At 39.0% G+C, this 57,671-nt stretch carries 55 protein-coding genes, 1 tRNA gene and 2 pseudogenes (2 of these 58 cut by a window edge); 37 read left to right on the top strand and 21 right to left on the bottom strand.

Annotated features, from left to right (window positions below; translation table 11 throughout):
- The 13 genes and pseudogenes from hcaD to AC1M87_RS08650 all read left to right on the top strand — a co-directional run.
- Positions 1-322, top strand: the 3' end of a protein-coding gene (gene hcaD, locus AC1M87_RS08710; protein WP_092767094.1) for a 3-phenylpropionate/cinnamic acid dioxygenase ferredoxin--NAD(+) reductase subunit. It extends 908 nt beyond the left edge of the window; 322 of the gene's 1,230 nt are visible here — the last part of the coding sequence; its start codon lies beyond the left edge, outside the window; it ends in the stop codon at positions 320-322.
- Positions 323-410: 88 nt separating this feature from the next.
- Positions 411-1,317: pseudogene (locus AC1M87_RS08705) on the top strand (DMT family transporter).
- A 433-nt stretch (positions 1,318-1,750) separates the two neighbouring features.
- Positions 1,751-3,124: a diaminobutyrate--2-oxoglutarate transaminase gene (locus AC1M87_RS08700; RefSeq protein ID WP_035267118.1), complete on the top strand. Its 1,374-nt coding sequence runs from the start codon at positions 1,751-1,753 to the stop codon at positions 3,122-3,124.
- A 3-nt stretch (positions 3,125-3,127) separates the two neighbouring features.
- On the top strand, positions 3,128-4,660 hold the full coding sequence (locus AC1M87_RS08695) for a pyridoxal phosphate-dependent decarboxylase family protein (protein ID WP_092767092.1): 1,533 nt from the start codon (positions 3,128-3,130) through the stop codon (positions 4,658-4,660).
- 353 nt (positions 4,661-5,013) lie between these two features.
- Positions 5,014-6,039, top strand: coding sequence for a substrate-binding domain-containing protein (locus AC1M87_RS08690; RefSeq protein WP_179997953.1), 1,026 nt, complete (start codon positions 5,014-5,016; stop codon positions 6,037-6,039).
- A 99-nt stretch (positions 6,040-6,138) separates the two neighbouring features.
- Positions 6,139-7,518, top strand: coding sequence for a phosphate ABC transporter permease subunit PstC (gene pstC, locus AC1M87_RS08685; RefSeq protein ID WP_481590288.1), 1,380 nt, complete (start codon positions 6,139-6,141; stop codon positions 7,516-7,518).
- On the top strand, positions 7,518-8,906 hold the full coding sequence (gene pstA, locus AC1M87_RS08680; protein WP_092767090.1) for a phosphate ABC transporter permease PstA: 1,389 nt from the start codon (positions 7,518-7,520) through the stop codon (positions 8,904-8,906). Before pstC ends, pstA begins: the two co-directional genes overlap by 1 nt.
- 12 nt (positions 8,907-8,918) lie before the next feature.
- The gene (gene pstB / locus AC1M87_RS08675) at positions 8,919-9,842 is read left to right on the top strand and encodes a phosphate ABC transporter ATP-binding protein PstB (protein ID WP_035267112.1); all 924 of its coding nucleotides are present in this window, start codon (positions 8,919-8,921) and stop codon (positions 9,840-9,842) included.
- Between the two features lie 116 nt (positions 9,843-9,958).
- Complete coding sequence (locus AC1M87_RS08670; protein WP_481593468.1) at positions 9,959-11,005, top strand: M20/M25/M40 family metallo-hydrolase; 1,047 nt, start codon at positions 9,959-9,961, stop codon at positions 11,003-11,005.
- A 230-nt stretch (positions 11,006-11,235) separates the two neighbouring features.
- Complete coding sequence (purL, locus tag AC1M87_RS08665) at positions 11,236-15,069, top strand: phosphoribosylformylglycinamidine synthase (RefSeq protein ID WP_481593467.1); 3,834 nt, start codon at positions 11,236-11,238, stop codon at positions 15,067-15,069.
- A gap of 104 nt (positions 15,070-15,173) precedes the next feature.
- On the top strand, positions 15,174-15,347 hold the full coding sequence (locus AC1M87_RS08660) for a hypothetical protein (RefSeq protein ID WP_481593466.1): 174 nt from the start codon (positions 15,174-15,176) through the stop codon (positions 15,345-15,347).
- 41 nt (positions 15,348-15,388) lie between these two features.
- Positions 15,389-15,913, top strand: a complete 525-nt coding sequence (locus AC1M87_RS08655) for an abortive infection family protein (protein WP_481589012.1) — start codon at positions 15,389-15,391, stop codon at positions 15,911-15,913.
- Between the two features lie 276 nt (positions 15,914-16,189).
- A complete protein-coding gene (locus tag AC1M87_RS08650; RefSeq protein WP_481593465.1) occupies positions 16,190-16,312 on the top strand; it encodes a KGW motif small protein in 123 nt (40 codons plus the stop codon).
- Between the two features lie 30 nt (positions 16,313-16,342).
- Here AC1M87_RS08650 and AC1M87_RS08645 read toward each other — a convergent pair whose 3' ends face one another.
- Positions 16,343-18,085, bottom strand: a complete 1,743-nt coding sequence (locus AC1M87_RS08645; RefSeq protein ID WP_481593464.1) for an FAD-dependent oxidoreductase — start codon at positions 18,083-18,085, stop codon at positions 16,343-16,345.
- A 159-nt stretch (positions 18,086-18,244) separates the two neighbouring features.
- Here AC1M87_RS08645 and AC1M87_RS08640 point away from each other — a divergent pair, with 159 nt between their 5' ends.
- Positions 18,245-19,153: a LysR family transcriptional regulator gene (locus AC1M87_RS08640; protein ID WP_481593463.1), complete on the top strand. Its 909-nt coding sequence runs from the start codon at positions 18,245-18,247 to the stop codon at positions 19,151-19,153.
- Complete coding sequence (locus AC1M87_RS08635; RefSeq protein ID WP_092767083.1) at positions 19,146-19,463, top strand: YqfO family protein; 318 nt, start codon at positions 19,146-19,148, stop codon at positions 19,461-19,463. The genes AC1M87_RS08640 and AC1M87_RS08635 overlap by 8 nt, the downstream gene beginning before the upstream one ends.
- Here the strand turns inward: AC1M87_RS08635 and AC1M87_RS08630 are convergent.
- The 4 genes and pseudogenes from AC1M87_RS08630 to AC1M87_RS08615 all read right to left on the bottom strand — a co-directional run bounded on the left by AC1M87_RS08630 (position 19,412) and on the right by AC1M87_RS08615 (position 23,445).
- Entirely contained in the window at positions 19,412-20,482 is a 1,071-nt protein-coding gene (locus AC1M87_RS08630) for a helix-turn-helix domain-containing protein (protein WP_481593462.1), read from the bottom strand. The genes AC1M87_RS08635 and AC1M87_RS08630 overlap by 52 nt on opposite strands.
- 180 nt (positions 20,483-20,662) lie before the next feature.
- A pseudogene (locus AC1M87_RS08625) lies at positions 20,663-21,508 on the bottom strand (DUF6670 family protein).
- 330 nt (positions 21,509-21,838) lie between these two features.
- Complete coding sequence (locus tag AC1M87_RS08620) at positions 21,839-22,588, bottom strand: nitroreductase family protein (RefSeq protein WP_092767080.1); 750 nt, start codon at positions 22,586-22,588, stop codon at positions 21,839-21,841.
- Between the two features lie 56 nt (positions 22,589-22,644).
- The gene (locus AC1M87_RS08615) at positions 22,645-23,445 is read right to left on the bottom strand and encodes an enoyl-CoA hydratase-related protein (RefSeq protein WP_481593461.1); all 801 of its coding nucleotides are present in this window, start codon (positions 23,443-23,445) and stop codon (positions 22,645-22,647) included.
- Positions 23,446-23,548: 103 nt separating this feature from the next.
- On the opposite strand from AC1M87_RS08615, the gene AC1M87_RS08610 reads away from it, so the two are divergent.
- Positions 23,549-24,130 (top strand): nicotinate-nicotinamide nucleotide adenylyltransferase, encoded by a 582-nt coding sequence (locus AC1M87_RS08610; protein WP_481593460.1) that lies wholly within the window; start codon positions 23,549-23,551, stop codon positions 24,128-24,130.
- A gap of 32 nt (positions 24,131-24,162) precedes the next feature.
- Positions 24,163-24,720, top strand: coding sequence for a YceI family protein (locus AC1M87_RS08605; protein ID WP_228143107.1), 558 nt, complete (start codon positions 24,163-24,165; stop codon positions 24,718-24,720).
- A gap of 27 nt (positions 24,721-24,747) precedes the next feature.
- On the opposite strand, the gene AC1M87_RS08600 is transcribed toward AC1M87_RS08605, so the two are convergent.
- Positions 24,748-25,629: a LysR family transcriptional regulator ArgP gene (locus tag AC1M87_RS08600; protein ID WP_481593497.1), complete on the bottom strand. Its 882-nt coding sequence runs from the start codon at positions 25,627-25,629 to the stop codon at positions 24,748-24,750.
- 101 nt (positions 25,630-25,730) lie between these two features.
- Between AC1M87_RS08600 and AC1M87_RS08595 the strand changes: the two genes are divergently transcribed.
- Positions 25,731-26,333, top strand: coding sequence for a LysE/ArgO family amino acid transporter (locus AC1M87_RS08595; RefSeq protein WP_481593459.1), 603 nt, complete (start codon positions 25,731-25,733; stop codon positions 26,331-26,333).
- Positions 26,334-26,725: 392 nt separating this feature from the next.
- Positions 26,726-28,846 carry a TonB-dependent receptor gene (locus AC1M87_RS08590; protein WP_481593458.1) on the top strand — a complete coding sequence of 707 codons (2,121 nt, stop codon included), beginning with the start codon at positions 26,726-26,728 and terminating at the stop codon, positions 28,844-28,846.
- 58 nt (positions 28,847-28,904) lie between these two features.
- Here AC1M87_RS08590 and AC1M87_RS08585 read toward each other — a convergent pair whose 3' ends face one another.
- The 3 genes from AC1M87_RS08585 to queC form a co-directional block, all read right to left on the bottom strand.
- Complete coding sequence (locus AC1M87_RS08585) at positions 28,905-29,366, bottom strand: peroxiredoxin (protein ID WP_481593457.1); 462 nt, start codon at positions 29,364-29,366, stop codon at positions 28,905-28,907.
- Between the two features lie 93 nt (positions 29,367-29,459).
- Positions 29,460-29,873, bottom strand: coding sequence for a hypothetical protein (locus AC1M87_RS08580; RefSeq protein WP_481593456.1), 414 nt, complete (start codon positions 29,871-29,873; stop codon positions 29,460-29,462).
- A 16-nt stretch (positions 29,874-29,889) separates the two neighbouring features.
- The gene (queC, locus tag AC1M87_RS08575) at positions 29,890-30,558 is read right to left on the bottom strand and encodes a 7-cyano-7-deazaguanine synthase QueC (RefSeq protein WP_180028449.1); all 669 of its coding nucleotides are present in this window, start codon (positions 30,556-30,558) and stop codon (positions 29,890-29,892) included.
- A gap of 279 nt (positions 30,559-30,837) precedes the next feature.
- Between queC and filA the strand changes: the two genes are divergently transcribed.
- Complete coding sequence (gene filA, locus AC1M87_RS08570) at positions 30,838-31,713, top strand: putative pilus system protein FilA (protein WP_481593455.1); 876 nt, start codon at positions 30,838-30,840, stop codon at positions 31,711-31,713.
- 72 nt (positions 31,714-31,785) lie between these two features.
- On the opposite strand, the gene queE is transcribed toward filA, so the two are convergent.
- Both queE and dapD read right to left on the bottom strand, forming a co-directional pair.
- On the bottom strand, positions 31,786-32,496 hold the full coding sequence (gene queE / locus AC1M87_RS08565) for a 7-carboxy-7-deazaguanine synthase QueE (RefSeq protein ID WP_481593454.1): 711 nt from the start codon (positions 32,494-32,496) through the stop codon (positions 31,786-31,788).
- Between the two features lie 111 nt (positions 32,497-32,607).
- On the bottom strand, positions 32,608-33,429 hold the full coding sequence (dapD, locus tag AC1M87_RS08560; RefSeq protein ID WP_092767072.1) for a 2,3,4,5-tetrahydropyridine-2,6-dicarboxylate N-succinyltransferase: 822 nt from the start codon (positions 33,427-33,429) through the stop codon (positions 32,608-32,610).
- A 297-nt stretch (positions 33,430-33,726) separates the two neighbouring features.
- Between dapD and carO the strand changes: the two genes are divergently transcribed.
- On the top strand, positions 33,727-34,473 hold the full coding sequence (gene carO / locus AC1M87_RS08555; protein WP_035267210.1) for an ornithine uptake porin CarO: 747 nt from the start codon (positions 33,727-33,729) through the stop codon (positions 34,471-34,473).
- A gap of 94 nt (positions 34,474-34,567) precedes the next feature.
- Here carO and AC1M87_RS08550 read toward each other — a convergent pair whose 3' ends face one another.
- The 7 genes from AC1M87_RS08550 to AC1M87_RS08520 all read right to left on the bottom strand — a co-directional run bounded on the left by AC1M87_RS08550 (position 34,568) and on the right by AC1M87_RS08520 (position 41,252).
- Positions 34,568-35,497: a CysB family HTH-type transcriptional regulator gene (locus tag AC1M87_RS08550; protein WP_092767071.1), complete on the bottom strand. Its 930-nt coding sequence runs from the start codon at positions 35,495-35,497 to the stop codon at positions 34,568-34,570.
- Positions 35,498-35,552: 55 nt separating this feature from the next.
- Positions 35,553-36,614, bottom strand: coding sequence for a sulfate/molybdate ABC transporter ATP-binding protein (locus AC1M87_RS08545; RefSeq protein WP_092767070.1), 1,062 nt, complete (start codon positions 36,612-36,614; stop codon positions 35,553-35,555).
- A gap of 12 nt (positions 36,615-36,626) precedes the next feature.
- A complete protein-coding gene (gene cysW, locus AC1M87_RS08540) occupies positions 36,627-37,517 on the bottom strand; it encodes a sulfate ABC transporter permease subunit CysW (RefSeq protein ID WP_481593453.1) in 891 nt (296 codons plus the stop codon).
- The gene (cysT, locus tag AC1M87_RS08535) at positions 37,514-38,347 is read right to left on the bottom strand and encodes a sulfate ABC transporter permease subunit CysT (RefSeq protein ID WP_035267202.1); all 834 of its coding nucleotides are present in this window, start codon (positions 38,345-38,347) and stop codon (positions 37,514-37,516) included. Before cysT ends, cysW begins: the two co-directional genes overlap by 4 nt.
- Positions 38,348-38,431: 84 nt before the next feature.
- A complete protein-coding gene (locus AC1M87_RS08530) occupies positions 38,432-39,037 on the bottom strand; it encodes an alpha/beta hydrolase (protein WP_481593452.1) in 606 nt (201 codons plus the stop codon).
- Between the two features lie 15 nt (positions 39,038-39,052).
- On the bottom strand, positions 39,053-40,069 hold the full coding sequence (locus AC1M87_RS08525; protein ID WP_481593451.1) for a sulfate ABC transporter substrate-binding protein: 1,017 nt from the start codon (positions 40,067-40,069) through the stop codon (positions 39,053-39,055).
- Positions 40,070-40,244: 175 nt separating this feature from the next.
- On the bottom strand, positions 40,245-41,252 hold the full coding sequence (locus tag AC1M87_RS08520; RefSeq protein WP_481593450.1) for a sulfate ABC transporter substrate-binding protein: 1,008 nt from the start codon (positions 41,250-41,252) through the stop codon (positions 40,245-40,247).
- A gap of 153 nt (positions 41,253-41,405) precedes the next feature.
- Between AC1M87_RS08520 and pabC the strand changes: the two genes are divergently transcribed.
- The 4 genes from pabC to AC1M87_RS08500 all read left to right on the top strand — a co-directional run bounded on the left by pabC (position 41,406) and on the right by AC1M87_RS08500 (position 44,389).
- Entirely contained in the window at positions 41,406-42,215 is an 810-nt protein-coding gene (gene pabC, locus AC1M87_RS08515) for an aminodeoxychorismate lyase (RefSeq protein ID WP_481593496.1), read from the top strand.
- A 5-nt stretch (positions 42,216-42,220) separates the two neighbouring features.
- Entirely contained in the window at positions 42,221-43,270 is a 1,050-nt protein-coding gene (gene mltG, locus AC1M87_RS08510) for an endolytic transglycosylase MltG (RefSeq protein ID WP_481593449.1), read from the top strand.
- 14 nt (positions 43,271-43,284) lie between these two features.
- A complete protein-coding gene (gene tmk, locus AC1M87_RS08505; RefSeq protein WP_035267194.1) occupies positions 43,285-43,908 on the top strand; it encodes a dTMP kinase in 624 nt (207 codons plus the stop codon).
- A 61-nt stretch (positions 43,909-43,969) separates the two neighbouring features.
- Complete coding sequence (locus AC1M87_RS08500) at positions 43,970-44,389, top strand: PaaI family thioesterase (RefSeq protein WP_481593448.1); 420 nt, start codon at positions 43,970-43,972, stop codon at positions 44,387-44,389.
- Positions 44,390-44,424: 35 nt separating this feature from the next.
- Here the strand turns inward: AC1M87_RS08500 and nadB are convergent, their stop codons facing one another.
- Entirely contained in the window at positions 44,425-46,056 is a 1,632-nt protein-coding gene (gene nadB / locus AC1M87_RS08495; RefSeq protein WP_416224321.1) for an L-aspartate oxidase, read from the bottom strand.
- A 233-nt stretch (positions 46,057-46,289) separates the two neighbouring features.
- Here nadB and AC1M87_RS08490 point away from each other — a divergent pair, with 233 nt between their 5' ends.
- The 11 genes from AC1M87_RS08490 to AC1M87_RS08440 all read left to right on the top strand — a co-directional run bounded on the left by AC1M87_RS08490 (position 46,290) and on the right by AC1M87_RS08440 (position 55,546).
- Entirely contained in the window at positions 46,290-47,675 is a 1,386-nt protein-coding gene (locus AC1M87_RS08490) for a Do family serine endopeptidase (protein ID WP_092767061.1), read from the top strand.
- Positions 47,676-47,787: 112 nt separating this feature from the next.
- Positions 47,788-48,249 carry an acyl-CoA thioesterase gene (locus tag AC1M87_RS08485; RefSeq protein ID WP_481593447.1) on the top strand — a complete coding sequence of 154 codons (462 nt, stop codon included), beginning with the start codon at positions 47,788-47,790 and terminating at the stop codon, positions 48,247-48,249.
- A gap of 163 nt (positions 48,250-48,412) precedes the next feature.
- Positions 48,413-50,230 (top strand): translation elongation factor 4, encoded by a 1,818-nt coding sequence (lepA, locus tag AC1M87_RS08480; protein WP_481593446.1) that lies wholly within the window; start codon positions 48,413-48,415, stop codon positions 50,228-50,230.
- A gap of 16 nt (positions 50,231-50,246) precedes the next feature.
- Positions 50,247-51,101: a signal peptidase I gene (lepB, locus tag AC1M87_RS08475; RefSeq protein ID WP_481593445.1), complete on the top strand. Its 855-nt coding sequence runs from the start codon at positions 50,247-50,249 to the stop codon at positions 51,099-51,101.
- 25 nt (positions 51,102-51,126) lie between these two features.
- On the top strand, positions 51,127-51,501 hold the full coding sequence (locus tag AC1M87_RS08470; RefSeq protein WP_035267180.1) for a DUF4845 domain-containing protein: 375 nt from the start codon (positions 51,127-51,129) through the stop codon (positions 51,499-51,501).
- Positions 51,473-52,174, top strand: coding sequence for a ribonuclease III (gene rnc, locus AC1M87_RS08465; RefSeq protein WP_035267179.1), 702 nt, complete (start codon positions 51,473-51,475; stop codon positions 52,172-52,174). Before AC1M87_RS08470 ends, rnc begins: the two co-directional genes overlap by 29 nt.
- Positions 52,171-53,199, top strand: coding sequence for a GTPase Era (era, locus tag AC1M87_RS08460; protein WP_035267178.1), 1,029 nt, complete (start codon positions 52,171-52,173; stop codon positions 53,197-53,199). The genes rnc and era overlap by 4 nt, the downstream gene beginning before the upstream one ends.
- Positions 53,200-53,225: 26 nt before the next feature.
- Complete coding sequence (locus AC1M87_RS08455) at positions 53,226-53,417, top strand: NF038104 family lipoprotein (protein ID WP_180028433.1); 192 nt, start codon at positions 53,226-53,228, stop codon at positions 53,415-53,417.
- A gap of 12 nt (positions 53,418-53,429) precedes the next feature.
- Entirely contained in the window at positions 53,430-54,143 is a 714-nt protein-coding gene (recO, locus tag AC1M87_RS08450) for a DNA repair protein RecO (RefSeq protein WP_092767057.1), read from the top strand.
- A gap of 9 nt (positions 54,144-54,152) precedes the next feature.
- Positions 54,153-54,878, top strand: coding sequence for a pyridoxine 5'-phosphate synthase (pdxJ, locus tag AC1M87_RS08445; RefSeq protein ID WP_035267175.1), 726 nt, complete (start codon positions 54,153-54,155; stop codon positions 54,876-54,878).
- A 14-nt stretch (positions 54,879-54,892) separates the two neighbouring features.
- Positions 54,893-55,546, top strand: a complete 654-nt coding sequence (locus AC1M87_RS08440; RefSeq protein WP_481593444.1) for a MiaE family protein — start codon at positions 54,893-54,895, stop codon at positions 55,544-55,546.
- 84 nt (positions 55,547-55,630) lie between these two features.
- On the opposite strand, the gene AC1M87_RS08435 is transcribed toward AC1M87_RS08440, so the two are convergent.
- A tRNA-Asn gene (locus AC1M87_RS08435) sits at positions 55,631-55,706 on the bottom strand.
- Positions 55,707-55,944: 238 nt separating this feature from the next.
- Between AC1M87_RS08435 and AC1M87_RS08430 the strand changes: the two genes are divergently transcribed.
- On the top strand, positions 55,945-56,388 hold the full coding sequence (locus AC1M87_RS08430) for a hypothetical protein (RefSeq protein ID WP_481593443.1): 444 nt from the start codon (positions 55,945-55,947) through the stop codon (positions 56,386-56,388).
- Positions 56,389-56,892: 504 nt separating this feature from the next.
- Here the strand turns inward: AC1M87_RS08430 and AC1M87_RS08425 are convergent.
- Positions 56,893-57,671, bottom strand: partial view of a pyridoxal phosphate-dependent aminotransferase gene (locus AC1M87_RS08425; protein WP_035265512.1) — the 3' portion only. 448 nt of this gene lie beyond the right edge of the window; 779 of the gene's 1,227 nt are visible here — the last part of the coding sequence; the start codon falls outside the window, past its right edge; the stop codon is at positions 56,893-56,895.

The raw sequence follows: 57,671 nt of genomic DNA, 5'->3' as shown, positions 1-57,671 counted from the left end.
CTTTGCACGCCATGTGATGGGGGTAGAACATCCTACTCCTAATCCAGCATGGTTCTGGACAGATCAGTTGGACATTAACTACCAATTCGTAGGTGATATGGCAGCGGCTGAATGGCTCGTTCGTGGTGAAATCAATCCTGAGCTACGTGCAGAATCTTCATTTGTATTGTTCGGTGTGACTGACGGTATTATTGTTGGTGGTATTACGGTGAATGCGGCTAAAGAAATGCGTCATCTTAAAAAATTGATTAGCAAACAAGCTGCATTTGAAGCAGATAAATATTTAGATCTTAGCCAAGACCTTCGTAAACTTGTGAAGTAAAATTGGTAAGATTGTGCAACAGACCTAGGGTAACTTAGGTCTTTTTTTTATGTGCCTAAGAAAATATTGATTTAATTTTGAGCAAATTATGAATTCTAGTTCCTCGAATATAATGGTTGTTGCGAGTATATATGCCTTATTGGTATTGATATGGGCTGCAACACCACTTGCCATTGTATGGAGTGTTGCAGAAATTCATCCAATGTGGGTGCTCATCATTCGATACTTTGGTGCATCTATAATTGCTTTGGCGTTGCTCAAAATGATGCGTGATCCACTCCCGTTTGATCATGTATCGCTGAAAAGTTATGTGGCTGGTAGCCTAAATTTAATTGGTGCGCAGTTATTTATCTACTTAGCAGCAAATTATTTAACGTCAGGCTTAATGGCACTGATCTTCGGATTTTCGCCATTAATTGCAGGTCTCATTGGACATCTCATCCTAAAAACACATAAGTTGTCTATTTTTCAATGGAGTGGAATGGTCATTGCCGTATTAGGTCTCATATTTGTTTTTGCAGAATTTGCAGATGAGCGAGTCAATCCTTGGGGTGTGGTTCTGATGCTGATCAGTATGGTGTCGTATATCAGTTCGATTTTTTGGGTCAAACAAATTAATGCACCTTTAAGCCCCATGAGTCAGGCGACAGGTTCATTAATCTTTTCAGCTTTAGGATCACTCTTAATCATTCCATTCATTTGGCAACAAATCCCAACCGTGCTACCAAGTACGCAAGCGATGGTGGGTTTTTTGTTCACAATGATCATGTCATCAATTGTTGCGATGCTGTGCTATTTTTGGTTAATCCGCCGCTTAGCAGCGTCGACAGTGTCTTTGAGTAATGTCATGACGCCAGTCATCGCCCTAGTTTTGGGGGCATCCTTAAATAATGAAATTATTCATAATGAAGCCTTGTGGGGGGATTGTCGTTGTGATGATGGGGTTGCTGATGTATTTTAATCGAGAACTCTTGAAACTATTCTTAAAAAAATGAGTGAAAAAAAGTGGTTTTAATCACACACGTACAACTACATGAATATATAAGATTCATAATGTTACAAAACTATGCTTTAGCCCAAGCTCGAATTTAGGAATACTGAAAAAGTCAGTTCAAATCAGCAAAAAAAATTGAACATTTTTTGCATAATTTGGACTGTTTTACTTTAGCTCAAGTTCAAACTTATCTAAAATAGAAGTGGTACAGTTTGAAATCTATACAAGTTATCAATTTGTCACATTAATATTTTAGAATCTGCTGGTGAAAACGATAGAAATCTATTTATTTTATTTCAAAATTCGTTATCATCGCGCCCTCTAGTTATAACTCTACACAATAGGCTAACTAGAACTCTATAAAGCACCGAGTCAAAGGACCGCAAGTCACCCGACTTATTTCTATTAACCCATATCAGAGATGGTAATTCGATATGAGCGTTTCTTCTGTAAATCCTGCACCTAATTCTACTAACGAATACTATTTGACTCGCCAAAGTCAGATGGAATCTAATGTTCGTAGCTATCCACGTAAATTGCCGTTAGCGATAGCAAAAGCTCAAGGTTGCTGGGTTACTGATGTTGAAGGTACAGAGTACCTCGATTGTTTAGCTGGGGCAGGAACATTGGCTTTGGGCCATAATCATCCTGCGGTCATTCAAAGTATTCAAGACACTTTAGCGAGTGGTCTTCCATTACATACTTTGGATTTAACGACACCTTTAAAAGATGCTTTTACTGAAGCTTTACTTGCTGAATTACCGGGTGGTAAAGAAGAGTACTGCCTACAGTTCTGTGGTCCATCTGGTGCAGATGGTACAGAAGCAGCAATTAAACTTGCAAAAACATATACTGGCCGTGGCACTGTGATCAGCTTCTCTGGTGGCTACCATGGTATGACTCACGGCTCATTAGCAATGACAGGTAATTTGTCTGCTAAAAACGCTGTTAATGGTTTAATGCCAGGCGTTCAATTCATGCCGTATCCACATGAATACCGTTGCCCACTAGGTTTAGGTGGTGAAGCGGGTGTTGACGCGCTTACTTATTTTTTTGAAAATTTCATCGAAGATGTTGAAAGCGGTGTGACTAAGCCTGCTGCAGTTATCCTTGAAGCGATTCAAGGTGAGGGCGGTGTGGTTACAGCACCTGTGAAATGGTTGAAAAAAATTCGTGAAGTGACTGAAAAGCACAACATCGTTTTAATTCTTGATGAAGTACAAGCTGGTTTCGCGCGTTCAGGAAAAATGTTTGCCTTTGAACATGCGGGTATCGAACCTGATGTTGTAGTGATGTCGAAAGCAGTAGGTGGAAGCTTACCACTTGCAGTACTTGGTATTAAGCGTAAGTTTGATGCTTGGCAGCCTGCAGGTCACACGGGTACTTTCCGTGGTAACCAATTGGCTATGGGTACTGGTCTTGCTACGATCAAAACGATTAAAGAACAAAATCTTGCGCAAAACGCACAAGAGCGCGGTGATTTCCTTCAAGCTGAATTGAAGAAATTAGCTGCAGAATTCCCATGTATCGGTAATGTACGTGGCCGCGGTTTAATGATCGGTATCGAAATCGTTGATGAGCGTAAACCTGCTGACCATATGGGTTCACTTCCTGCAGATGGTCAATTGGCTGCTGCAATCCAAGCAGCGTGTTTCAACAACAAATTGTTGTTAGAAAAGGGTGGACGTAACGGTACAGTGATTCGTCTACTTTGCCCATTAATTATTAACCAAGCTGAATGTGAAGAAGTAATTGTGCGCTTTAAGAAAGCAATTTCTGAAGCATTAGTTGCGGTACGAGGCGCTTAATTCATGGTAGATTTTGCAGAACACCGTAAAGCTTTGCTCTGTAATGATGCTGCATCCATTGCTGACTATACGTCAGCAATGGATCAGGCAACTCAAGCAGTAGCAGCTTGGTTACAAAATGACAAAATGTACACAGGCGGTAGCATTAAAGAGCTTCGCAGTGCAATTGCATTTAATCCTTCTAAAGAAGGATTGGGTGTAGAAAAGTCATTAGAGCGTATGGTTGAGCTATTCCTTAATAAGAGCTTAAAAGTACATCATCCTCATTCTTTGGCGCATTTGCATTGTCCTACTATGGTGACTAGCCAAATCGCAGAAGTACTCATTAACGCAACTAACCAATCGATGGACTCATGGGATCAAAGCCCTGCAGGTTCATTGATGGAAGTTCAGTTGATCGATTGGCTTCGTCAAAAAGTTGGTTATGGTGCAGGTCAAGCAGGTGTGTTCACCTCTGGCGGTACGCAGTCAAACTTGATGGGTGTATTGCTTGCACGTGATGCATGTATCGCGAAAAACTGGAAAGACGAAAACGGCAATCCGTGGTCTGTTCAGCGTGATGGCGTACCTGCGGAAGCGATGCGTAACGTTAAAGTCATTTGTTCTGAAAATGCTCACTTCTCTGTGCAAAAGAACATGGCGATGATGGGAATGGGCTTCCAATCTGTAGTGACTGTGCCTGTCGACGAAAATGCGCGTATGGACATGGATGCACTAGAGAAAACCATGGCACACCTTCAAAATGAAGGCAAAATTGTGGCATGTGTGGTTGCAACTGCAGGTACTACCGATGCGGGTGCAATTGATCCTTTAAAGAAAGTCCGTGAAATCACCAATAAGTACGGCGCGTGGATGCATATCGATGCAGCATGGGGCGGTGCTTTAATCCTATCTAATAATCACCGTGATTTGTTAGATGGTATCGAGCTTTCTGATTCAATCACACTTGATTTCCATAAGCATTACTTCCAAACGATTTCTTGTGGTGCATTCTTACTTAAAGATGAAGCGAACTATCGCTTTATGCATTATGAAGCGGAATACTTAAACTCTGCTTATGATGAAGAGCATGGCGTACCAAACCTTGTTTCTAAATCTCTACAAACTACACGTCGTTTTGATGCGTTGAAATTGTGGATGACGATTGAAGCACTCGGTGAAGAGCTTTACGGCTCTATGATTGACCACGGTGTGACTTTAACGCGTGATGTTGCAGATTATATTAAAGCAACAGACGGTTTAGAGTTATTGGTTGAGCCACAATTTGCATCAGTCTTGTTCCGTGTAATTCCTGAAGGTTACCCAACAGAATTACTCGATACATTGAACCAAAACGTTGCGGATGAATTGTTTGCACGTGGTGAAGCGAATATTGGTGTAACTAAAGTCGGTCAGGTTCAATCATTGAAAATGACAACTTTAAGTCCAGTAGCAACTTTAGACAATGTGAAGAACTTGCTTGCGCTTGTACTGGCTGAGTCTGATCGCATCAAAGCTTCAATTGCTGATGGTACATATACGCCACCAATCGATTAATAGATTGTTTTTGAAAAAAAGCGCTCAATTGAGCGCTTTTTTGATATTAAAAATTCATAACTTTGACATATTTTTAGATCATTATTGAAAAAATCTTTATGCAGAATTAGGGGGATAATTATTAAAGAATAAGTAGGTAATAAAAATATCAGTATTTAACCGTAATTATTATAAATCGTTGAAATATAATTAAAAAACAAATAAGAAAGTTGGTGTAATAAAAATAATAAAATCGTAATAAAGCTGTAACCTTATTGTCATATTATCAAATCAAAATGCATGTATCGAAATAAGTACAATACTTCAATAAAAAGTAGCGTACTCCAAATTTGCATAAATTGAGAGATAACATGATGCGCTTTACAAATATTGCAATTGCATTAGCACTTTCTGGGGCAGCTGTAGCAACAACCGCAAATGCAGCACGTGACACAATTCAAATTGCGGGTTCTTCTACAGTATTGCCATATGCAAGTATTGTGGCTGAAGAATTCGGTAATAACTTCCCTCAATTTAAAACACCAGTAGTTGGTTCAGGCGGTTCGTCGGGTGGTTTAAAACAATTTTGTAATGGTGTTGGCGACAATACGATCGATATTGCTAACTCATCTCGTGCAATCAAATCGAGCGAATTGGCTGAATGTAAGAAAAATGGCGTTAACCAAGTATTAGAAATTAAAATCGGTTACGACGGTATCGTATTTGCTTCAAATGCTAACAAAGCAGCTTATAAATTACGTCCACAACATGTATTTGCAGCTTTGGCAGCTGAATTGCCTTCAAACGGTAAGATGGTAAAAAACCCATATACACGTTGGAATCAAATTGATAAATCATTACCAAATGAGCCAATCACGCTTGTAATCCCAGCTTCGAATCATGGTACACGTGAAGTCTTCCAGGAGAAAATGGTGGATGCTGGTTGTGAATCGTATGCTGCTATTAAAGCTTTAGATAAAGATGCCAAAAAGAAAGCTTGCACAACGTTCCGTAAAGATGGTCGTGTTGTGGAAATTGCGGGTGACTATACAGAAACACTTGCACGCTTAAAGACTTCTCCAAGTGCTGTTGGTGTGTTTGGTTTAGGTTTCTATGATCAAAACCGTGACCGTTTACGCGTTGCAACTGTGAACAATGTGGCACCGTCTGAAAACACGATTTTAAATGGTTCTTACCCTGTATCACGCCCATTATTCTTCTATGTAAAAGGTGAACACTTGAAATCAATCAAAGGTTTACCACAGTTTACTGAGTATTTCTTAAACAAGCGTGTTTCAGGTAAAGGTTCTAAGTTAGAAAAAGCGGGCTTAATTTCACTCTCTGACAAAGAACGCGCATCAATTTTGGCAAACTTTAAAGCAGGTAAAGCTGTTAAGTAATCAAACGACAAACTAATGGCAGGAATTATCCTGCCATTGGTTTTTTCATTGAAAAAAGTTTTTTCAAACCATGAAAATTGAAAAGACAGTGGAGAATACATGAATCTGCTACTTATAGGTGTGTTACTGGCGATCATCGCCATTGCCTATCAAATCGGATTACGCAAAAGCCGTAACTTAGCAGGTCAGGGAAATAACTCTGCCGCTTTGCATTCACGTCCTGGTTACTATGGGGCATTAGTTGCGTTGTGGTGTGGTATCCCTGCATTTTTAATTTTGATTGTTTGGAATTTAGTTGAGCCAACGATCTTGGAGCAGGTGGTGCTTAATCATTTGCCACAGGATATTAAAGCGAGTCTAGATCCAGCAAGCCTAAACGTAGTTGTTGACCGTGTTCAATCAATTGCGTCTGGATTTGGTGTCAGTGACACGGCAACGGCATATGAAGTTGCAGCTGCAGAGCAACTGAGTAAATTTTCAACTATTGGCTCTTTTGCAAAATTAGCAGTTGTTATTTGCGCTGCATTGGCAGGTTTGGTATGGGCTAAAAAAAGAATTAGCCAAGATTTTAGAGCGCGTAATCAAGTCGAGAAAGTCATCAATGTTGGCTTAGCTTTATGTTCTGGTGTCGCGATTCTTACAACACTAGGGATTGTAATGTCGATGTTTGGAGAAGCGATGCGCTTCTTCAGCTTTGTTAATCCTTTTGATTTCTTCTTTGGAACAGAGTGGAACCCGGGTTTCAGTACTTCGGGAAGTGCAGAAGGAAGCTATGGTTTACTTCCATTGTTGTGGGGTACGCTCATGGTCAGTGGGATCGCACTATTGGTTGCTGTACCAGTAGGTTTAATGATCGCGATTTATTTGGCTGAATATGCTTCTCCTCGCTTCCGTTCTTGGGCAAAACCGACCATTGAAGTTTTAGCTGGTATTCCAACGATCGTTTATGGTGTATTTGCACTCATGATTATTGGTCCATTTATTAAAACTGTAGGGGCAATGGTTGGTATTGATATCAACGCAACGAGTGCGCTCACTGCAGGTTTTGTCATGGGAATCATGATCATTCCTTTTGTGTCTTCTTTATCTGATGACATTATTACTCAAGTGCCTCGAGCATTACGTGATGGATCTTTAGGATTAGGGGCGACCAAATCTGAAACGATTCGTAAAGTGGTCATTCCAGCAGCGTTGCCTGGCATTATTGGTGCATTTTTATTGGCTGCTTCCCGTGCAATTGGCGAAACTATGATCGTAGTTCTAGCAGCTGGTAACAGTCCTCTTTTACACGCAAATCCATTAGAAGCTGTTTCGACCGTAACGATTACGATTGTTAATCAATTAACAGGTGATACTGACTTTGCAAGTCCGCAAGCATTAGTCGCTTTCGCACTAGGACTTACATTGTTTGTGATTACTTTAGGTTTGAACATTGTTGCACTTTACATCGTGCGTAAATACCGTGAGCAATACGACTAATGAGTACTTCTAATCCTAATACTCTCGAGACAGTTGATTCAGCAACAGCTGAGCAGCTTAGAGAAAAGCGTAAGAAGACTATTCAGAATTCTTTAGCTAAACGTCATCGTAAAGAAAAGACGTTCCGTTTCTTCGGTTTTTCAGCAGTGATTGCTGGCTTATTCTTCGTAGTATTGCTATTCGGTAGTATTTTAGCGAAAGGCTTGCCTGCTTTTTGGCAAAGTAGCATGAATTTGCCAATCTATTTCGATCCAAAAATTGTTGAAGTTGGTCCAAAGCCTGTACTGGCTGAAGGTGAGAATCCAGCTCAGTATGAAGAACGCTTTATTGAGTGGCAGACTGAAGTTGGCATGGTGGATTGGGATGCATTGATCATCAATGCCATGATCAAACAAGACCCTCAACTTGAAGCCCAACGTGATGATTTAAGCTATATCTATACGAGCTCTGAAGCATATCGTATCCGTGATATGGTGATGAATGATCCAAGCTTGGTTGGTAAAACAGTGGATGTAAAAGTCCTTGCTGATGCAAATATTGATGTGTGGCTTGCAGGTAATATTGATCGTTCTTTGCCAGATGAACAGCAACAACTTAGTCCTGAGATTCGTCAAATTGCCGATGAACTCAAGGCTAAAGGTGTTATCGAAAATTCATTTAACACGAATATTTTCACGAGTCCTGACTCTCGTAGTTCACCAGCGACATCTGGTTTAGCTGGTGCATTCATGGGCTCATTGTTCATGATGTTGATTGTAATCTTTATTTCGATTCCAATCGGTGTTGCATCTGCGATCTATCTTGAAGAGTTCGCACCAAAGAACTGGATTACAGATATTGTAGAAGTCAATATCAATAATTTGGCTGCTGTTCCATCGATTGTATTCGGTTTGCTTGGTGCTGCAATTTTTATTGGTTGGATGCATTTACCATTATCTGCCCCTTTGGTAGGTGGTCTTGTGTTAAGTTTAATGACATTGCCAACGGTGATTATTACCACACGGGCTTCTTTAAAAGCCGTTCCTCCTTCGATTCGCCAAGCTGCATTAGGATTGGGTGCATCAAGACTGCAAACTGTTTTTCATCACGTCCTGCCTTTGGCATTACCAGGTATTTTAACAGGTGCAATTATTGGTGTGGCTCAAGCATTGGGTGAGACTGCGCCGTTGTTGTTGATTGGTATGAGTGCTTTTGTAGCCAGTGTTCCAGCAAGCCCATTTGATCAATCTACAGCGCTGCCTGTACAGATTTTCTTGTGGCAGGGTAATGAACTTCGTAACTTCTTTGAAGGTCGTACTGCTGCAGCCATTATTGTTCTCCTTGCGATGATGATTAGCTTAAATAGTTTAGCGATCTGGTTACGTAAGAAATTTGAAGTCCGTTGGTAGTCGGAGCAAAATATGAATACAGTAACTTCGCAAGTAACTCAAAATTCCTTAAAAAAGGATCAATCAGTGAATTCAGATCAAACACAATTTACATCTCAAGATGCAAATCAAAAAACGTCAACTTCGTTTGTTTCACAATTTGACACGCAAAGCGAAAATAAAAAAGAAGCAAAATCGGATGTTGTAAAACTGAGTACAACTGATGTTCATGTTTATTATGGTGAATCTGAAGCGATTAAAGGCATTGATCTTAATATTTACCAAAATGAAGTGATTGCTTTTATTGGTCCATCTGGATGTGGTAAGTCAACATTCCTACGTACTTTAAATCGTATGAACGACACGATAGATAGTTGTCGGGTAACGGGTAAAGTCATGTTGGATAATCAAGACATTTATGATCCTAATCTCGACGTAGTACTACTTCGTGCGCAAGTGGGTATGGTGTTCCAAAAGCCAAACCCATTCCCAAAATCAATTTTTGAAAACGTTGCATACGGACCTAAACTCCATGGTTTAGCACGTGACAAATATGATTTAGAAGAGATCGTTGAAAATAGTTTACGTAAAGCGGGCTTGTGGGATGAAGTTAAGGATCGTTTGAATCAGCCTGGAACTGGTTTATCAGGCGGTCAACAGCAACGTCTATGTATTGCTCGAACTATTGCAGTTTCGCCAGAAGTGATTTTAATGGACGAACCTTGTTCAGCACTTGACCCAATTGCTACGGCTAAAGTTGAAGAGTTAATCGCTGAGCTTTCAACACAATATACTATCGCAATTGTTACGCATTCAATGCAACAAGCTGCACGTGTATCAGACCGTACTGCCTATTTCCATTTAGGTGATTTGATTGAAGTGAATTCGACAGAAAAAGTATTTACTCAACCTGATCATCAATTGACTGAGGCATATATTACGGGTCGATTTGGTTAATTAAAAATTTAGAAACATAAATAAAAAGAGTCTTCGGGCTCTTTTTTTATTACAAAAATCTGTGGATGGAATAAGGTTTTTCTCTAAAATGGAATTCTTAATAAACTGATATCCACATGACAATGAAAAAAATACTTTGTTTAACAGCATTAATGACCAGTATTTTTATGTTGAGTGCTTGCTCACATACACCAAATCAAAATCAACAAGTAACCACGCAAATCAATACTTCGAATTTGATCGAACAACGTCTCATGAGTCATCTTAGTGCCTTAGAAGATATTGCAGCAGCTCATGGCGGTAATCGCGCAGTTGGAACGGATGGTGGTAAGGCAACTGCAACCTATATTATTGAAGAGGCAAAAAAAGCTGGTTTGCACGCTCAGATGTTGCCGTTTGAAAATCGCAATAAGCTCGTAGGTCAGAATATTATTATCGAAATCAAAGGTAAAAATCCTGATTTAGCTACGATAATCGGTGCGCATTATGATTCTGTGACCACAGGGCCTGGGATCAATGATAATGGTACAGGTGTAGCCGTTCTATTAGAGCTATTACAACATTATTCAAAATCTGAAAATCATCCTCAAAATACAATTTACCTTGCATTTTGGGATTCTGAAGAAGATGGTATCGGAGGTTCGCAAGATTTTGTTGCTAAAATGACACCTGAACAGCTGAAGGGAATAAAGGCTTATATCAATGTTGATATGGTCGGTACAAAAAATCCGAATATTTTGGTTGCTGATGTAGATAAATCTTCATTAAAAGATTTAGAAGCCCAGTTTAAGTCTGCTGGATTATCTGAATCTGACTATAAACCAATGATTGATGGCTTAAAGTCTTTACCTAGTCATCCAGAAGATACTGCGCTTGAAGAACATTTAAAATCATTCTTTAAAGCAAAGAACTTAACGATCAAAGAAGGCATCACCACTTTAACAGCAAGCGACACATCACCATTTCTAGGAAAAGTGCCGGTCACATCGATCATTTTATTTAATGAACAAGAACGCCCAGGTGCAAACGAGGGCGAAATAATTTTAGATTTTGCTCCATGTTATCACCAAGCTTGTGATAGCCAGGATTTAGTTGATCCAAAATCTATGATTATGGCTCTAGAGGCGATTCAACATCTGTTAAAAGTCACCAACACTCAATAGTTGAGATGACTGAAGAATTATTTAGGTGTATCTCATTTGAATTGCATCATAGGGTGCAATTCAATTTTTTTTACTGAATAAAAAAGATTTATTCGTAAACTCGATCGAAAATATGTCTTAAAGCAGTTTTGCTATCTAGCTGAATTTTGCAATACACAGTAGAATATGCGCTCTCTTCAAGTCACATTGTGGCATGGTTCAAAAGACCATCCCGTGGAGCCAAAATCAGCATGTTTATCGTGGCCGGTGCACCAGCACACTCTTCTTTTAAGCAAACGCAACTATTAACTCGTTTACAGTCAATTAGTTCGGTTCAATCAATAGAAAGTCAATGGGTTTATTTATTCGACCAAGCGCTCAACGAGCAACAACAGCAATCCGCTTTACAGCTTCTAAATGATGGTGCGTCATTTGAATTACGCCAAGCAGCCACAGATGAGATTCAAATCTTAGTCACTCCACGCGTAGGCACAATTTCGCCGTGGTCTTCAAAAGCGACCGATATTTTCGCGAACTGCAACACACCGGTTCATCGTCTTGAACGCGGTGTTTTGTTTACTTTGAAGGGTGTAAAAGACGTTTCAAATGAAATTAAGCAAATTCTGCATGACCGAATGACAGAAAGTGTTTTCAATCAAATTGACGATGCTGCTGCTTTATTCACTGAAACTGAGCCAAAACCGCTGAACTCGATTGATATTTTAGGTCAAGGTAAAGAAGCGCTCGTAAAAGCAAACTCTGAATTTGGTTTTGCTTTATCGGATGAAGAAATTGATTACTTAACTGAAGCATTTATCAAGTTAGGTCGCAATCCGCATGACATTGAACTCATGATGTTTGCACAAGCGAACTCTGAGCATTGTCGTCATAAAATCTTTGGTTCAGAATGGACAATTGATGGAGAAGTCCAACCATTGTCATTGTTCCAAATGATTAAAAATACCTATAAAGAATCACCTACAGATGTATTGTCAGCATATAAAGACAATGCTTCAGTGATTGTTGGTTTTGATACGCAACGTTTTTATCCAAAAAAAGATGAAAATGGTCATTATGTTTATAAATACAAGAGCCAAGCTGCCCACATCTTAATGAAAGTGGAAACCCACAACCATCCTACAGCGATTGCACCATTTGCAGGTGCGGCAACAGGTTCGGGCGGTGAAATCCGTGATGAAGGTGCAACAGGTCGTGGTGGTAAGCCAAAAGCAGGCTTAACAGGTTTCACTACATCTAACTTGAATATTCCAGGCTTCGAACAGCCATGGGAAGAAAACTACGGTAAACCATCTCGTATGGCATCTCCACTTCAAATTATGATTGAAGGTCCATTGGGTGGTGCTGCATTTAACAACGAATTTGGTCGTCCTGCGTTAAATGGTTACTTCCGTACATTTGAGCAAAATGTAAATGGTGATGTAAAAGGTTTCCATAAGCCAATTATGATTGCTGGTGGTTACGGTAACATCCGTCCTGACCACGTTGAAAAAGATGCGATCCAACCGGGCGATTTATTGATCGTGCTTGGTGGTCCTGCAATGCTCATCGGTCTTGGTGGTGGCGCTGCTTCTTCTGTAGATAGCGGTACAATGGGCGAAAGCTTAGACTTTGCTTCTGTACAACGTGAAAACCCAGAAATGGAACGCCGTTGCCAAGAAGTCATTGATACTTGCTGGCGTATGGAAGACCACAACCCAATCGTGTCTGTACATGACGTAGGTGCTGGTGGTATTTCAAATGCGATGCCTGAACTGGTAAATGACCACGAATTAGGTGCAAAACTTGATCTTCGTAAAGTACCATCATTGGAGCCAGGTATGGCGCCAATGGAAATTTGGTCAAATGAAGCGCAAGAGCGTTATGTATTGGCGATCCGTCCATCTTCATTAGAATTATTTGAATCAATCTGTGCGCGTGAACGTTGTCCGTTTGCCGTATTAGGTGAAGCGACTGAAGCGCGTCATTTAACGGTTGAAGATCCATTGTTTGGTAACAACCCAGTTGATGTACCAATGCAAGTGATCTTAGGTGGTACGCCACGTATGAGCCGCGCGTATGACTGTATCGAACGTCACGGTGATGACTTTGATGCTGCACAAGTGACTGATCTTAAAGATGCGATTTACCGTGTGATTAAGAACCCAACAGTTGCGTCTAAATCATTCTTAATTACCATTGGTGACCGTTCAATTACAGGTATGGTTGCACGTGACCAAATGGTTGGTCCATGGCAAGTGCCTGTAGCAGATGCTGCGGTAACAACAACAAGTTTAGTGGGCTACACAGGCGAAGCAATGGCAATGGGTGAACGTCCACCTGTAGCATTGTTAAATCCTGCGGCATCTGCACGTTTAGCAGTGGCTGAGTCAATCACCAACATCATGTCTGCAAAAATCGAGAAAATCAGCGACATTAAATTGTCTGCGAACTGGATGGCTGCAGCAGGTCAAGTAGGCGAAGACCAAGCATTATTTGAAGGTGTAAAAGCCATCGGTATGGAAATGTGTCCTGCGCTTGGCATCGCAATTCCTGTAGGTAAAGATTCTTTATCGATGCGTACTACTTGGAATGACGAAGGTGAAGATAAGTCTGTAACTTCTCCAATGTCAGGTGTGATCACAGCATTTGCACCAGTGACTGATGTGCGTAAGACATTAACACCAGAATTGAAAAACTTAGATTCAGTACTTGTACGTATTGATTTGTCTAAAGGTCAATTCCGTCTAGGTGGTTCGATCCTTGCGCAAGTGTATAAAGCAATTGGTTCTGTAACACCTGACGTAGATAGCTTCGATGACTTCAAAGCATTCTTTGCATTGGTGCAAGATTGGAACAACCGTGGCTTAATCAAGGCTTACCATGACATCGGTGATGGTGGTTTAATCGCAACTGTTGCAGAGATGATGTTCGCTTCACGTTTAGGTGTGGCTTTAGAAGATCAGTCTGTAGCAAGCTTATTTGCTGAAGAAATTGGTGCGGTATTACAAATTGCTAAAGCAGACTGGGATGCACTACAGGCTGAAGTTGCAGCATCAAGTTTAAAAGATGCGATCAGTGTCGTTGGTACAGTGAATACTACTGATACGTTAACGATCAATGGTTTAACGCTTGATCGTGTTGAACTGCAACAAGCGTGGACTGAAGTCTCACATCAGATTCAACGTTTACGTGACAACGTGGATACTGCAGATCAAGAATATAGTTTAATTGCGAATAAAGATCATAAAGGTCTTATTGCAAAAGCGACATTCGATTTGAATGAAGAAATTGAAGCACCGTATATCAATACACGTCGTCCGAATATGGCAATCTTGCGTGAGCAGGGTGTAAACGGTCATGTCGAGATGGCAGCTGCATTCGACAAAGTCGGTTTCAATACGATCGATGTCCATATGAGTGACTTACTTGCTGGTCGTGTAAGCCTTGATGAATTTGAAGGTTTAGTGGCATGTGGTGGTTTCTCTTACGGTGACGTATTAGGCGCTGGTGGTGGTTGGGCGAAGTCAGTATTGTTCAATCCTAAACTTCGTGATCAATTTGAGAAATTCTTTAACCGTCAAGAAACGTTCTCACTCGGGATCTGTAACGGTTGCCAAATGTTGTCTCAATTGGCTCCATTAATTCCAGGTGCTGAAAACTGGCCACGTTTCCATCGTAACGTATCAGAAATGTTTGAAGCGCGAGCTGTAAACGTTCGTGTTGAAAAATCTAAATCTGTACTGTTAGAAGGTATGGAAGGTTCGATTTTACCAATTGCTGTGGCGCATGGTGAAGGTCGCGTTGTTGCAGCGGACAGCTCTATTGCTGCATTGAATGCGGGTAATCAAGTGACTTTACGTTATGTTGATAGCCAAGGTAATCCAACTCAACATTACCCATTGAACCCGAACGGCTCACCTGAAGCAATTACAGGTGTGACTTCAACTGATGGTCGTGCAACGATTATGATGCCTCATCCAGAGCGTAACTTCCGTGCGATTCAGCACTCTTGGAAACCTGAAGATTGGGATCAAGATGGTGCATGGTTACGTATGTTCCGTAATGCTCGTAAGTTTATTGGTTGATTAAATCAATAGATTGAAAAAGCCACCATAAGGTGGCTTTTTCATAAGTAAATTATTGTTTTGAAGATGTAGAATTGAGTTGAAAACAAATAAAGAGTTCTCAAATGTCTGGTTTAATTGAAAAAGTATTACACTTGCGTGAATTGCTAATAGCTAGGGCTACAGATAGTTATGAAAAAGGTGCCTCAGAGGCATTTAAAGAGCTTAGAAAAGAATTGCTGATAAAAAAACCCTTTATGGATATATTCCATTTATTGTTAAAGATACAAATACCTTAGATGAGTTTGAAGCGAGAATTAAATGGGATTTTAAATCTTATGTGGAACGTGAGAATTATATTTATTCAGAATTTAAAGAGTTATTGAATGTTTTAGAAAGACGAAATACTTCTCCCTTAGATCAAGTAGTGGAGTTGAGAATTAACGAATTAAGTTCTGATTATATTCATCAAATATGGCAGAAAGCATTAGAGCGGAGAGTAACTGATCCTGATGGTGCTATTACATTAGCAAGGACACTTTTAGAGTCGACTTGTAAATATATTCTTGATGAACATCAAGTTGACTATGGAAATGCACCTGATATTAATCAACTGTATAGATTAGTCAGTAAAGAATTAAATTTAGCGCCTTCTCAACACACAGAACAAACTTTTAAACAGATTCTTGGAGGATGTAGTTCAGTGATTGAAGGCTTAGGATCATTGAGAAACAAAGTAGGGGATGCACATGGTCAGGGCAAAAAGAATTTTAAGCCTGCATCGCGTCATGCTGAATTGGCAGTCAATTTAGCTGGATCAATGTCGGTTTTTTTATTTTCAACGTGGAGCTTAAAAGAAAAATAATGAATAAATTTATTAATAAAAAGCATTGTTAAATAGTATCTTAAATTTACCTTATGGAAAAATAAATGTAGATTCGCTAACATGAGCTTATTCGGTCACCATTTTGGTGGTTTTTTCTTTTATAGATTTGGTTTCAAAATCTTTCTCCCACTGGACTTGGTTTGGTTTTTGCTTTTATATAGAGGTTAGGACAAGTGTATTTATTGGACATATAGCTAACCATAATAAGTAAGAATTTAATGCGGTTCGTTTTTAACTCAGGTATGAGGTGACGATATGACCAGAACAATGATGATACTGAACAAACACGAGTTGAGGCAAAAAGGCTGGAAGCTATTCGCTTTTGTGGCCAGTCTTCAAATCCTATTTTTAATTGCAGGTTATTTCTTAACTGCGTAAAAAAAGCCACCTTAAGGTGGCTTTTTTTATTTAAACAGTAAGTTGAATCTGTTTTAGAACTGCTTTCAATGTACTTTCATAATCAAAAGCATCGTTGGTACTGTCTTGATAACGCCAAGCAACATAGCCATCTGGACGTACTAAAACAGCACCAGACTCATGAATTTCAGACTTCGCATTCCATGTACCATAGACATCACGATAATCTCTTGAACCGATTTGAATAACATCTAAATACCCAAGATTAAGTTTTTCAGCAGCTTGTTTCCAGCCTTTGCCTGAGAGGCCTGTGAGTAAGGTAAAATGACCTTTGCCCGTAATATCTAGAGTTGAAACTTTTTGACCTTTAGCATTGATGAGCCAAGTATGCGGTACTTTTGCTCCAGGGCGTGTAGTGGCTTGTAGGTAAAGTTGATCATCTTGTTTAAATACTTCAGGTTCTGATTCAGAGATGACAGCATTTGAGCTATAACGCTGATTCAGTTCAACACCTTGAGCATTAAATTCAAAATTTTTAATTGCTAATGCATTGTAGAGTTTTGTACGTATTTCAGCGCCTTGTTCATTTTCAGCAAAAATACGCTCCAGCATTTGCTTTTGGGTTGTTACACCTTGATCAAAACCAAAAACTTCTTTGAGGTGTTTATAATCAAATCGTGATTGGTTGGCACGTGCAACAATTTGCTTACCTACAGGCGCACGTTCAACGGTATAAGAATCGAGAAGCGTAGGTTGAGACCAACCTTTAACTGCATATGCAAGTTTCCAACCAAGGTTAAAGGCATCCTGCATGCAGGTATTTGAGCCTAAACCACTTGATGGTGGATGACGATGTACGGCATCGCCACCACAGAACACGCGACCTTTCGAATATTCAGTTGCCCATGTTTGGTTCACGTACCAATAAGACAATTTTTGAATTTCGACATCTTCTACATGCTCACCAACGAAGGCATCAAGGCGTGCGCGAACTTGTTCTTCAGTCACTTGAGGCTCACCTTTAGAAATATCGAAGCCCCAACCCATAATCCACTCATTCCATGGGGTGATAGCACGCAATAGCCCCATACCTAAATCACCAAAACTGGCTTCAGGATTGACAATCCATTGCAAAATCGCAGGACGGTGCTGAACGTATTTAGACAAATCTGCCTTGAAGGTTACATAGACTGTACCAGCCCGTGCCATCACGCCTTCAAGGGGTAATCCAAGCTGTTCAACGACTTTTGAACGTGCACCATCCATTCCCACCAAGTATTTGGCGCGTAAATTGAATTCGGTATTGGTTATCCGATTGAGGAAAGTCGCAGTCACACCGTGTTCATCTTGTACGTGAGATAAATATTCAGTATTGAAGTTAAAAATAGCGCCTCGCTCAGCCGCATTTTTAACGAGTAGCGCTTCCATTTTAGGTTGGATAAGATCTACTAAAGGGCATGGACTTCCTTTGATATAATCGCCATGACGTTCATCGCCTGTGCCCCAAGCACTGATACGGGCAATTTCTTCGCCGACTAAACTGGTTGTGATCAGGCTTTCACCCATGTGTTCCCAAGGTGTTGCGATTTCCTTCACCTGTTCTTCGATACCTAAATCACGGAGGACTTCCATGGCACGTTGATTAGTAATATGTGCACGAGGACTGTTGGCTAACCAATTAAACTGGGTAAACAATTGAACTTTAACGCCATAATTGGCAAGGGCAAGTCCTAGAGTTGAACCAGCAGGACCAGTACCAATGACAAGAACATCAGTGTCAAAATGTTGAGACATGCTTTTTCCTAAATGAGTTGAACACACGGGGAGAGTTTTTGAATTGAGTCAGTCTAGAAAAAAAGTGCAGTGATCTATAGTCGTATTCATATAAACTATCGATCTATATAAAATTCAAAGTAATGAACGTGCACTTATGCACGATGGGCTGATTGAGATATGGAATTACGACATTTACGGTATTTTATGACTGTTGCTCAAGAGCAAAGCTTTACTAAAGCTGCCGAAAAGCTCTATACCGCACAACCATCACTCAGTCAGCAAATTAAAGATCTTGAACACGAAGTCGGTGTTACTTTATTTGATCGGACCACTCGTAAAGTCAAACTGACTGATGAGGGGGAAGCATTTTTAAAATACGCAGCTTTGACGCTGGACAATGCCAAGCAAGCTGTAGCTGCAGCTAGACAGGTCGCTCAGCAAAAGAATAATCAGATTCACATTGGATTTTTGAATGTGGCTGAACTGAAACTGATGCCTAGCATTCTGGCGCAGTTAAGAAAGAATATTCCTAATCTTAAAATTCATTTACACAGTTTGACTTGTACTGAGCAAATACAAAAACTTAGAAATGCTGAACTTGATATATGTTTTACTCGATACAAAATGGATCATTCAGATTATGAAGATATCCATATTTTGACAGAACAAATTTATTTGGTGGCTGCGGACAATCTTCATCCTTCAGAACGGACATTGAAACTACAAGAGTTAAAAAATTCATCAGTGATTATGTGTGAACAAAATGCTTCACCAATATTCTATGACAAATTAAATGTTCTAGTTCCCTTCGAAAAGATGGATGATCAAATGCTGTGGGTGACTAATGTATTACAGCATATCAATCTGATTAATTTGGGAATGGGCTTTAGTTTTGCTCCCGAATACCTCCTGAAGTTTTTAAATCATAATATCAAAATTGTGAAAACAGATGAGCAATTACCACAGCTTGGTCTATATGCGAATTATCATCGTCATTCAAACAATATTGCATTGAAAATGATTACTGAAGCCCTTATGCAAATGACAACAGAGCGGAAAAGAGTGGAAGAGGTTATTCATGCTTAAACTGATCTATTTTGTACCAGAATCACATCTAGAGTTGACGAAACAGGCAGTATTTGAAGCAGGTGCAGGCGGGATCGGTGATTATGAGCAATGCGCTTGGCAGGTCAAGGGCTTAGGTCAATTTAAACCTGTCAATGGGGCTCAACCATTTATAGGTCAAGTCGGAGAGCTTGAACAAGTTGAAGAGTGGCGTGTAGAAACTATTGTGCCTGAAGATAAAGCCATAGAAGTGGCACGTGCATTAAAAGCCAGTCATCCTTATGAAGAACCAGCTTTTGAATTCTTACACATTATCTCTATTGACCCATGATCGGTTGAATTTTGTATGCGCTGACGATACGAGGATGGAGATTCTCCTGTCCAATATTTGAAGGCTCGAGAAAAGGCTGATGGCTCTGAAAACCCTGTTAAATAGACAATTTCATCATGTTTGAGTGCGGTTTTCGCTAGTAACTGACGAGCAAGTTTTTGTCTGAATGACGTTAGAACATTCTCGTAATTAGTTCCAATATCTTTGAGTGAAATTTGGATTTTACGCGGGGAGAGTTTAAGAATTCTTGCGATATCTTCTAGAGCGAATTGTCTTAATTTTAGTTGTTCGCCTAAAGCCTCTTCAATTTGAATGACTAGTTCATGTTTATCTACAAGTTCAATGTGCTTCTCAATGATAGATTGATGTAACAGAAATAAATCAGGCTGAGCAGACGGAGAGGCATATTCTAGAATTTCTGCTTTGAATTTTATACAACCATAAGGCTGATTAAAATAAACTGGGCAATGCCATAGCTCATGATATAAGTCCTGAAACTCTGTATTGTCGTAGCTGAGCCAAATTTCTTGTGCTTGAAATTTTCCCTGACTGATATAATCAAAAAAAGATAAAACAATGGTAATCGTACATTCTAAATAATGACGGACAGGGTGATGAAAACCTCTTAGGGTAACGGTGTCATCTTCTATGTGAAGTTCAATATCCAATCCTGTAGTGAAATATTGATAGTATTTCATTGCTATTTTTAATGCATCGCCAAAATTTGCACTACTTAAAAAAATGTATTCAAAAAGTTGACCACGAAAAGTGGGGAGATGGTGACCGACAGTTAAACCAATATTGGAATTTTGTGTAATAACTTCTGTGAGTTCCCAGAATTTTTTTTGAACACGATTGTCATATCTTAAATCGCGTTGAGGATAGTCGATTGGATGTTGTAACGCATTTAATTGCGAAAATATTAAATCCACATCAACGCCCATATTTTGCAGTGTCTCGTATACCATGCTTGGAAAAATACCAGCATCAGTTCTGATTTTACTTTTTCTTGCGCTCATACCGATATTCAAGACTCAAGTCATGCATTGGAAAAACTAAGGATGCTCTATCCTCAGTTTAAAATGCTGAAATTATAATGTTGAAATGAGTTTAGAAATAATTTGAATGAATGAACATGTCTTTAAATGTCAAAGCCCCATCTCATGAGGCTTAATTATTGAAAGTTTATTTTGAAGCGCTTAATTGCTTATAGGATCAATATACTCAATATAACCTCGACCCTGAATATGCTGACCTTTGAATTGACCTGAATATTGGTAACTACCTGCATAACCGCCAGCCATACCATATTTAAAGTCGCCATTAGCCTTGCCATAAATAGAAATCAGAAGATTGCCTTGATCATCATTGACTTGCCATTCAAAGACTCGAGGTAAACGCATTTTAATGCCATTTGGTGTAGTTACAGGTTCAGGCTCATATTCATGCACCACAGATTCAAGCCCTCGTTCGTATATTCCTCCATGATGATCTACAGAACGAACATAAACACGACTTTGCAAAACTAAGCCCATTGGACCATGAGTGTCCACAAATAAGACTTGAGTGTGGTTATTAATATTTAAGATTTGATAAGTAAAAAATCGAATGGGAATGTTGATATTGACACCACGTGCATATTCGAAGGTGCATAGACCTTGAACTTGAGTTTTCTGTCCATCGATTTCTAAATATCCTTGGTACTCACAAAGCAGTGACTAATGTTCATACATGCTTCCGGCGAGTTTAACGAAATGTGCGATTTTATCAGTCGCTTTTAATTTAATTTCATAATTGAAAGCATGACCTTGGCGAGTTGCTTTAATGTCTGGGTAGTTAACCTCTATAACTAAGTCATTACCGAATTTGAGATATTGACCATTAGTCGCCAGTAAACATTCATGCTGTATACTATATCCAGAAAATAAATTAGGCTGCGTTGCAGCAGTACCAATTAATAGATTTGCGGTATCTAAATCTGAAGTTTTTATTAAATGAGAATTTCTGAATATTTTAACGAGAGGTTGTCCTGCAACCACAATCATATTTAAGAAGTTGAATGGGGCAGGTAGATTGGGAATCATGATCCCGTAGTGTACACAGGTATGTTTTCCGAGAGGTGTGTGGATCGCAGTGTTTGCATCAAAAGCTTGACCATTTACTAGAGCTGAATGATCTATATGTTTAACAATGCTTGAGGGAAGTTTAATTTTCATCTTATTCTCAATTAATATTTTGGCTTAAAATCATTTTTGGAAAAATACAATCAAAAATATAAATCGAGATAAAAGAAAAAAATTGACACTACAAACAGTAAGCAATTGTTTGAAGTGTCAACACGAAAAATAAGTCATCAAAAATGTGTGATATTACATTTAAACTTTTTGAATAAATAAGTCTCGATCGAAACGATATTGTGGGAAGAACACACCATCTTCAGCACGCTCTCCCGCACCAATGACCATAATTGGAAACTCTTTAGCATTTAGCCCCAATGTTTTACATACTAAAGGTTCGTCAAAACCTTCCATCATACAACTGTCGAATCCATAAGCTCTGAGCGCGAGTACAAGATTTTCGCAGGCTAAAGCTGTTGTCTTCGCTGCCCAAAGTTTGGCATCCGCAGGTGTAAAAGCGGTAACAGGCATTTGTTTGTCAAAAGTACGTGCTACTTTGAAAGTTACTTTCTTAAAGTTACCAATTGCATTTAAGTAACCCGTTTTATAATTCAGTGGAATATAGGTGTAATATTTTTTGACGAGTGGAGGAATCTCAGGAAATGGAAATTCTTGAATATTCAGCTTTGCCATTTCATTAATTCGATCTGTACGTGCGACACAGACAATCAATTCAGCCGCTGTGCGCGCAGCCCATTGATTTAGACACGCTTTTACAATCTTTTGTTTCTTTTCAGGATTTTGGACAACATAAAAAGTCCAAGGTTGTAAGTTAGATGAATTAGGGGCCAAGAGTGCTAAATCTAAACATTGATCGAGGATATCAGACGGTATAGGTTTTCCTGTAAACTTCCGAACAGATCGACGACTGGTCACGACCTTTTTGAAATTTTCAACATCAATGCCTTGTGGTGCAGGTTCGTAGTAGCGTTTTTTTTCAGTCGTCATGATCCATTCCTTAGATAGAGAGTATTCACCGAGTCGTGAGACTCGGATCTTTTAGCTTAATTAAATTGTGTGAAATCAGGTTTACGTTTTTGCATAAAAGCTTGTACAGCTTCCATCATTTCTGGAGAACCGACGCGCCCCATAAAGATTACTGCTTCATGATCAATCCAGGACACGATCTCATTAACATCATGTTTCATTAAGGCTTTAGATTGCACGAGAGAAGCAAGTGGTAGTGAAGCCAGTTGAGTGGCTTTTTGAGCGGCAGTTGCATAAACGTCAGATTCAATACTGTTGATCAAGTTTGCAGCCAATGCTTTTTCACTGTCGAATTTATCAGCAGTTAATAAAAGTTCTGCTGCTTTCACATGACCTGCTTGACGTGCTAGTAATTTACTAGATGCGCCTTCAGGTGAAAGACCTAAGCTTACAAATGGAATTTGGAACAAAGCAGTGTTATCTGCATAAACTAAGTCACAATGCAATAAGATCGTTACGCCAATACCAATTGCGACACCACGTACCGCAGCAATCAAGGGTTTAGAAAATTTAGCAGCAGATTTTAAAAGCACAAAAGGAGGACCATCTTCTGGACGAATTTGATCTTTCATCGCCGCAGATTTCATGAAGTCTTGCATATCATTACCAGCACTGAAATCCGCATCTTCGCCACGTAAAATGACCACACGAACAGCTTGATCTTTGTCTGCTTCATCAAGGGCTTTGGCGATCCAGAGGTATAATTCGCCGTATAATGCATTTTTGGCTTTAGGACGATTAATCGCCAAGGTCAGCACACCATCTTCTAATTTTGCATTTAAATGCTCATGAGGTTGTTGAATACAACTTAATGACATCGTACTATCCTTGCTTTCAATTAATATAGATTTTATGAAATCTATTATGTCGTATTCTGGCGAAGAGTGACATAACTGATCAGTTCATAAACGTGACTTGGCGATGAATTATAAATTTGATTATTTGGTTTATATCGGACGTTTTCAGCCTTTTCATTTGGCACATATGGAAACCATTAAAATTGCGCTAACGCATAGCCAGAACGTTATTTTAGCGCTTGGTTCTGCTCAATTAGAGCGGAATATAAAAAATCCATTTTTAGCCATTGAACGTGAACAGATGATTTTGTCTAACTTTTCTCCTGATCAACAGGCAAGAATCAAATTTGTACACGTCATTGATGTTTATAATGATGAAAAATGGCAAAAATTGGTCAAATCTTTAGTGGTGAGTGTAGTACAGCCAAATGATCAAGTTGGCTTAATCGGTCACTTTAAAGATGACTCATCCTATTACCTCAAATTTTTCCCAGAATGGGAGATGTTGGAACTCGATAGTTTAAAAGGTGCAATTTCTGCAACACCACTTCGCGAAGCATACTATCGGGGGGAAATTATGGAAAAAGAACTTCCCCACGGAACCATTCAATTTTTACAAGCGTTTCAAAACTCAGAAATTTACCAACAACTGAAAACTAAATACCAACGTCAAGACAGTACAAGTTTGAGTGCATCAATTGAATGATTGTGTTTAACACAAGAAAACCGAGGGAAATCGTGCGTACTATTACACAAATGAGTTTGGCCACAGTGCTGTTATCTGCTTCTGTTTTTGCTCAAGCGCAAACATGGACACTATCACCTAGCAGTAAGATCAGCTTTGATATCCGATCTGCAGGAATGTCGATTGTAAATGGGCAATTTCAAAAGTATCAATCACAGATGAATTTTGACCCGGCACAGCCTAATCAAGGTTCAGCTAAATTTGTGATGGATGTGAATAGCCTTAAACTGAGCAAAAACTCTTTAAAGGATATGGTCTTTGGTGACAGTTTCTTTCATGCAAGCAAATATAAAACTGTGACCTTTCAAAGTAATCAAATTCGTGCTTTAGGAAATAATAAATACAAATTTGATGGACAACTCACTATGCGTGGTGTGACACGCCCAGTTTCATTTGATACAACTTTAACTCCAAATGCATCGAATCCAAATGTGTTGAATGTACAATCTTCAACAGTCATCAACCGTAGTGATTTCGGTATGCGCAAAGCGATTGGTGGAATTGGCGAAAAAGTGAATATCAAGCTTGAAGGGCAATGGAAAGCCAACTAAATTGAGAAAAAGAAAGCAGTGATTCAATCACTGCTTTTTTAATGTCATAAGTATGTCAGTAATATGTTTGAGTTGTGGGGACTGCTGTTTCCAATGATGCCAATATAGATCAACGTCTTGTGTTGCCTCAGGCAACAAACAAATCAATTGTCCTTGATCGAGTAAGTCTTGAATTTGCAGTTCAGGCACCATGCCATAGCCTAAGCCGAGTTGGATTGCATCGACAAATGACTTAGAAGAGGGGACATAATGATATGGATAACTAGATTCCGGTAATCCAAATTGATTCAGTAGAACCGTTTCATGTAAATGATCTTTATCATTAAAGATGACCGCAGGCGCACGGCGAAAGGAATCTCGATTTAGTCCGTTTTTAAACCATGCTAATTTGAATTCTGGCGTACACACCATTTGATAACGCATCGTGAACAAAAATTCTGAGTGGCAACCTGTCATGGGTTGGGATTCAGCGCTTATACATGCATTTACATAGCCTGATTCCATTAATTGATGCGTATGATCCTGATCATCTATTCGAAGTTGTATTGTGATTTTATGCTCTATTAACTGTTCAGCAATCGCAGGCAAAAGCCAAGTTTCTAATGAATCTGCATTCGTTCCAATGATAATTTTATAAAACTCAGAATTTTGATTTTTTCCCTGAATAAGCTGCAGAACATTTTCTTCTTGACGCTTTTGCCTTAATAAATGTTCAAGCAATATTTCACCTGAATGTGTCACACGACAAGGTCGTTCTCTAAGAATTAATGTTTGACCAATCTGCCGTTCCAATTGTTGGACACGAAGAGTAATTGCAGCCGCAGAGAGACAAAGCTTTTTAGCTGCCAGATCAAAACTTCCAGTTTCCGCCACGGTGATAAACGCGACACAGTCTTTATAATTGAAAATCATGATTTAATAAAACTTAATGAACTTAATATTAATTTAATAATACTCAATTTGAGATTGAATTGTTCATAATCCGCCTAATGATAAATATTAGGTGTTTTATGTCTTTATCCGTACTGTTTAATGGCTTTGTAACGAGTTTAAGTTTGATTATGGCGATAGGCGCTCAGAATGCTTTTGTCCTTAAACAGGGCTTAAAAAAAGAATATGTTCTGTCTATTTGCCTCATTTGCGCCTTTTCAGACTCACTTTTAATTTTGGCTGGTGTATTTGGATTTGGGAAGTTTATCTCAGACCATCCACAAGTGATGACATATGCACAATGGGGTGGGGCTATATTTCTAGTGGTATATGGTTTACATCATTTTTATCAAGCATTTTCGACCAAAAAATCGATGTGTCTTGATCATCATACGGCTGTTTCATGGTTTAAAATTATTCTCATTTGCTTGGCATTTACATGGCTGAATCCTCATGTGTATTTAGATACTGTCGTGCTTGTAGGCGCAATATCGACGCAATTTGAAGATCACTTATTATCGTTTGCCATAGGTGCGATCACGGCATCATGGTTATTTTTCTTTAGTTTGGGTTTTGGTGCGCAATATCTATCAGCTTACTTTCACAATCCCCGCGCATGGCAAGTCTTGGATATTTTGATTGCTTTAATCATGTGGTACATCGCCTATAACTTAATTAGTTAACTAGAAATTAAAGCATGGAGTTGTGCAAAAAACCTTTTAAAAGACAACTTTTATTTTCCAAATTTTTGATCACAGTATCTGTAACTCTAAGAACCACCTCATAATTTTTGGTCATATTTAAAATTTTAATTAATACTGTCTTAGATTATTCATGGCTAGATTCACTGTGCTTCGATCGATAACTTGATATTTATGCTTACTTAAATTTTCAAACTAAGTCGCTCTGAATAAGTTGGACGAGATACTTTTCTAAGGTTGTAATATGATCGAATATAACTGTGAATTAGTTAAAAACAAAAGTAAATATTAATGATAAATTAATTATAAATAAAAATCATTATCATTTAAATTGTGTATGATGTGCCCAAAACCGTATATAAGAGGGCATCCACGTGAAAAGAAATCTATTATTTCTGTCTTTAGTTTCTATACCGTGTTTTGCAGTTGCGCAAGAACCAACACAATTGGCAACCATTGTAGTAAAAGCAGACTCACAAGAAACCGATGTCACAGGTAAACTGAAAAAAAAAGCTACACTGAATATTTTAGGTGAAAAGGATGTGTTAGACACGCCGTTTACCATCCGTAACTACAGCGATCAAGCCATTCAAGATGCACACGCGCATACCATTATGGATGTCTTAAAGATCGACCCAAGTATTCGTACCACGACCAATAGTGGGCATCTCAATGAAAACTTTAGTATTCGTGGTTTTGGTGTGAATTGGGAAGATTACAATTTAAACGGTACTTATGGCATGGCACCTACGGGGCGTGTGACCACAGATATTCTCAATTCAGTGACGGTGCTCAAAGGACCGAATGCACTTGTTGCAGGGATGGCACCGGGTGGAAGCGTTGGCGGTGTAATCGTTGCAAATACGAAACGTGCAGACAAAGAACTTACCCGTGTCACCGCGAATTTCGAAGAAGAAGGTTTTTATAAATCTGGCTTTGATGTTGCACGCCGCTTTGGTCAAGATGAACAGTTTGGTGCTCGCTTAAGTGCCAATTATGGACAAGGTGAACATGTTGTTGATGGCCTAGAAGATGAAAGTACCTCAGCCGTATTAGCATTAGATTGGACCACTGATAAAGCAAAAGTGAATTTTGATGCTTATGTGACGGATGATAAACGTGAAGGTGGTTCGCCTGCGATGGTTTCATTTGCACAGCTTGGCAAAGTCTTAGATGCACCTGACGGTCGTAGTAACTTTTTCCCGAATATCCATGGTAAACAATCAGCACAATATGTTGGATTGTCTGGTGAATATAAATTACTAGATAATTTAAAAGTCATTGCTGGCGTTGGTACTGCAGAACAAAAATATCAAGGGCATCTTTTTGGTACACGCATGATCGTAATCAATGATGCAGGTGACGCGAACTCTCAATATTATCATGTAAAACTAAAGCAAAATAATACCTCAGCAAACTTAGGTTTAGAGGGTGCATTTAATACTGGATCAATTGAACATAAAGTTGGTTTACGTGCAGACTACTTAAATATTGAAACGGTGAAACATAAAGGACAAGGATCTACAGCTGTCCCATTTGTCACCAATCTCTACCATCCAAGCCACGAAGGTCATATGCCAGAGCAGGCGCCTGAAATATTTAAACAGGCCGATAATGATTTCATCAGTTATTCATTCACTGATCAAATTTCCGTGCTTGATAATAAATTACAATTCATTTTAGGTGCACGTTACCAAGATATGGACATCAAAAATCCATTGACTGGCGTTGAATATAGCGAAGATAAAGTGTCACCAAGTTTAGGGATCGTGGTGAAACCTTGGGGTGAAGATATCTCGCTTTATGCAAGTTATGTAGAAGGGTTGTCTCAAGGCAATACTGTAACGACGGAAACAGATGTGAATTTTGGAAAAACATTCGCACCATTCCAAACTAAACAGTATGAGATGGGCGCAAAATATCAACATGGTTCTTGGTTACATACCCTTGCTGCATATCAAATTGAAAAACCAAGTACAATTACAGAGTTTTATGCCACCCCGATCAATGGATCGACTCAGATTACGACAGATGGTGGTGAAACTACCTCAAAAGGACTTGAGTATGGATTCTCAGGCAATGTCACAGATGATGTGATTATTTGGGGTAACTTGGCTTATATTGATGCTGAATATACCAAAGGTATGAGTGGAAAAGTTGAGCTTTCGGGAAATACAGTAGAAGGTCAACCTGAGTTCACAGCAGGGCTTGGCATTGAGTATAAACTCCCGGTGGATGGTTTAAGTGTGAATGCACGTGCTAACTATGTAGATAGCCAATATCTCAACAATACCAATACGCTCGAACTTCCTGACTATACGTTACTCGATATCGGTGCGAAATACACAACCAATCTTGGCGGTGTAGATACGACTTTCCGTGCCAATATTGACAACGTCACAGATGAAAAATATTGGGCGGGTGTATTTAACAGTGGCTTTACCACATTGGGTGCAGGACGTACCTATAAACTTGGCGTAAGCTTTGATTTCTAATTGTAGTTAAAAAAAATTATAAGTAGATGAAACCCACGTCAATCGTGGGTTTTTTTTATTATTTTTGCAAAGCTTTTAAATCTTCAAGCACTTGTTCAGCATGCCCTGCAGCTTTGACTTTACGATATTCTTTAACGAGTTTACCTTGATGAAAAATAAAAGTTGAGCGCTCAATCCCCATCACTTTTTTTCCATACATATTTTTCTCTTTAATCACATCAAAGTGTTGGCAAAGCACTTCTTCTTTATCGCTAATCAAGTCAATTGTTAAAGCTTGCTTTTCGGTGAAGTTTTGATGGGCTTTTACTGAGTCTCTAGAAACACCGAAAATAGTGGTATGAAGCGCATCAAACTGATCTTTCAAACATGAAAAACCAATAGCTTGCGTTGTACACCCAGGTGTTGAATCTTTTGGATAAAAATAAATGATGAGCCAATCTGTATTCAACTCAGTTAAATTCACAGAACCTGTAGTCGTTGGGAATGTTTGATTGGGTAAACTAATCGTTTCCGTTGACATTATAATTTCCTCAAAAGTTGTCACTACATTTATAGGGGAATTCAAAAAAATAGCCACACGAGGTGGCTATCTTATACCTTATACAAGCTGCAATTATTTTTTAGCTTGTGCTGCTTTCATTGCTTCCTCTGTTAACGACTGTAGCTTAGACGTTAACTGTGGGCCGAAGCATGCTTGAAGATCAGTATTCTGTTTCTTCACGATAGCTAAAGTAGAAGGGCTTTTCTTTTGGTTAATCGCACTTTGGATTTCCCATTTTTGAGCATTAGTTAGCTTGCCGTCTGCTTCAATTGCACATGTACAATATTTGCTGACTTCAGTAGCAGAAAGCTTGTTCCCTTTAGCAGTTTCTTCCTTACAAACATTAATCAGTGCAGATTTTACGTTAGTACTTTTGTAGGCTTGCTGCATTTTATTATTCGGCTCATTTGCTTGAGCCGCAGAACCGAAAAGTGCTGCAGCAGAAACAATCGCTGAAAGAATAATGTTTGATTTTAAATTTTTCATATATGGCACCCTGTTATTACGGTATATAACGAGTTGGGTCTTCAACGCCAGCATCTGCAAAACCTTGTTTACGCAAACGACAGCTGTCGCATTTTCCACAAGCTCGTCCTTGGTCATCTGCTTGATAGCATGACACCGTTTGACTGTAGTCTACGCCATGTTCGATGCCTAAGCGAATAATATTTGCTTTGGATAATTGTAGTAAAGGTGTTTCAAATTTAAGAGGTTTTCCTTCCACACCTACTTTTGTCGCTAATCTTGCCATATTGGCAAATGCTTCAATAAATTCTGGTCGACAATCTGGATAACCCGAATAATCTACCGCATTAATTCCAATTACGATGGCTTCTGCGTCAAACACTTCTGCTGCTGCAAGTGCATAAGACAGGAAAATCGTATTACGTGCTGGAACATAAGTGACAGGGATCCCTTCTTGTTCTTGATCAGGAACATCAATGGAATGATCAGTTAATGCAGAACCACCTAAATTACCCAAATCTATATTAATCACGCGATGTTCAACGCCTGCTTGTTGTGTCAGTTTACGTGCAGCATCCAATTCAGTTGTTGAGCGTTGACCATACATAAAACTTAAAGCGATACATTCATAGCGTGCTTGCGCCCAAGCCAAGCAAGTCGTTGAGTCTAAACCACCTGATAACAATACAATGGCACGAGGGCGCATAGGAGAACTCCAAAAAATTAAAGTAAATAAAAAATGAATTATAACTGATTATATAAAGAATAATGGGGTATAAATTTTTTGAATATATAGATCTGCATAAGTCACAAAACTAAATGAGATCATTATAAAGAACGCGAAATGTTCGTTTTAGAAGATGAGATAAAACTCTCTTTTGAGTCGAATAAAGTTTAAACAGTTGTTGTTTTTGTTTAAATATTAAATATAATTTAACAAACACTTGATTAAAACTTACAAAAAAATAATTTTTACGGAATGAAAATGAATCAAATTAATACTTTAATTTTAACCACTGCTGCGTTGATCAGTACAAATTCTTTTGCATTTGAGGAGCTTTCAGATCAAGAATTGTCAACATATGCAGCACAAGATGGTATTACGATTAGCCTTTTACCAGGTGGACCCATTCAAGCTGATTTGATTTGGCACGATAACAGTGGATTCGGACCAGATTACAACGAAGGAAACACAAAAGCAGGTGCCTTAATTTTCGGTACTGCGAATGGGCGTAGTAAAAATCCATTATCACTTTCTTCTGGTTCGGCAGATATTAGTATTACTTTAAAAATCGATGCACAAGGAGGGAATAGTACTACAGGGCCTTTCCTGAATTTAGGTGTATTTGTTCCTGAAGATATTATTATTAATACCGGTGATATTTGGGTGGGTAAATCGGGTCAAGTTAGTCCAACAGGACGAGGCTATAGTGACCCCGTTAAAATTATGGATAATATGAAATTTTATGTATCCAACCTCTCAACCAATATTCAGCTCGGTTCAGCACCTCAAGGCAGTCTTTTAAAACTTAATGGAATATTTAAAGATGGTTTACGTTTAGAAGGCTTTAAAGTCCACGATCATGATGGTGGTGGCGCATTTGGAATAGAATTTATTAATTTAAAAAATACTCAACCAGGGCGTTTTGGCATCAATAATCTTGATTTTGATGTTGCAGGTTCGATACGTACAGATGGACTGGAACTCAAAATAAATCGTCTTGGAGATCAAAATGGTTTTAATGCCATGTTATGGGGGGTAGGCGTTGGGGATGCATCAACAATAAATAATAAGATTGGGGATATTTCAATAAAAGGGATTAATTTGAATGGCACGACCATTAAAGTGTCAGCACACTAAAAGATCATTTTGTCTCAAACAACAGTACAGAAAAGTGCTGTACTGTTTTAATTTAAGCTATTTTTTTACGTTTTAACGACCTGTTTCGTCATTCCAGAGCAACTTATGTAATTGAAGCTGGAAACGAACTGGTAAGTGATCCTCTAAGATCCATTGTGCTAAATCACGCGCAAGTTGCGGTAACTTCGCAGCGCCTTTTTCAACAGCAAAAGCAGGTGAGAACCAAACTGTACTTACACGCTTGTGCAACTCATATTGGTTCACTTGTTGTTTAGACCATTCATAATCTTCACGATTGCATATGACAAATTTAATTTGATCATGTTGAGTTAAATGGTCCAAATTACTCATTAAATTACGTGAGGCTTCACCTGAAGTTGGTGTCTTTAAATCTAGGACTTTGGAAACTCTACGATCCACTTTTGAAACATCTAGCGCTCCACTCGTTTCAAGGGAAACTTCACAACCTAAATCTGCTAGACGCTCCATGAGCGGTAATGCATTGGGTTGAGCTAATGGTTCACCACCAGTAACACAAATATAGGGTGTCTTAAAATCAAGCGTGGTCTGGATAATATCCTCTAAAGACTGACGTTCACCGCCTTCAAAAGAATAGGTGGTATCACAATAAGTACAACGCAGTGGACAACCTGTTAAGCGTATAAACACTGTAGGTAAGCCTGAAGTGTTGGCTTCACCTTGTAATGAATAGAAGATCTCCGTAATACGTAACCCCGCAGACGGATCAGAAACAGGAATAGCGGAAGATCGCAAATTACTCATATCGACAAAACCAAACTAAAATAGAGATTATATAAAAGAAAAATCTCTACGATTATTACTAACCGTAGAGATGTGGAGTGTAACTCCAAATACTATAAAATATTAAAAAAATTAGTCAGCGCGTAATAAGTCATTCAAACTTGTTTTAGCACGAGTCTGAGCATCGACTTTTTTCACGATGATTGCAGCATACAAGCTGTATTTACCGCATTTTGAAGGAAGGCTACCAGAAACAACAACTGAACCTGCTGGAACACGACCGTAGTGAATTTCACCTGTTTCACGGTCATAAATCTTAGTTGATTGACCAATGTAAACACCCATTGAAATCACTGAGCCTTCTTCAACGATTACACCTTCAACGATTTCAGAACGTGCACCGATAAAACAATTGTCTTCAATGATCGTAGGGTTCGCTTGAAGAGGCTCAAGTACACCGCCAATCCCAACACCACCAGAAAGGTGAACATTTTTACCAATTTGCGCACATGAACCTACAGTCGCCCATGTATCAACCATTGTACCTTCATCAACATAAGCACCAATGTTGACATAAGATGGCATAAGTACAACATTCTTAGCTTGATAAGAACCTTTGCGTGCAACTGCAGGCGGTACAACACGTACACCAGCTGCTTTAAATTGCTCTTCAGTCCAACCTGTAAATTTAGTGTCTACTTTGTCATAGAATTGGAGATCGCATGATTCGATTGGTTTATTATCATTGAGTTTGAATGACAATAGAACAGCTTTTTTTAACCATTGATGAACAACCCATTCACCATCAATCTTTTCAGCAACACGTAATGAACCATTATCTAAGCCATCAATTGCTTCCTCGACTGCTTGGCGAATTTCAGCAGGGCAATCTGTAGCTGTGAAGTTTGCACGATCTTCAAACGCTTGTTCGATGATTGACGAAAGCTGAGACATAATCTTCTCTTCCAAAAAAATTTCCACGATTTTACACTAAATTGATTATAAAAATTACAATTAATCCTGAAAAAATGTCCGACAATAATGACTAATCTTTATAAGTATGTTAATAAAAGTTAATAAAAGACTTAAGTGCAAATTATTTATAAAACAACAACTAAATCAAAATTGTATCAAAAAATAACAAAAAAGCATCAATTTGAATATTAACCAGCTTTGAAATCTCCATTAAGATGCTTCCGAGTCGAACACATTAATGATTAAAGAACAACTCATTTCTTTGAGGAGAAAAAAATGAAAGTGTTAAAATTACTCGCTGTTACAACAGCATTATCTGTTTCAGGCTTCGCTATGGCGGACACTCAAGTTGTACGTACAGGTAATGTATTTGAAGCTAATCAATTAATCCCTACTGGTGTTCGTGCTGAAGTTGGTACAACTGGTTACGGTGGTGCATTACTTTGGACTGCTAACCCATACGTTGGTCTTGCTTTAGGTTACAACGGTGGTGATATCTCTTGGTCTGATGATTTATCAATTAATGGATCAAAATATGATTTAGATATGGATAACAATTTAGCGTATTTAAATGCTGAAATTCGTCCTTGGGGTGCGAGTGAAAATCCATGGGCTCAAGGTCTTTATATGGCTGCAGGTGTTGCATATATTGATAATGAGTATGAACTTGACCGTCGTGTCAAACCAGGAGAAGGCTTCAGCGTAAATAATACAGACTTTGTTGCTGGAACGAATGGTGCTCATATTCGTGGTAAACAAGAATACAAAAATGACTTTGCTCCATATGTAGGTTTTGGTTTTGCCCCTAAAATCAATAAAAACATTGGTGTATTTGGTGAAGTAGGTGCTTATTATTCTGGTAACCCAAAAGCTAATTTAGAATTAGTAAGTGGCGGTGCAGCAAACAATCCAACAGGTGGTTCACTAGTGGATAATATTGCTCGCGAAGAAGATAAAATTCGTAACGATGACAAATACGAATGGCTTCCAGTTGGTAAAGTGGGTGTGAGCTTCCACTGGTAAGATCAAATTTAAAAAACGAGCTTCGGCTCGTTTTTTTATGCAAGTTAAAGCAAATAACAAAGGCGCTATAGGCACCTTTATTATTTGTAGCTTATTAATCCTCAGGATAAGCCACACGTTTTAACGCTTTGATATCAGCACTAGGTGCACATAGCGAAATAAACTCGTAACCGTATCCACGTAACAAATGACCTTTTCGTACAGCAATCCAAGTGGTATTCACCCCGAATAAATCAGTATCAATTTGTTTTAAGCGATGATCTCGTTCTGTATCGTAGGCTACATCGTTGACAATCCCGACACCCATACCTAATTCCACATAAGTTTTGATTACATCAGCATCAAGCGCAGACATCACTAAATCAACATCAAGTCCTGAGTCTTCAAAGGCTTTATCAATCTTTGAACGTCCCGTAAAACCACCGTGATAGGTAATAATCGGATACTCTGCCAAATGTTCTAAGCTAATCTCTCGCGCTGCTATTTGAGTAAGTGGATGACCTTGAGGCGTAATAATACTGTGTTTCCAGTTATAAAAAGGGACACTTGCTAAGTTTTCTTCAGTAGTCAGATTCTCAGTAGCAATACCAATATCTGCATCGCCTAAAAGTAACATTTCAGTGATTTCAGTTGGGCTTGCTTGTTGCAAAATCAAATGAACTTTCGGAAATAATTTTTTGAATGAATTTACGATAGGTGGTAATACATATCGCGCTTGAGTATGAGTGGTTGCGATGGTTAATGTACCTTCATCTACACGATTAAAATCATCGGCTAATCTTTTAATATTGTCTGCATCGACCAGCATGCGCTCCACAATACCGAGCAAAGCTTGACCAGGTTCAGTTAACCCTAATAAGCGTTTACCTTTTCGGATAAATAGTTGAACACCTAATTCATCTTCTAAATCTTTAATATGCTTACTTACGCCTGATTGAGACGTGTAAAGGGCAGCGGAAGCTTCCGTTAAATTAAAATTTTGTCTGACGGTCTCTCGAATAATTCTTAATTGTTGAAAGTTCATAGTCTTTGTTACCTTTAAAATGATGGGGCTATATAAAAGCCCCATCTACACATTTTTATGCGTTTTCTTGTGCAAATAAGTGCAATGTATTAGTCGTTAACCAAACCGATTGATTTGGGCGGAATTGATGCAGTTTAGCTTCATCTGGAGTGAGTAGAATTTCGATGAGATTGCCATCTTGACCTTGAAGTTCGGCAACCACTTTTCCTGCAATCCAAACTTCACGTAAGAACGTTGCTTGAATTGCATTGTCTGTAGGTTGAGCATGAATTTGGAACTCATCTGGTCGAATGAAGGCAATCACTTTACCTTCAGGTGCATCTTTAGCTAAAGGCAGTTGAATGCGATCATTTCCGATCTGTACGATTCCCGCTTGATTATGACCTTCGAACTTATTCGCTTGACCTAAGAAGTCAAATACAAAAGGCGTTGCTGGTTTTTCATAAACTTCACGAGGTGAGCCAATTTGTTCAATATTGCCTTTATTCATTACAATGATTTGATCTGCAACTTCAAGCGCTTCTTCTTGATCGTGAGTTACAAAAATCGAGGTGATGTGAAGTTCATCGTGTAAAGTTCTCAGCCAGCGACGTAACTCTTTACGAACTTTAGCATCAAGTGCGCCAAATGGCTCATCCAGAAGTAGTACACGAGGTTCAACTGCAAGCGCACGTGCAAGTGCAATACGTTGACGCTGTCCACCAGACAATTGTGCTGGATAACGATCTGATAAGAATCCTAATTGAACTAAATCCAGTAGTCGTGTAACCCGTTTTTTTATTTCAGATTCTGAAGGGCGTGTTGAACGTGGACGAACACGTAAACCAAAAGCAATATTGTCAAATACTGTCATATGACGGAATAAAGCATAATGTTGGAATACGAAGCCAACTTGACGTTCACGGACATGAACATTCGTTGAATCTTGACCTTCGAGGATCACTTGACCGCTGTCGGCAGATTCAAGACCAGCAATAATGCGAAGTAGAGTTGTTTTACCGCAGCCTGAAGGTCCTAATAATGCTACGAGTTGGCCATCAGGAAAATCTAGGGAGATATTGTTTAGTGCATGGAAAGCACCAAAGTGTTTTTCAATATTTTTAACTTGAATACTCATCGGATACTTCCTTTAAACTGTAGAAACTTCATTACGTTTGCTTAATTTCTCTTGGCGAATTTCGACCCATGTTTTAAGAATCAATGTCACAATCGCCAATAAAGCCAAGAGGGATGAAACAGCAAATGCTGCACTAAAGGTATATTCGTTGTAGAGAATCTCTACATGCAGTGGCAATGTATTGGTCTCTCCACGAATATGACCCGATACTACAGAGACTGCCCCGAATTCACCCATTGCACGTGCGTTACAAAGAATAACCCCGTATATCAAGCCCCATTTAATATTTGGAATCGTGATTTTCCAAAAAGTTTGCCAGCCTGAAGCTCCTAAAACGATTGCCGCTTCCTCTTCTTCTGTACCTTGAGCTTCCATCAGTGGAATGAGCTCACGCGCCACAAAAGGAACTGTAATAAAGATGGTTGCTAGTACAATTGCTGGAACGGCATATAGAATCTTAATGTCGTTATCCATCAGCCATCCACCGAACCAACCTTGCGTACCAAACATCAATACCAACATCAGACCTGCGATTACGGGAGATACTGAGAAAGGCATATCAATAATCGTGGTCAATATGGATTTACCACGGAAATTAAATTTCGCAACAGACCAAGCTGCCGCCACACCAAATACTACGTTGAGCGGTACAGCAATTGCAGCTGTCAGTAAGGTGAGCTTTACAGCCGACAATGTATCTGGATGAACTAAAGCTTGCGCATAAACGCCGATACCCTGTTTGAATGCTTCAACAAAAACTAAAATCAAAGGCAGGATTAAGCAACTGAGGAAGAAAATCATGGCAATGACAATGAGTGTATAACGAACCCAAGTCGGTTCACGCGTCGCATCACGAGATTGCAATTTTTCCGCTAAAGCATTGCTATTTGTATTCAAACTCATTGTGCAGTTCTCCCTGTACGACGACTCGCCCATGCTTGTAACAAGTTAATCAAGAACAAGATAGCGAATGAAATAAGGAGCATGACAACGGCGATCGTTGTTGCACCTGCATAGTCATATTCTTCCAATCGAGAAATAATCATTAATGGCGCAATTTCAGTTTCGAAGGGTTGGTTACCTGCGATAAAGATGACCGAACCATATTCACCCACGCCACGGGCAAATGCGAGAGCAAATCCTGTGATTAATGCAGGGAAAAGAATCGGTAAAATCACTTTGGTTACAATTTGCAGTCGATTTGCACCCAATGCTGACGCTGCTTCTTCAAGTTCAGTCTCTAAGTCACTTAGTACAGGTTGTACTGTACGAACCACAAAAGGTAAGCCAATAAATATCAGCGCTAATGTAATCCCAATAGGACTATAAGCAACTTTAATTCCTAAGGGTTCAAGATATTGACCAATCCAGCCTGTAGGTGCATATAAAGACGTTAATGCAATCCCAGCAACAGCAGTTGGTAACGCAAAGGGTAAATCAACCAATGCATCAACAATTCGTTTACCAGGAAAACTATAGCGCACGAGACACCAAGCGAGTAATAAGCCAAATACAACATTAATGAAGGCAGCAATGAGTGCAGCACTGAAACTTAGTTGTAATGATTTTAAGATACGCTCAGAACTTAAAATCTCCCATAAACCTTCCCAGCCAATACCTAAAGACTTAATAAATACAGCCGACAAGGGTATGAGCACAATTAAAGATAAATACGCTAGGGTAAAGCCTAGAGATAGACCAAATCCTGGCAGCACTCGGGATCGCTGCGACATGACTACTCCTCAAATGAGAGAAACAGCTTACCGAAATCAGTAAGCAATTGAATTGGAAAATTTATCAAGAATAAGTGGCGAACTTTAAATTGCAAATTTGTAATACAACTTGCCATTATCAATACTATTGATATAGTTCGACAGCTTTTCATGAATCAAAAAATCGAAGATCTCTGGAAATGGTCCAAATCCTGAATCAACATTAATATGACCGACTTGACCTAAGTTAATCGGTTTTACACCCCATGATTTTGCTAATTTTTTTGCATCCTCAAAACCTAACCACGGATCATTTTCACTGATGATCATTTTTGTGGGAACGCTAATCTTAATTTGATGAAAGTAAAAACTATAATCAGTCAAACTCAAACGAGCAAAACCATTCTCACCAAAACGACCTGGATTGGCTGGAGCAACTAAAACCAGTTGTTTAACCTTCTGTGCTATTTCTGGGTATTGATGCAAAGCAGCGACTGACGTTAAACAACCAAAACTATGTGCAACAATCTGGATGGGTGCATCAATCTGCGAAATTTTTTCTACAAAACGATTGATCCAATCTGAAAGTAAGGGAAAGTTCCAATCATCTTGTTGAACACGTGAGCATGGCATGACTTGACGTTGCAACCATGATTGCCAATGATTTTCATCACTTCCGCCGACGCCGGGTACAATGAGTGTATGTATCATGTCATGCTCCACTGATTATTTTTTTGTGTTATTGGCTTTGGTAATTTGGTCAAAAATACCATTATTCTCAAAATGAGCTTTTTGTACTTTCGCCCAGCCACCAAACTCTTGATCAATTGTGACCAATTTAAGTGGCTTAAATGTTGATGAATATTGTTTTAATACAGCTTGATTACGCGGACGATAGAAATTTTTCGCGGCAATATGTTGTCCCTTAGGTGAGTAAAGGAAATTCAAATAACCTTGCGCCAAATATTTATTGCCTGATTTTTCTGCATTTTTTTCAACGATCGCCACAGGTGGTTCAGCAAGTATAGAAAGTGTTGGCGTCACAATTTCAAATTTACCTGGTTGTTCACGCAGTGCTAAATGAGCTTCATTTTCCCAAGCAAGCAAAACATCGCCAATACCGCGTTCAGCAAAAGTTGTAGTTGAGCCACGAGCACCCGAATCTAAGACCTTGGTTTGTTTATAAATTTGTTGAACAAATTGTTGTGCTTTGGCGTCATTTCCACCTGGTTGGTGTTTAGCCCATGCCCAAGCCGCTAAATAATTCCAACGTGCACCACCTGAGGTCTTAGGGTTTGGCGTAATAATTTCCACACCCGGTTTTACTAAATCACCCCAGTCTTTAATATTTTTTGGATTTCCTTTTTTGACGAGGAAAACAATTGTGGAAGTGTAGGGTGTAGAATTATGTGGGAATTTCTTCTGCCAATCCTTTGGTAATAAATTGGTTTTTTCAGCAATCGCATCAATGTCAGCTGCAAGTGCGAGAGTCACAACATCTGCATTTAAACCATCAATGACTGCACGCGCTTGTTTACCTGAACCGCCATGTGACTGACGAAAGTTGACGTTTTGTCCAGTCCGAGATTTCCAATACGTACCAAATTCTTTATTTACTTCTACGTAGAGTTCACGAGTAGGATCGTAAGAGACGTTTAATAAATCTTTAGCGGAAGCGCTAAGCGAAGCAGCTGAAACAAAAGCTGCGATAACCCCAAGTTTTAATTTAGCTGAAAAGCGCATGGCAACCTCAAAAGAAAATATTCTGTTACATGGCGCTAGAATAAATCTAATCTTTATGCATAAAAAATAATTAAAAATGAATTTTATATGAAAAAAAAAGATTTAGGTGTGTCGTTAAAAAAATGCCGATCATGAATATGATCGGCAAGCCATAAGTTAAAGCTTAAATCTTAATTTATTTATTACTGTTTGCTTTGACAATTTGATCGAATATCCCGCCATTATCAAAATGTTGTTTTTGGACTTTTGTCCAACCTCCAAACTCTTTATCAATCGTGACCAATTTTAAAGGTTTAAATACGGATTGGTATTTTGAAAGTACCGTCGTATTTCGTGGTCGATAAAAGTTTTTGGCAGCAATGGTTTGACCAGCTGGAGAATACAGATAATTCAAATAGGCTTTTGCTACATTGAGGTTGCCATCTTTTTGCGCATTTTTCTCAACAATTGCTACAGGGGGCTCAGCAAGAATGGAAAGTGTTGGTGTAATGATTTCAAATTTTCCAGGTTGTTCACGAAGTGCTAAATGCGCTTCATTCTCCCAAGCCAGGAGTACATCTCCAATGCCACGCTCTGCAAAAGTTGTTGTGGCACCACGTGCACCAGAGTCTAGCACTTTAGTATTTTTATAAATTTGTCGTACAAATTCTTGTGCTTTAGCATCGTTACCGCCGGGTTGGTGTTTTGCCCAAGCCCATGCTGCTAAGTAATTCCAACGCGCACCACCTGACGTCTTAGGGTTTGGCGTAATAATTCCAACATCATTTTTAATCAAGTCTCCCCAGTCTTTGATCCCTTTGGGATTGCCTTTTTTGACTAAAAACACGATGGTTGAGGTATAGGGTGTAGAGTTCTGTGGGAATTTTTTCTGCCAGTCTTTTGGTAATAAATTGGTTTTTTCAGCAATCGCATCAATATCTGCTGCGAGTGCGAGAGTCACGACATCTGCATCTAGGCCATCAATGACCGCACGGGCTTGTTTACCAGATCCACCATGAGATTGTTTAAAATTCAATTCTTGACCAGTCTGCTTTTTCCAATATGCTCCAAACTCTTTATTAAAGTTGTCATAAAGTTCGCGAGTTGGATCATATGAAACATTTAAAAAATCTTTTGCGAGTGTGGAAACAGAAGTGACTGAAAGTAAAGCTGCAATGACCCCAATTTTAAAAGTACGCATCATTATTCCTATGTGTTTGTCATTTTTTGATGATTTGAGCATAGGGAAATTTTTTAAAATAAAAAAATAAGAAGAAATGAAAAAGTTATGATCAAAACAGCTATTCATTTTGTGAGTGACTTTTTACACTATGAGAAAGGAATGAGGTTGCTTGAAATGATCTGTTTAAAAAATGCCAAGCCAATGGATGCAATATCTATTTTGGATCGTGGCTTCCATTATGGGGATGGCTGTTTTACCACGGCAAGAATTCGAAATAATAAAATTGAATTATTTGAACGTCATTTAACAAGATTGAATACGGCCATTGAGCGATTGTCACTTCAAGCTAATCTTGACTATATTTCTGAGTCTATCCAGTATTTACAGCAAGAATATGAGCAATTAAACGGGACGATTAAAATTGTACTGAGTCGAGGCGAGGGGCAACGAGGATACAGTTTACCTCATCATTCAGCAGATCTTTGGTTGTATTATTATCCGCAAAACGTGACTGATCATCACTATGAAGTCATTGAGAGTGGTTTACTTGAGCGAGTAATGGGTTTAACCATGCCACAATTGGTGGGAATTAAATCACTGAATCGGTTAGAACAAGTGTTACTAAAGCAGGAAGCTGATGAGAAGGGTTTTCAAGAAGCCTTAGTTACAGATGTTCAAGGCTATATTGTTGAAGGAATCAGCAGTAACTGCTTTATACGATTGAATGATACGTGGATTTGTCCTGAACTTTGTTATAATGGCGTTCATGGGGTGATGCGTGCTGAAATTTTGGAGCGTATGAATCATTATGGTATAACGTTCCAAAAAAGAGTAATTGATTTGAATGAACTTCTTCACATTCAAAGTGTATTTTATTGTAATGCGCTCCACCCAATGAAAATCGCCTCTTGCCTTGATGATCGTCGATTAGATACACAAGCGTGTATTGATCTTTTTCACCACCTTCAACTTAATCAGATTTAAAGCTTATGTCCTCTCCTCAGAAATCAACAAAGAAAAAGAACAGCAAGACATCCTTTAAACCTAAAGCGCTTTTATTCATTATTGCAGGTCTAATGTTGCTTGCAACCATGATTCTATCTGCAAGTCTATGGAAGGATTATCCTGTAGAGGGTAAAAAGCAAATGCTCGCGATTAATCATGGTGATACTTACTCACAATTTATTGATCGTTTAGCTAAAAATAAGCAAGTTTCATTTCCCATTATTTTAAAGATTTATCAACGATTCATGATTCATGACAGCATGAAAGCTGGAGTCTATGAGGTCAAAGAGGGAATGAGTGTCCGTCAAGTTCTAGACATGATTTCAAATTCTGAAAATGCACAATTGAATCGAATTTTGGTCATTGAGGGTACAACATTTAAGCAGTTAAAAAATGCGCTTAAGAATGATGAATTGGTGACGAAAGAGCTGGTTCATTTGAGCGATGCAGAAATATTAAAGGAATTGAATATTCCATTTTCACATCCAGAAGGATTGTTTGCGCCAAATACTTATTTTTTTGCAAAGGGTGAAACAGATCGTAAAATTTTAACTGATTTGTATCAACATCAGATGAAGGCACTAGATAAAGCCTGGGAAAATCGAGCTTCTGATTTGCCGTATAAAAATAAATATGAAGCGCTCATCATGGCATCAATTATTGAGAAAGAAACCAATGTTGATCATGAGTTAGATAAAGTCTCGGGCGTATTCGTTCGTCGATTAAAAATTGGTATGCGTTTACAAACTGATCCAACCGTCATTTATGGTATGGGCGATCAATATACGGGCAACATTACCCGTAAAGATTTAAGAACGCCAACACCATATAACACGTATACGATTTACGGATTGCCACCAACACCGATCGCATTACCAAGTGATAAAGCGATCGAAGCGGCAATGCATCCAGATCATTCTGACTATATTTATTTTGTGGCGACTGGAAATGGAGGTCACAAATTCAGTACCAATCTAGATGACCATAATCGCGCTGTTCAAGAATATCTTGCTGTGATTCGATCTAAAAAATAAGGGGTAAAATAGACGTGTTTATTAGCTTTGAAGGCACAGAAGGTGTTGGTAAAACGACATTGATTCATAAAATTCGTGACTACTTCCTTGAGCAATCAAAGCAAGTTGTTCTAACTCGTGAACCAGGTGGTACTCCGCTCGCTGAGCAAATTCGTTCCGTACTTCTGACAGTGAATCATGAAGAAAGAATGAGTAATGATACTGAACTATTATTAATGTACGCAGCTCGAGCGCAACATTTGCAACAAGTCATAATGCCTGCACTTGAAAATAGTTCGATCGTGTTATGCGACCGTTTTTGTGATAGCAGTTTCGCGTATCAGTGTGCAGGTCGTGGGTTAAGCCGTGAAAAATTAGCGCTTTTAAACCAAAACTTTGTTCTAAAAATGCCTGACCTGACATTTTGGTTGGATGCTCCGACTGAACTCGGAATGCAACGAGCGCGTGCGCGTGGAGCATTGGATCGGTTTGAACAAGAAAAAGCAGCTTTTTTTGAAAAAGTACGCGCAGGATTTGCTGAATTACATCAGTTAGAGCCGAATCGTGTTAAGCGTATTGATGCAACACAAAGTCCTGAGCAAGTATTTAATGATGCAATTGAACGAATTAGTTCATGGAAAGCTGAGCATAAGTGCTAATTAAAAAAGCAAATATGATTTATATTGAGTCATTGTTTATGGAAAAACGATTAGACTCAATATGATCAGTAATAAAGAAGAAATACTCAAATTCCTAAAAACCGAATTTCCACAAAGTCTCCAAAAATGTGAAATAGTATCGGTAGAGCCACGTGGTGCTACAGTCATTTATCATGTTGATGAAAATGATTTAAGACCTGGAGGGACAGTTTCAGGTCCGACCATGATGACAGCTGCCGATTATGGGTTGTATATCGCAATACTGGGAGAAATTGGTATTGTAGGTCTTACAGTGACAACCAATATGAATATTAACTTTCTTAGAAAACCCAAAGGTGGTTGTGACATCAAGGGTGTTTGTAAATTAATGAAAGTTGGCAAAACTCTAGTTGTCGGAGAGGTTTACTTATACTCTGTTGGGGATGATGAGCCGATAGCTCACGTTACTGGGACTTACTCAATTCCGCCCAAAAGGGCATAAAAAAGCGAGTATGAACTCGCTTTTTTATGTTGAACTTAAACCTCAACTAAAGGTGTTTCCACTTCAAAATTTGGTGGGGTGAGTACAGTTTTTCGTAATTCTTGCGAAGGCTCAGGATAGTCCAAAGTGTAATGTAATCCGCGTGATTCTTTTCTTTGCATCGCACAACGAATAATCATCTCAGAAACGAGTACAAGGTTACGAAGCTCAATTAGATTTTTACTGACATGATAATCTTGATAATATTCGGTGATTTCATGTTTCAGCATTTCAACGCGATGTAATGCACGTTCTAAACGTTTGGTCGTTCGTACAATACCTACATAGTTCCACATGGTCTGACGTAACTCATCCCAGTTTTGCAAAATGACAACGTCTTCATCAGGATTCATGACTTGAGAAGCATCCCATTCAGGGACTTCATAGTGATCTATAATATTTTGATGTTGATCTTGAATATGCTTTGCTGCACTCATGCCATAAACAAAACATTCTAAAAGTGAGTTACTTGCCATACGGTTGGCGCCGTGTAAACCTGTATAAGACGTCTCACCAATCGCATATAGACCTTGAATGTCCGTTTGACTATGTTCATCGACTACGACACCACCACAGGTGTAGTGCGCTGCTGGCACAACTGGGATCATATCTTTGGTAATATCAATACCCAGCTCGAGTAGGCGAGCATACAAAGTGGGGAAGTGCTCTTTAATGAACTCAGGGGTTTTGTGGGTAATATCTAGCCATACATGTCGTATACCCAATCTTTTAATTTCGTAGTCGATAGCTCGAGCTACAATATCACGTGGTGCTAACTCTGCACGTTCATCGAAACGAAGCATGAAGCGTTCGCCGTCAGGTAAACGAAGATAAGCGCCTTCACCACGCATTGCTTCAGTAATTAAGAAGGAACGTGCTTGAGGGTGATATAAACAGGTTGGGTGGAATTGATTAAATTCCATATTGGCGACGCGGCATCCAGCACGATATGCCATTGCAATACCATCGCCTGTAGCGATATCAGGGTTAGAGGTATATAAATATGCTTTCATGGCACCGCCACATGCCAGTGCAGTAAATGGTGCTAAGAAAGTATGCACTTGCTCGGTTTGCTCATCTAAAGCATATAAGCCTAAAGCACGATTTTCCTGATTCAAATGCCCCAGCTTATGCGCTGTAATGAGGTCAATCGCAATGTAATTTTCAAAGATGTGAATATTGTTTTTTTCTTGTGCCCGTTCAACTAAAGTGGTTGAAATTGCTTTCCCTGTTGCATCTGCGGAATGAATAATGCGGCGCTGAGAATGCCCACCTTCACGTGTGAGATGCAAGTTATCTTCATCATCTAGTGTGAATTTAACACCTTGTTTCAGTAAAAAATCAACAGAGGGTTTTCCTCCTTCAACCGTGTGTTGAACAGCTTGTTTTTCACAGAGATAAGCACCTGCAATGAGCGTGTCATCAATATGTTGTTGAATAGAATCAGCCTCATCAAGAACAGCTGCAACGCCGCCTTGTGCATAATACGTGCTGGCATCTTTCAAATGAGATTTTGCTAACACTGCGATATTAAAATGATCAGGTAATGAGAGTGCTAGACTTAAACCCGCACCGCCACTGCCCACAATAATCACATCAAATTGATGCGCACTTGTATTTTTCGGCATTTCCATTCGCAAACTGAATTTTAAAAGTGCGTTAATATGGCTCTTTTTTAAAGCAAAATTCAAGAGTTTGATTGATCAAATTTTTTTTTATGCACTTGAACTATTAGTTTTTAATCATATTTTAAGTAAAGTATTGTTTTCTATTAATATAGAAACATTTATTTACGCACAGAGAATTTTGATTGTGCTAAAAATTATTTTATCCAAGAATCATAAATGAGAGTTCACTTAACATGAAAAATCGCGTTATAGCATCAGGACTTTTTGCTGCAGTATTTACTGCGGCAGTGCAAACTCAAGCGGCGGCTACTGTTGACTTTTCAAATCTTGTAGAGCGAGTAAGTCCGGGTGTCGTCAGCGTGAATGTTGTTAAGAAAATGACACAAGAAGAAATTCTTCAACAACAAGTACCTGAACTGCTGAAACGATTCTTCGGCAATCAAATTATTATTCCGCAGCGCCAAGCTCCTCAAGAGAAAACGGGTTTTGGGAGTGCATTTTTTATTAGCCGTGATGGTTACCTGATTACCAACCATCATGTTGTAGAAAATGCTTCACAAATCACCATCATGTTAAATGATCGTCGCGAGATTGATGCCAAAGTTATTGGTAGTGATGAACGTACTGATGTGGCATTACTGAAAGTTGAAGGTGCGAACTACCCAGCACTTTCGACTGGGAATATCGACCAATTAAGAGTTGGAGAACCTGTTCTTGCCATTGGCTCACCGTTTGGTTTTGAGTACTCGGCATCTGCGGGGATTGTCAGTGCCAAATCAAGAAATATGTTGGGTGAAACATCAGTTCCGTTTATTCAAACTGATGTCGCATTAAACCCTGGTAACTCTGGGGGACCATTGTTTAATCAACAAGGTCAAGTGATTGGTGTGAATTCTCGTATTTTCAGTGGTACTGGCGGATATATGGGATTGTCATTCTCCATTCCAATCGATGTAGCGATGGATGTGGCGGATCAATTAAAGAAAAATGGTAAAGTTACTCGCTCATATCTTGGTATTCATTTACAAGAGATTGATCGTAACCTCGCAGAAGCTTATAAATTACCAAAACCTGAAGGTGCTTTAATCACAGAAATTGCGCCAAATTCCCCAGCAGAGCGCGCTGGCTTAAAGCAAAATGATATTATTTTGAAATACAACGGAACTGCAATTTCAAGAACGAGTGAGCTATTAAATTACTTAAATAGAACACAGCCAAATCAAAAAATTCAGTTAGAAATATTGCGTGATGAACGTGTACGTACGATTACAGCAACACTTGCATCAGCACCAGATGAAACACCAGCACAAGCGCAAAATGTAAGTGAAGCCAAAAAACGCGGACCTACACTAGGTGTTGCGATTCGCGAACTTGCACCTGTTGAAAAAACACGTCTTGGTGTTAAAGGTGGTGTCTACATTCAAGAGGTTGTACGCGGAGGTTTGGCGGCACAATCTCGAATTATGGCTGGTGATGTGATCACCTCGATTAATGGTAAGAATGTAAGTACAACACAAGATTTTGTGGAGGCGGTGGCTAATCTTAAAACCAATACCGTTGCACGAGTGGGTATCATCCGTGAAGGGCGAAATGCCATGATCGGATTAAGAATCAAGTAAACATGAATTGAATAAAGGGCCTTGCGATAGCAAGGTCTTTTTTATTTAACTCTAAAATTATATTAAACTCTTTTCGAATGTTGATGATGAATACGCAATACAAGGGAATACAGTGAGTACAATCTTTGACCTTAAAATAAAAGCAATAGCACAAGACATTGATATTTTAGGTCATGTGAATAATGTGGTGTATGTAAAATGGATGCAAGATGTTGCAACAGCACATATTGAACAACTGGGTTTAGGGGTTGAGCAATATCTAGAACTCAAACATGCCATGGTTGCAGTTGAGCATCACATGAATTACAGAAAGGCGTGTTTTGAAAATGATGAAATTATTTTAAGAACTTGGCTTAATGATTTGAATGCGATGTATTCATTTCGTCAGTACGCTTTTTTTAGACCTTCAGACCAATCATTATTATTTGTGGGAAATACCAAATGGGCCTGTGTAGAGATTGCAACAGGCAGACCCAAACGATTATCTCCAACATTTACTCAAGCTTATCAGCCTATTTCTGAGGTATTAAATCCTTTGGATTTCACTCAAGATTATTCTTTATCCGCTAACTAAAGAATTGCTTGAGTCGGTCGAATTAAATATTTCACCACATGGTGTTCATTATTATGAATACTTTGAAAAATCCATCTGCTATAATCGTCCGCAATTTGTTAAACAGCTTTTGCTATGTAGTTTTTATTTCATGCATAGCGCAATTTATTGTTCAAGGTAACCCATGGCGCAAGCTAAAAAATCCGTAAATATCAAAAATATACGTAACTTTTCGATTATTGCTCACATCGATCACGGGAAGTCGACATTAGCTGACCGTTTTATTCAGACCTGTGGTGGTTTGCAAGATCGCGAAATGCAAGCGCAAGTTCTAGACTCAATGGAGCTTGAGCGTGAGCGCGGGATTACCATTAAAGCGACGTCTGTGACGCTTTATTATACGCATCCAAATGGTGAAGAGTATCAACTCAACTTTATTGATACACCAGGGCACGTGGATTTCTCATATGAAGTATCACGTTCGCTTGCTGCTTGTGAAGGTGCGCTTTTAGTTGTCGATGCAGCTCAAGGTGTTGAAGCTCAATCAGTTGCAAACTGCTATACAGCAATTGAGCAAGGGCTTGAGGTTCTACCTGTACTCAATAAAATCGATTTGCCTCAAGCAGAACCTGAGCGTGTCATTCAAGAAATTGAAGACATTATCGGAATTGAAGCAACTGAAGCACCTACGTGTTCAGCTAAAACTGGATTAGGAATCGAAGGTGTTTTAGAAACACTTGTGAATACCATTCCTGCTCCGACGGGTGACCGTGAAGCGCCGCTTCAAGCTTTAATTATTGACTCATGGTTTGACAACTATTTAGGTGTTGTATCCTTAGTCCGTATCAAGCAAGGTCGCGTGCGTAAAGGCGATAAAATGTTGATGAAATCAACGGGTCAAACGCACATTATTACCTCTGTCGGTATTTTCAATCCTAAACATACAGAAACTGATATTTTAGAAGCAGGTGAAGTCGGCTTTGTGATTGCTGGTATCAAAGATATTTTTGGTGCGCCAGTCGGTGATACGATCACACTTGCAACTACGCCAGAAGTAGAAACTCTACCTGGATTCAAAAAAGTTAAACCGCAGGTATATGCAGGTTTATTCCCGATTGATGCAAGTGAATTTGAACCTTTCCGTGAAGCATTACAAAAACTGCAAATTAACGATTCAGCATTATTCTTTGAACCTGAAAGTTCTGATGCATTAGGATTTGGTTTCCGTTGCGGTTTCTTGGGTATGCTGCACATGGAGATTGTACAAGAGCGCTTAGAGCGTGAGTATGATCTAGACCTTATTTCGTCAGCACCGACTGTGATTTACGAAGCTGTCATGAAGAGTGGCGAGACAGTTTATATCGACAGTCCATCAAAAATGCCAGATGGTTCGACGGTAGAAGACCTTCGTGAGCCGATCGCAGAATGTAATATCCTTGTGCCACAAGAATATCTTGGTAATGTAATGACGTTATGCGTTGAACGCCGTGGTGTTCAAAAAGACATGAAGTTTATGGCAAACCAAGTAGCCATTACATTTGAAATACCAATGGCTGAAGTCGTGATGGATTTCTTCGATAAATTAAAATCATGTTCACGTGGTTTTGCATCGTTAGATTATAACTTCGTCCGTTTTGAGTCTTCTTCTCTTGTAAAAGTAGATGTCTTGATCAATGGTGAAAAAGTCGATGCATTGGCAATGATTTGTCATCGTCAAGATGCGCGTCATCGTGGTATTGCACTTGTTGAAAAAATGAAAGATTTGATTCCACGTCAAATGTTTGATGTGGCGATTCAAGCTGCAATTGGTGCTCAAATTATCGCGCGTTCAACAGTAAAAGCAATGCGTAAGAACGTATTGGCGAAATGTTATGGTGGTGACGTTTCACGTAAGAAGAAACTTCTTGCGAAACAGAAAGAAGGTAAGAAACGTATGAAGCAGGTGGGTAGTGTAGAAATCCCACAAGAAGCTTTCTTAGCAGTGTTAAAAGTAGAGCGATAACAACAAGGAATATCCCATGGATTTTGATTTTAATCTCATTCTCGTACCTGCAACCCTGATCTTTTTTGGATTATGGTTGCTGGATAAATTGGTACTCAAACAAAGAGCAACCAAAGGAAAAGGGAATGAAAATTTCATTATCACATGGGCATATGATTTTTGGCCTGTACTTGCAGTTGTGTTAGTGCTGCGATCATTCTTCTTTGAACCTTATAATATCCCATCTGAATCCATGGTTCCGGCATTGGAAACGGGTGATTATATCTTGGTAAACAAATATCAATATGGTGTTCGTTTACCGATTAGTAACACCAAAGTGTTGAATGTCAATGAGCCTGAACGTGGTGATGTGGCGGTATTTAGATATCCACCAAACCCATCAATTAGCTATATTAAGCGTATTATTGGTTTACCTGGTGATCATATCGTTTTTGAGAGTAATCAATTAACTATCAATGGTGAAAAAGTTGTAACGGAAGCGGCTGAATTTAATCGTGAAAAAGATGTTTCAGACACGCCAAATTCAATTTATCATTATGAAACCTTAGGTGATCATAAATATTTGGTTCGTAATTTAGAAGGTCAAAACCCGATTATTGCGCATTTCAATTATGCACAAACGAAAGAAGATCTTCCTTATGTTGCCACTGCGAATGATCGCTTTGTGAGAACAAATGGTCAAAGCTGGGAAGTAACTGTTCCGAAAGGATATTACTTTGCCATGGGTGACAACCGTGATCAGAGTGCTGATAGTCGAATCTGGGGATTCGTACCTGAGGCAAATTTAACAGGACAAGCAATTTATGTATGGATGCATAAAGAAGCTGGTTTGAAATTGCCATCATTCAGTCGTAATGGTCAAATTCAGTAATCTTCAAATATATGGATAATAAAAAATGCGTAACACTCAACGTGGTGCATCGTATACAGCGATTTTATTAGGGGTAATTGTTGCGGCATTTGGACTTAAAGTGCTCGTAGCATTGTGGCAGCCTTATTGGGATGACCGACTAATCAATCAATTGATTGAAGAGCAAGTTGCAATCAGCTCAAAGGCGACAACACCACAACAGTTTGCTTCAACAATGGGGCAGAAATTTAGCATGAACAATATCCGTGACATTGAGTTCAAAGATATTGCGACTGTCAAATCTAAACAAGGTTTACAAGTGACAAAGAAATATGAAGTAAGAAAGCCATTCTTATTTAATATTGATTTAGTCCTCACATTCGAGAAAAGTTTTGATCAAAGGTCAGTTCAAAGTAAGTGATTCTCGCTTACTGAGTCGCATCGGTTATCAGTTTAAGAAAATTGAATTACTTCAACTTGCATTGACACACCGATCAGTTAGCCATAAACATAACTATGAACGCCTAGAGTTTCTAGGCGATTCATTGTTAGGTATGATTATTGCCAATTACCTTTATCATGCTTATCCACATGAAAACGAAGGTCGTCTGACGCGTATGCGAGCTACTTTGGTTCGGCAAGAAGCGTTAGGCAAAATTGCCACAGATTTGAAACTTAGTCAGAGTTTAATACTCAGTACTGGTGAATTAAAATCTGGTGGTCATCATAGAGAGTCGATACTCGCTGACACAGTCGAAGCGATTATTGGTGCAATCTATACTGATAGCCAAGATTTAAAGTTGTTAGAATCAATTGTGTTGAAATGGTATGAACCTTATTTAGATCATATTGAACCAACAGATCAATTGAAAGATCCTAAGTCCCGTTTACAAGAGTATCTTCAAGCTCGTAAAAAACCTCTCCCAGTGTATGAGGTTGTTGATATTCAGGGTGATGCACCCAACCAACATTTTAAAGTGGAATGTATGGTTGAAGGCTTGCCAAAATGTATGGGTGAGGGTTCAAGTCGTCGTTTTGCTGAGCAAGCAGTAGCGGCGGAAATTTTAAAATTTTTGGAGCAAAAGTCTTCATGACTACTCATTCCGATCACATCGATGCTGATCACGAGTCGCAAGACAGCGGCAATGATTTAATCAATCAATTTTTTAGTTCTCAAGGTACTACAATTCCCTCAGACTACAAAAGTGGCTTTGTAGCAATTGTAGGTCGTCCGAATGTAGGTAAATCTACATTAATGAACCATATTTTGGGTCAGAAGCTTTCGATTACGTCTCGTAAGCCTCAAACAACTCGACACAAGATTGTGGGTATTGATACGCGTGAGAAATCTCAGGCAGTATTTGTTGACACCCCTGGAATGCATAAGAAAGAAGTCCGTGCTATCAATAAAATGATGAATCGTGCAGCTCATTCAGCCTTGCGTGATGTAAATCTTGTACTGTTTGTTGTAGACGCTGACAAATGGACTCAAAATGATGAATTAGTCCTTGAGAAGCTCAAAAATGCCGAAATGCCTGTCATCTTGGTCATTAATAAATTGGACACATTTGAGAATAAAAATCAGGCATTACCACTAATTCAAGAACGTACTAAATTAATGAATTTTGCTGAGATCGTTCCGGTATCGGCATTGCGTGGCGCTAACCTTGATCATCTTCGTGATACGATCGAAAAATACTTACCGTTTCAACCACCATTGTATGCACTAGATCAACTCACAGATCGTTCTGAACGCTTCTTAGCTTCTGAAATTATTCGTGAAAAAATCATGCGTCAACTGGGTGAAGAGCTTCCATATGATTTAACGGTTCAAATTGAATCGTTTAAAACAGAAGAAGCGACTCTAAATGAGAAAACTGGTCGTATGAAGCCCGCTTGTACCTATATTGATGCTACGATTTTTGTTGATCGCCCTGGGCAAAAAGCCATTGTCATCGGTGAAAAAGGATCAAAATTGAAAAAAATTGGTATGGATGCACGTGCTGATATGGAAAAAATGTTCGAAGAAAAGATCATGCTCACCCTTTGGGTTAAAGTCAAAGGCGGTTGGTCTGATGATGAGCGTGCATTAAAAAGCCTAGGATATAGTGATATCTAAGGATTAAACGGTTATAGGAGCTGATGATGATGAAGATGGTTGCGATAATTGTATGTGCTTTGGTTTTACAAGGTTGCATTCATAAAGTTGTCACAGTTCCTGTAAAAGTTGCGTATAAAACCACCAAAGGAGTCGTCAAAGGTACTGCAGCAGTAGTTGGGGCTGTTATTCCCGATGGTGATGACGATGATGAAAAAGAACTAAAGAAAGATAAATAATAAGATTAGTCGATGCGAAATGAACTTTTGCATGGATACTTAATCCATCATCGAAAGTATCGAGAGCGGAGTCATATTGTCCATTTATTCACTGAAGAGTATGGACGAGTTGACGGCATACTAAGACAACCTCCACCACCGCAATATCAGCCTATCGCACTCCAAGCGACAGGTAAGTCTGAATTAAAAAATTTCACAAAATTAGAAATTGTTAATCATCCTATTTTTTTTCATGGAGATGCATTCTTTTCAGGATTTTATTTAAATGAAATCTTATTGAGATTATGTCCATTAGAAGAGGCAATGCCAGATACTTTTGCACAGTACCACAAGACATTAGAAAGTTTACAAAAATTAGCTCAACATTCAAATCCTAACGAATTCTTGAAGCAAATTCTTCGTCAATTTGAATACGTACTTCTAGAAGAGCTTGGTTATGCGATTGATTACTCGATAGACGCACACCAAAATGAAATTTTAACTTCACAAAAATATCAATTTCAATTAAACGAAGGCTTCATACCAGTTCAGTATTCAAGTGCCGCTACACTGACAGGTGAGCAAATTCGCAGCATGATAAATTATGAAAATGGTACAGATTTCAACGCTGAACAGTTACAATTGTTGAATAAATTATATCGTCAAATGATTACTTCATTATTGGGTGATCGCCCACTAAAAAGTCGTCAATTGTGGATTCAAAACGCTCAATCAAAATCAAATTAGGAAAATGTTATGGCTGCATTGCTTGGTGTGAACATTGATCATGTTGCAACTCTAAGACAGGCTCGAGGCACACGCTACCCGGATCCAGTACAGGCAGCACTAATTTGTGAAGAGGCAGGGGCCGAAGGCATTACATTACATTTACGTGAGGATCGTCGTCATATTCATGATGATGATGTCCGTCGCATGCGCCCTGTACTTAAAACACGCATGAACCTTGAAATGGCAGTGACAGATGAGATGGTGGCATTTGCTAAAGAAATAAAGCCGCATCACGTGTGTTTTGTGCCTGAAAAGCGTCAAGAAGTCACGACCGAAGGTGGCTTAGATGTTGTTGGTAATTTTGAGGCTGTTAAGTCTGCTACACAGGAATTAGCAGCGATTGGATGTGATGTATCGTTATTTATCGATGCTGATATTGAACAAATTGATGCTGCAATTGCCTGTGGTGCGCCAACTATTGAGATTCATACAGGTGCTTATGCAGATGCTGAAACAGAAGAAGCACAGCAGGTAGAGTTACAACGTATTATCCGTGGAACAGAGTACGCTGCTGCTAAAGGTTTGGTTGTAAATGCTGGGCATGGACTTAATCTTGACAATGTTGCTCCTATTGCAGCAATTCCTCAAATACATGAATTGAATATTGGACATTCTCTGATTGCCGATGCTGTTTTTAAAGGACTTACGCAAGCAGTTCAAGATATGAAAGCAGCAATCAAAGCTGCACGATAAGATTGATGAGTACTATGTCAAATATTGATTATGATGAATTAATGAAGCCTGTCATAGGCTTCCTTGGTTGCGAAACTCCACAAGCTTGGTTAGATGAGGCTGTAAATAATCTTGATATTTTGATGCAAGATCATGCGAACTGTGAAAAGAAAGCAGCCAGTACAGCCATGAATCTCATGTTTAGATACAGCTTTTTTGTAGATTTACAAGTCAAGCTCGCTCAATTAGTGCGTGAGGAAATGCTGCATTATGAGCAGGTTTTAGAGTTTATGAATAAGCGCGGGCAGCAATGGGTTGGTTTAAGTGCTGGGCGTTATGCGGGTGGCTTACGCAAAGAAATTCGAACGTATGAACCAGAAGCGCTAATTGATGTTTTAATTATTGGTGCGTTTGTGGAAGCACGCTCATGTGAACGTTTTTATGCATTAGCGCCCAGAGTCGATGAGGAATTAGGGCGCTATTATCGCTACTTACTAAAATCTGAATCACGCCATTACGAGGATTATTTGGCTCTAGCTCTGGATGTGGCTAAAACTGCGAAATTGAAAGATCCTGAGGAGGATATTCAAAGTCGTATAGAGCACATTCGAAAAGTTGAAAAGCAACTCATCTTAACACCTGATGAAACCTTCCGTTTTCACAGTGGAGTTCCAGCAAAAGCAGCTTAAAATATGGTTGAGAAAATCCTCCCAAGTGGGGGATTTTTTTGGCAAAAAAAGCCCAAGTCTTAAATGCTTGGGCTTTTTAGTATTTGGCTCTCCAACCTGGGCTCGAACCAGGGACCTGCGGATTAACAGTCCGTCGCTCTACCGACTGAGCTATTGGAGAATCTGAATGCGATTATAAGGGGATTTAAGATTGGGTCAAGTGTAAATTGCCATACAATTGTCACTTTTGAGCCGCATGTTGTTTATTTGCTCAAATAAAATGTTTTTTTTAATTTACTTGCCAATTTAGAATGAGCTTGTTAGATTTATTTAACAACAGAGCGCTTGAAACAGAGTTTTAAGCAGTGTGGATTTATACCAACTTGCCAGCACTAAATGGCTAAAATAGGAGAAAGCGAATGAATACGCTTACCATTTCTCAGATCTTTTCTAATCTTGAATTCTATAAACAAAATTACCTGTCTATCTTAAATTCGCCTAGTTCTTATTTCATTGAAGTAGAGGGCGCGGTAATTGATGTATTTCCTTTTAAAAAACATCATCTGGTTTTGGGAGAGTTATTGCAGTTGTGGTTTTCTGAAAAATGGTCTATTGATCACGATCAATCATTCACGCTTGAACAATATTTGGCAGCAAATGACTTAAAAGCTAACTTAAATAAAGTCTATATCTACTCCATAAAAGGGAATGCTATTCTTGGCACGAATAAATCGCTTGCTTGGTTAAATGAGTCGAATGCGGTGAGCGAGATTTTATTAAAGTCACCACTTAAATATTATGTTGAATGCCTAAGTTGTTCTCGTCCTTCAAAGCATTTGTTTAATAAACAGCTTACAGTTTAGGCAAAGTTTCACAAGTTAAATCTGAAATTGTTGAATGAATTGATTTTTTTTAAAATATAGTCCAAGTTAGCCTGTGTCATTTTATCTTCTTTAGTAGGGTGAATTGGTGTTTCTAGAACTTATTTTTCATTAATTAAATCCCATATTATGGTTACTTAGATCAGTTCCAACTTCTATATGATGGTGCAAAGCATATCTATAAATGGGATTTTTCAGTGATAAATATGATGTTTCAGATTGGGCTATCGATACTATGAATAGTGTATAAACCTTAATTTATCAGCGGGCTACTTAGACAACTGTTGGATCATGTTTGAGTTGCTTTTTAAAAAATCTCTGACTTTTATCCAATCCTAAAAGCACACTTTTTTCGCTTCAGTGAGCGAGCGTACTAAACAAAAGGTTTTATGTTGCGTATTGGGTTATGTAGGTGCATGAAGGGGTTTAGATTTAATAAAAAAACCCGCGAAAATCGCGGGTTTTTGATCTGATTAATTTATCAGATTATTTTTCAGCTGCGATAGAAGCAATTGCTGCATCTACGCCTTCGATTGAGTCAGCTGCTTTTTTGATACGTGCAAGCGCATCAACCAATACTTCATCTGCTGTTGCATATGAAATACGCATATAACCGCCTAAACCGAATGCATCACCAGGAACAACCGCAACACCAGTTTCTTCCAATAACCATGCAGAGAATTCTGTGCAAGATTTTAAACCTTTTGCACGGATCAATGGACGAATATTTGCATAAGCATAGAATGCACCGTCAGCAGGTAAGCATGTAATGCCTTTGATATCATTCAAGCCATTAACAACTAAATCATGACGGCGTTTGAAAGCTTCAATCATTGGTTTAAGTACATCTTGAGGACCATTCAATGCAGCTTCTGCCGCAACTTGCGAAATTGAAGTTGGGTTAGAAGTAGATTGTGATTGAATTTTCTTCATTGCGCCGATTAATTTAGCAGGACCTGCTGCATAGCCGATACGCCAACCTGTCATTGCATATGCTTTAGATACACCGTTGAGCACGATTACGCGATCGTAAAGATCTGGTGCAACTGTAGCAATGTTATAAAACTCGTCGTCCCAACGAATTGGTTCGTACATATCATCAGAAGCAACATATACTTCAGGATATTTACGAAGAACTTCAGCTAATGCTTCTAATTCTTCTTTGGTATAAATCATACCTGTTGGGTTAGAAGGGCTGTTTAAAACAACTAGGCGAGTTTTATCAGTAATTGCAGCTTCTAATTGAGCTGGTGTGATTTTGAAAC

It is taken from the genome of Acinetobacter sp. 24-47-62 (assembly GCF_056779765.1).
The sequence above is the reverse complement of the archived record's forward strand: the minus strand, read 5'-3'. Positions and strand labels throughout refer to the sequence as shown.

What these genes read in the sequence shown, in the direction of transcription:
- AC1M87_RS08700 (WP_035267118.1), top strand. Translation starts at nt 1,751, where the DNA reads ATGAGCGTTTCTTCTGTAAATCCTGCACCTAATTCTACTAACGAATAC.
- AC1M87_RS08695 (WP_092767092.1), top strand. Translation starts at nt 3,128, where the DNA reads ATGGTAGATTTTGCAGAACACCGTAAAGCTTTGCTCTGTAATGATGCT.
- AC1M87_RS08690 (WP_179997953.1), top strand. Translation starts at nt 5,014, where the DNA reads ATGCGCTTTACAAATATTGCAATTGCATTAGCACTTTCTGGGGCAGCT.
- pstC (WP_481590288.1), top strand. Translation starts at nt 6,139, where the DNA reads ATGAATCTGCTACTTATAGGTGTGTTACTGGCGATCATCGCCATTGCC.
- pstA (WP_092767090.1), top strand. Translation starts at nt 7,518, where the DNA reads ATGAGTACTTCTAATCCTAATACTCTCGAGACAGTTGATTCAGCAACA.
- pstB (WP_035267112.1), top strand. Translation starts at nt 8,919, where the DNA reads ATGAATACAGTAACTTCGCAAGTAACTCAAAATTCCTTAAAAAAGGAT.
- AC1M87_RS08670 (WP_481593468.1), top strand. Translation starts at nt 9,959, where the DNA reads ATGACAATGAAAAAAATACTTTGTTTAACAGCATTAATGACCAGTATT.
- purL (WP_481593467.1), top strand. Translation starts at nt 11,236, where the DNA reads ATGTTTATCGTGGCCGGTGCACCAGCACACTCTTCTTTTAAGCAAACG.
- AC1M87_RS08660 (WP_481593466.1), top strand. Translation starts at nt 15,174, where the DNA reads ATGTCTGGTTTAATTGAAAAAGTATTACACTTGCGTGAATTGCTAATA.
- AC1M87_RS08650 (WP_481593465.1), top strand. Translation starts at nt 16,190, where the DNA reads ATGACCAGAACAATGATGATACTGAACAAACACGAGTTGAGGCAAAAA.
- AC1M87_RS08645 (WP_481593464.1), bottom strand. Translation starts at nt 18,085, where the DNA reads ATGTCTCAACATTTTGACACTGATGTTCTTGTCATTGGTACTGGTCCT.
- AC1M87_RS08640 (WP_481593463.1), top strand. Translation starts at nt 18,245, where the DNA reads ATGGAATTACGACATTTACGGTATTTTATGACTGTTGCTCAAGAGCAA.
- AC1M87_RS08635 (WP_092767083.1), top strand. Translation starts at nt 19,146, where the DNA reads ATGCTTAAACTGATCTATTTTGTACCAGAATCACATCTAGAGTTGACG.
- AC1M87_RS08630 (WP_481593462.1), bottom strand. Translation starts at nt 20,482, where the DNA reads ATGAGCGCAAGAAAAAGTAAAATCAGAACTGATGCTGGTATTTTTCCA.
- AC1M87_RS08620 (WP_092767080.1), bottom strand. Translation starts at nt 22,588, where the DNA reads ATGACGACTGAAAAAAAACGCTACTACGAACCTGCACCACAAGGCATT.
- AC1M87_RS08615 (WP_481593461.1), bottom strand. Translation starts at nt 23,445, where the DNA reads ATGTCATTAAGTTGTATTCAACAACCTCATGAGCATTTAAATGCAAAA.
- AC1M87_RS08610 (WP_481593460.1), top strand. Translation starts at nt 23,549, where the DNA reads ATGAATTATAAATTTGATTATTTGGTTTATATCGGACGTTTTCAGCCT.
- AC1M87_RS08595 (WP_481593459.1), top strand. Translation starts at nt 25,731, where the DNA reads ATGTCTTTATCCGTACTGTTTAATGGCTTTGTAACGAGTTTAAGTTTG.
- AC1M87_RS08585 (WP_481593457.1), bottom strand. Translation starts at nt 29,366, where the DNA reads ATGTCAACGGAAACGATTAGTTTACCCAATCAAACATTCCCAACGACT.
- AC1M87_RS08580 (WP_481593456.1), bottom strand. Translation starts at nt 29,873, where the DNA reads ATGAAAAATTTAAAATCAAACATTATTCTTTCAGCGATTGTTTCTGCT.
- queC (WP_180028449.1), bottom strand. Translation starts at nt 30,558, where the DNA reads ATGCGCCCTCGTGCCATTGTATTGTTATCAGGTGGTTTAGACTCAACG.
- filA (WP_481593455.1), top strand. Translation starts at nt 30,838, where the DNA reads ATGAATCAAATTAATACTTTAATTTTAACCACTGCTGCGTTGATCAGT.
- queE (WP_481593454.1), bottom strand. Translation starts at nt 32,496, where the DNA reads ATGAGTAATTTGCGATCTTCCGCTATTCCTGTTTCTGATCCGTCTGCG.
- dapD (WP_092767072.1), bottom strand. Translation starts at nt 33,429, where the DNA reads ATGTCTCAGCTTTCGTCAATCATCGAACAAGCGTTTGAAGATCGTGCA.
- carO (WP_035267210.1), top strand. Translation starts at nt 33,727, where the DNA reads ATGAAAGTGTTAAAATTACTCGCTGTTACAACAGCATTATCTGTTTCA.
- AC1M87_RS08550 (WP_092767071.1), bottom strand. Translation starts at nt 35,497, where the DNA reads ATGAACTTTCAACAATTAAGAATTATTCGAGAGACCGTCAGACAAAAT.
- AC1M87_RS08545 (WP_092767070.1), bottom strand. Translation starts at nt 36,614, where the DNA reads ATGAGTATTCAAGTTAAAAATATTGAAAAACACTTTGGTGCTTTCCAT.
- cysW (WP_481593453.1), bottom strand. Translation starts at nt 37,517, where the DNA reads ATGAGTTTGAATACAAATAGCAATGCTTTAGCGGAAAAATTGCAATCT.
- cysT (WP_035267202.1), bottom strand. Translation starts at nt 38,347, where the DNA reads ATGTCGCAGCGATCCCGAGTGCTGCCAGGATTTGGTCTATCTCTAGGC.
- AC1M87_RS08530 (WP_481593452.1), bottom strand. Translation starts at nt 39,037, where the DNA reads ATGATACATACACTCATTGTACCCGGCGTCGGCGGAAGTGATGAAAAT.
- AC1M87_RS08525 (WP_481593451.1), bottom strand. Translation starts at nt 40,069, where the DNA reads ATGCGCTTTTCAGCTAAATTAAAACTTGGGGTTATCGCAGCTTTTGTT.
- AC1M87_RS08520 (WP_481593450.1), bottom strand. Translation starts at nt 41,252, where the DNA reads ATGATGCGTACTTTTAAAATTGGGGTCATTGCAGCTTTACTTTCAGTC.
- pabC (WP_481593496.1), top strand. Translation starts at nt 41,406, where the DNA reads ATGATCTGTTTAAAAAATGCCAAGCCAATGGATGCAATATCTATTTTG.
- mltG (WP_481593449.1), top strand. Translation starts at nt 42,221, where the DNA reads ATGTCCTCTCCTCAGAAATCAACAAAGAAAAAGAACAGCAAGACATCC.
- AC1M87_RS08500 (WP_481593448.1), top strand. Translation starts at nt 43,970, where the DNA reads ATGATCAGTAATAAAGAAGAAATACTCAAATTCCTAAAAACCGAATTT.
- nadB (WP_416224321.1), bottom strand. Translation starts at nt 46,056, where the DNA reads ATGCCGAAAAATACAAGTGCGCATCAATTTGATGTGATTATTGTGGGC.
- AC1M87_RS08490 (WP_092767061.1), top strand. Translation starts at nt 46,290, where the DNA reads ATGAAAAATCGCGTTATAGCATCAGGACTTTTTGCTGCAGTATTTACT.
- lepA (WP_481593446.1), top strand. Translation starts at nt 48,413, where the DNA reads ATGGCGCAAGCTAAAAAATCCGTAAATATCAAAAATATACGTAACTTT.
- lepB (WP_481593445.1), top strand. Translation starts at nt 50,247, where the DNA reads ATGGATTTTGATTTTAATCTCATTCTCGTACCTGCAACCCTGATCTTT.
- AC1M87_RS08470 (WP_035267180.1), top strand. Translation starts at nt 51,127, where the DNA reads ATGCGTAACACTCAACGTGGTGCATCGTATACAGCGATTTTATTAGGG.
- era (WP_035267178.1), top strand. Translation starts at nt 52,171, where the DNA reads ATGACTACTCATTCCGATCACATCGATGCTGATCACGAGTCGCAAGAC.
- AC1M87_RS08455 (WP_180028433.1), top strand. Translation starts at nt 53,226, where the DNA reads ATGATGAAGATGGTTGCGATAATTGTATGTGCTTTGGTTTTACAAGGT.
- recO (WP_092767057.1), top strand. Translation starts at nt 53,430, where the DNA reads ATGCGAAATGAACTTTTGCATGGATACTTAATCCATCATCGAAAGTAT.
- pdxJ (WP_035267175.1), top strand. Translation starts at nt 54,153, where the DNA reads ATGGCTGCATTGCTTGGTGTGAACATTGATCATGTTGCAACTCTAAGA.
- AC1M87_RS08440 (WP_481593444.1), top strand. Translation starts at nt 54,893, where the DNA reads ATGTCAAATATTGATTATGATGAATTAATGAAGCCTGTCATAGGCTTC.
- AC1M87_RS08430 (WP_481593443.1), top strand. Translation starts at nt 55,945, where the DNA reads ATGAATACGCTTACCATTTCTCAGATCTTTTCTAATCTTGAATTCTAT.